Source organism: Bacillus sp. MHSD_36 (assembly GCF_030757775.1).
In the GTDB taxonomy this organism is placed as follows: Bacteria; Bacillota; Bacilli; order Bacillales; family Bacillaceae_G; genus Bacillus_A.
Genome location: NZ_JAVBIS010000004.1, coordinates 403,700 through 461,370 on the forward strand (window position 1 = coordinate 403,700; position 57,671 = coordinate 461,370).

The following is a 57,671-nucleotide window of genomic DNA, read 5'->3' on the forward strand; positions in this document are numbered from 1 at the left end:
GTTTGCTTTATTAGCACTAGCAATTAGTGCATTTGGGATTGGTACGACCGAGTTTATTAGTGTCGGTTTATTACCATCTATTTCAAAAGATTTAAATGTTTCGGTTACAACAGCTGGTTTAACTGTTTCCCTATATGCGTTAGGGGCGGCAGTAGGAGCTCCTGTTTTAACAGCGTTAACAGCTAGTATGTCGCGGAAGACATTATTAATGTGGATTATGGTTATTTTCATTATTGGTAATGGCATTGCGGCTGTAGCAACAAGCTTCACTATATTAATTATCGCAAGGATTGTAGCTGCATTTGCACATGGTGTGTTTATGTCGATAGGATCTACAATTGCAGCTGCGATTGTACCAGAGAATAAACGTGCTAGTGCTATTGCGATTATGTTTACTGGATTAACAGTTGCGACTATTACAGGTGTGCCAATTGGAACGTTTATTGGTCAACAATTTGGCTGGAGAGCGTCATTTATGGCGATTGTTGTAATTGGAATTATTGCTTTTATCGCGAATAGCATACTCGTCCCATCTAATTTAAAAAATGGTGTACCTGTATCGTTTCGTGATCAATTCAAACTAATTAAAAATGGAAGACTGTTACTTGTTTTCATAATTACTGCACTTGGATACGGTGGTACATTTGTAACATTTACGTATTTATCACCACTATTACAAGAAGTAACAGGATTTGAAGCGAGTACTGTTACTATCATTTTATTAGTGTATGGAATCGCTATTGCGATAGGGAATATGGTCGGCGGGAAATTATCGAATCATAATCCGATTCGAGCGCTATTTTACATGTTCTTGATTCAAGCGATTATATTATTTGTTTTAACATTTACAGCGCCATTTAAAGTAGCTGGATTAATCACAATTATTTTCATGGGACTATTCGCATTCATGAATGTTCCGGGGCTACAAGTATATGTAGTTATATTGGCAGAGCGCTTTGTTCCAAGTGCGGTTGATGTTGCTTCAGCAATTAATATTGCCGCATTTAACGGAGGGATCGCTTTAGGTTCTTATATCGGTGGCCTTGTAACGAATTCATTAGGATTAATCCATACTGCTTGGGTAGGTGGCCTTATGGTAGTAGCTGCTGTTATTTTAACAGCGTGGAGCATGACATTAGAAAAAAGAGATCAAGCAAAATAAAAGGAGAGAAAATAAAATGAAAAACTTACAAAGTAAAGCTGTATTAAATAATGGTGTAGAAATGCCTTGGTTCGGTTTAGGTGTATTTAAAGTAGAGGAAGGACCAGAACTTGTAGAAGCTGTAAAATCAGCGATTAAAGCAGGATACCGCAGTATCGATACAGCTGCAATTTACGGAAATGAAAAAGCTGTAGGTGAAGGAATCCGTGCAGGTATTGAAGCGACTGGTATTGCAAGAGAAGAATTATTTATTACTTCAAAAGTATGGAACGCAGATCAAGGATATGAAACAACAATCGCTGCATACGAAGAGAGTCTAAAAAAATTAGGACTAGATTATTTAGATTTATATCTTGTTCACTGGCCTTCAGAAGGAAAATATAAAGATACATGGAGAGCGCTAGAAACACTTTATAAAGAAAAGCGCGTACGTGCAATTGGTGTAAGTAACTTCCAAATCCATCACTTACAAGATGTAATGAAAGATGCAGAAATCAAGCCAATGATTAACCAAGTAGAATACCACCCTCGTTTAACACAAAAAGAACTACAAGCTTTCTGTAAAGAACAAGGTATTCAAATGGAGGCATGGTCACCATTAATGCAAGGTCAATTATTAGATAACGAAACATTACAAGCAATTGCTGAGAAACACGGTAAAACAACAGCGCAAGTTATTTTACGTTGGGATCTTCAAAATGGAGTTATTACAATTCCAAAATCAACGAAAGAACACCGCATTATTGCAAATGCTGATGTGTTTAACTTTGAATTAACGAAAGAAGATATGGAAAAAATCGATGCGTTAAATCAAAATCACCGCGTTGGTCCAGACCCTGATAACTTCGATTTCTAAGATTACAGTAAGAAAAAAAGAGTGCTTTTATGCACTCTTTTTTTGTGCATAAAAATAGTTTCTAAATAAATACTACTTAGTATTAAGTTTGTTATTAAGGGGCTGTGAACATGAATATAAAGCAATCGTTCAAACTTTTAGCTATGTTTTTAAGTATTTTATTTGTGTTATTCCCACTTCAAAAAGCATTCGCAGAAGTTATGGACCATACAAAGTATCAAATGGATTGGAGTTATAGTAAGTCCAAGAAGAAACCAATCCGAACAGAGCTTATTAAAACGGCAGATGGCAAAATTGCCTTTTGCTTAAATGTAGATTTGAAATCTCCAAGCGGTCAAGATTTACCGGAAATGGGGAAAGTGGATATTAACGTATACCGTGTATTATTGAATGGATATCCACAAAAGAGTCCACAAGAATTAGGTGTTTCTGATTGGAGAGAAGCACATTATGCAACGCAGCTTGCAGTATGGAATGCGTTAAAACAAATTGATATTAATGATTTAGACTTCCGTAATAAAAATGTAGAAAAGGTAACGAAAGATATCGTTGCAAAAGCAAGCGCTAGTGAAGAGTTACAAGAAATTACAATGAGTGTAACTCCTACAGAAGAACAACAAGCAGTATTGAAAAATGATTTCTTTGAAACAGGCTTATATACAGTAGAAACAAATGCAAAAAGCGGAACGTATAAAGTGCAAGCAACAGGTGCACCAGCGGGAGCGAAATTTGTAAATGAAAAAGGCGAAGCAAAAACGGAATTTAATGTAGGAGAAAAGTTCCGCATTTTAATTCCGAAACAAACGCCAGCTGGTGGATTTAGCTTTAAAGTAATCGGGAAATTAACGAAACTACAAGGCATTGCGCATAAAGGTACACCGACAATTCAAAATGCAGTCGTATTACTTGAGCGTAGTGAAGAAAAAACGAGTCCTGAGTTATCGGTGAGCTGGAAAAAAGGAAATGGTCATGATAATAATAAACCACATACTCCAAACGAACCGCATAAACCGAATCAATATAAAAGGTAAGGATGAAAGCATTGGTGTTAACCAATGCTTTTTATATATGAAATTTAAAGTTATATTGAAATAATTATTTACTGTATAAATCACTGTTTTAATAGGCGGAAAACTATTTAAAAATAACAAAGTATAATAAAATCCGAACGTTACGATTAATAGATTAAATTCACAAAATTGTAACATTATTCTAATTGAAAAGTCTATCAAACAAAGTCTAAAGCGTGTACAATTCAGTTGGAAAAACTACCTATAGATGGTCAAATATGAAGAAAATGTAAGATTCTATTGATGTTTTTATTTTTAGATGTATAGATGACAATACTAAATGATATCTTTTACTATTCTCTTTTTATGTACGAAGAGAACTCATCACAAATAGTGAGAAGTGAGGAGGGCGTATTACATAAAAATTTTACAATGTAAGAAAGCGAATACATAGGGAGAAATGCGGTAGTAATTGATACAGGTGCGCGAGGTGTTCGTCTATTCATTAAATGTTTTTATAAAAATAATAGGATTTTTTATTAAACGGATATATAGGATAGTTTCTCTAAATAAAGGAACAGGGGACACAGATTATGTCGAAGAAGAAAAAGAGTAGGGTATTGGTAGCTGGTGTTTGTTTAGCTACATTATTAAGTCCATATGGCCTTGAAGTATCTAAGGTATATGCAGAGATGACGGTTGAAGATAAGGAGAAACAGCAAGAAGAGCGAGTGTATCAATTGCTGCCAAAAGGTGATGTAGAAGAGATGCGTGAGTTGCATCAGCGTCGAATGAGTTTTTCTCCTTATGAACCAACTGGCATTTATGTAAAGCCAGATGAAGAAGTAGTTATTCAAGTAGAAGGGACTCAACAGATTAAAGCTTATATTGGTACATATTCTTATGAAAAAGAAGAACCTAAACAATTTAATTTACATTCTGGTGAGAATAAAATTACTTCTCCAAATGGGGGACTATTATACTTTTATAATTATCACAACACAGGAGAAGTAGTCGCTAAAGTGAAAAAAGGTGGTACACCAAATCCTTTATTTATTTTAGGTAAACATACGACGGAAGATTGGAAACGTATGTTGAAGGAATCACCGAATCCATATGCAATCGAAATGAAAGGAGAAAATAGTTTACTAACTATGCATCCTGAGACTGTAGCGGAGCATTTAAAACAAGAAGATCCAGCTGCGTTATTAAAGAAACATGATGAAATAATTAACATTGAGCATAAAATATCAGGATTATCAAAAGATGGTGTGGGTGTTGCGAATCAAGGTAAACATTCCATTCATTTTGTTGAAGACTGGTATACGGATAATTATATGTATGCGACGTATTATCGAACAGCTTATAGTAAAGGGAATTTAGAGTCAGTACTAAATCTAGAAGAGTTAACTAATGATGGCTGGGGACCTTGGCATGAAGTGGGACATCAACATCAACAGAACACTTGGTTATGGGATGGACTTGGAGAAGTAACAGTTAATATTTATTCTTTGGCAGTTCAAACTACATTCGGGCATAAAACAAGGTTAGAGCAAGAGGGGCGCTATGAAGCTGCATTTGCTTATTTAGGTAAACCGGATGCACAAGAGAAGATGAATGTATTTGAGAAATTAGTTATGTTTTGGCAGTTACATTTAACTTATGGGGATCAATTCTATCCGAATTTACATCAAATGTATCGCTTGTTACATGATACAGAACTGCCTAAATCTGATGAAGAGAAAAAGCAGATGTTTATTTATATGACGTCAAAAGTGGCAGAACAAAATTTAATTCCTTTCTTTGATAAATGGGGATTAATTGCAAATGATGCTACAAGAGAAAAAATCGAAAAATTAAATTTACCAAAATTAGAAAAAGAAATATGGTTATCTACAGATAGCAATCCAATTCGTGAAAAACAAACTGAGTTATATGAGGTTCCATATGGCGAGCCAAATAATGAAAAAATACAAAATGTAGTAATCGGTACTACATATGATGAGAAAAAAGCAAAAGAACTTGTACAGAATTTAGGGGAAGGTGTAAAGACAACAGGTGTGATTATGCAAGATAAGCCTGAAGTTGGAGAAAAAACTGTAAAAGTAGAAATTGTAGATGGAAAAGGAAATAAGAATTTCATTCCAGTTGTAGTGAATGTTGGATATGGGGATAGCCTACTTATATATGGATTGAACTATACTGGGGAGGGAGACTTGAAGTCAACCGTAACTCTACATCATGGTACGAAAAAATTTAGTGCAACAGATACAAAAAATTTAATTCACGATTACTTTAAAGATGAAAAGTATTTTGAGTTCACACTGTACGATAAAGAAGGAAGAGAGAAGAAAAATGTAGCGGTAAAAGGCTTGGAGAATACAGAAGCTCTTGCCAAGGAATTAAATGGGTTAGCATTTGAATATGGAGATGTGGTGAAAGTATACCATGCAGAGTCTTCACGCTTACATTGGTATCAAAAAGGTTTATATGTGGGAGAAGGAAAAAATAAAGAAATAAAAGAATTATTCTTCAAAATTACTGAAAATGGATTTGAAAGATTAAAATCATTGCAAGAAGTAACAGCAAAGCCACAAACAGTAGTAGTTGGAACAGAAGTGGAAAAGCTAGAAGCGAAAAACTTTGTTGAGGTGAAAGACGGAGAAGTAGTTGGGTTTGTAGAGAAGCCAACTACAATGAAAATTGGAAAACAAACAGTAAAAGTAGAAACGAAAGACCGTTTTGGAAATAAGCAAGTGACAGATGTACCATTGGAAGTAACGTATGGAGATAGTATCGCATATGTGGGATATAACAATGATATTGCTTCAATCGTAACGTTAAAGCACGAAGAGAAGAGGTTCCATGCGACTGATATGGATAGTCAAATCCATAAATATTTTGATAAAGAGCTATACATGGGAATCACATTATATGACGGAGAAGGAAAAGAGAAAAAACATGTAACAGCAGAAGGGCAAGAAACTTCTAAGAACTTTGCAGAACAAGTGAATGGAATACAGTTTGAGTATGGAGATGTAGTGAAAGTATTCCATGCAGAACCAGATCGTTTGAAATGGTATCAAAATAATACTCTTACTGGTCAAGGTGAGAAAAAGGGAACAAAAGAATTATTCTTCAAAGTGACAGAAAAAGGTTTCGAGAAAATGGATATGTTGCAAGAAGTAACGCCAGTACCGCAAAAAGTAGTAATTGGGACAGACGCTGAAAAATTAAATGCAAAAGACTTTGTTCAAGTGAAAGATGGAGAAGTAGTAGGTTTTGTAGAAAAACCGAATACAACGAAAATTGGTGAACAAAAAGTAAAGGTAGAAACGAAAGATCGTTTTGGAAATAAAAAAGTGACAGAAGTTCCTGTGGAAGTGATTTACGGAGATAGCATTATGTTCTTCGGTACATGGCACGGCGGAACGAATATTAAATCGATTGTTACATTAAATCATGAAGGAAAGAAATTCAGTACAACGGGTGCAGAAGGTGCGGCGCATACGTCATTTAAAGACGAAAAGTATATGGGAATGACTGTATACGATAAAGATGGAAAAGAAAAGAAAGAAGCATCAGTAAAAGGATCTGAAAATACAAAAGGGTTCGCAGAACAATTTAATGACATGGCCTTTGAATATGGGGATATGGTAAAGATATACCAAAAAGAGTTTGATAGATTTAAAGTATATAAAAAGAATGAACTAGTGGATACGGAATACGGTGTTCATGAAGTGATGTTTAAAGTTACAGAAAAAGGCTTTGAGAAAATGGAAGCTCAGCAAGAAGTAACGGCAGTACCGCAAAAAGTAGTAATCGGAACAGATGTTGAAAAATTGAATGCAAAAGAGTTTGTTCAAGTGAAAGACGGAGAAGTAGTAGGTTTTGTAGAAAAACCGAATACAACGAAAATCGGTAAACAAACAGTAAAAGTAGAAACGAAAGATCGTTTTGGCAATAAGAAAGTAACGGAAGTGCCAGTAGAAGTAACATATGGAGATAGTATTGTATATCAAGGGCTTAGTAATATTGTTCGTTCTATTGTAACGTTAAATCATGATGATAAGAAGCTACATGTAACGTCTACAAATGAACAAATCCATAGTTACTTTAACAATGAATTATATATGGGAATTACGTTATATGATAAAAACGGAAAAGAGAAAAAACATGTAACTGCGGAAGGGCAAGAAACTTCAAAGAATTTTGCAGAACAAGTAAACGGTACGCCATTCCAGTATGGGGATACGATAAAAGTGTATCATGCAGAGTCTGATCGTTTAAGTTGGTATAAAACTGGTGAGTTACTTGGAAAAGGAGATGCGAAGAAATTTAAAGAAATTTCCTTCAAGATTACTCCGAATGGTTTAGAACAAGTACAATAATAAAAAGCTCGTAAAACACTATGTTTTACGAGCTTTTTATTATTATTCAGCTTCAGAAACAACTGTGAAGCGTTCGTTTACGTGTTTTGGATTTTCGATTTCATCAAGTGCTGCTACTGCGAAGTCTTCGTAACTTACGTAGCTATCACCTTTTGAGTTAACAAGAAGGTTGTCTTTACCAGCTGTATAAGAGCCTGTGCGTTTTCCTAATGCGAATAGTGCAGAAGGGCTGATGAATGTCCAAGTGATGTCATTTGTTTGTTGCAAGATTTCTAAGTTTTTACCTTGGTTTTGAGCAGTTGCAAGGTATTCCTTCGGGAAACCTGGTGTCTCAAATACACGTGTTGTTTTCTCTTCGTCTACAAATAAGCTTCCAGCGCCGCCAACTACAAGTAATTTTGTGTTAGGCGCACCTTTCATCGCTTCAATAAGTACGTTTCCTGCATCTACGTGAAGATGTTCTTCTCCTGCTGGAGCACCGAATGCATTTACAACTACATCGAATGCTTGTAAGTCGTTAGATGTAAGAGAGAATACATCTTTCTCTAAAACTTTTACGTTTTCTTCTGCAATTTTTGCAGCGTTTCTTACGATTGCAGTTACTTCATGTCCGCGATCTAATGCTTCTTTTAAAATGCGACTTCCTGCTTTACCAGCTGCTCCGATAATTCCGATTTTCATAATAAATCCCTCCAAAGTGTTTTGTTAAAGTGTATATCTGAAAGTAAATGAATTTGTTGTAATTAGGTTTGTTACAACCTGTTGTAATCATTATAGTTACAGGTTGGTGTTTTTGTCAATAGGGTTATTTGTGAATTTATTTTTTGTTTTAGTATGCACAGTTAGAGGGAGGGTAGTCATAAAGATATTTTTACTGCGAGCCTGGCTAATATTTGGAAATTGCAAATTGTCGAAAAATGTTGATTTTTGAATGTTTTTTAAATATAATTCGTTTTATGGAGAAAAGGAGGGGGTAATTGTATGAATATTTTAGAGCAATTTATTTCATCAACAAATACAATTCTTTGGTCATATATTCTTATTGCGATGTTAATTGGTTTAGGTCTTTATTTTTCTATTAAATTGAAATTCGTACAAATCACTCATTTAGGGGAAATGGTTCGATTAATGAGTGATGGATTAACTGGAAAGACGCGTAAAAAAGGTAGTGTATCTTCTTTCCAAGCGTTCTGTATGAGTTCAGCAGCTCGTATTGGTATCGGTAACTTAGCTGGTGTAGCATTAGCTATATCTATGGGAGGACCTGGAGCTGTATTTTGGATGTGGGTTATTGCGATTATTGGGGCTTCTTCAAGTTTCGTAGAAAGTACGCTTGCCCAAATTTATAAAGTAAAAGATGGCAGTGGCTTCCGTGGTGGTCCTGCTTATTATATGGAAAAAGGTTTAAATAAACGTTGGATGGGAATTTGGTTCTCTATCCTTATTACAATTAGTTACGGTTTAATTTTTAACTCAGTACAAGCAAATACAGTTACATTAGCATTTAAAAATGCATTTGGTATTGAGCGTTATATTGTTGGGGTTGTATTAGCTGCATTAGTTGCGGTTATTATTTTTGGTGGTGTAAAAAGTATCGCACGTATGTCGGAAATGATTGTTCCGCCAATGGCGCTTATTTATATTGCGGTAGCTATTTTTGTTGTCATTAAAAACTTCTATTTAATACCAGATGTGTTTACAGAAATCTTTAAAGGTGCATTCGGTTTAGATTCAGCTGTAGGTGGCGGTATCGGTGCTGCGATGAAATATGGTATTCAGCGCGGATTATTTGCGAACGAAGCAGGTATGGGTAGTGCGCCGAACGCGGCAGCCACAGCAGATGTAACGCATCCAGCGAAACAAGGTTTTATTCAAACGATCGGCGTTTTAGTAGATACATTCTTAGTATGTACATCAACAGCATTTATCGTACTATGTTCTGGTGCATATAAAGCAACAAATTTAGAAGGTATTGAATTGACACAAAATGCGTTAAGTTCACAAATTGGTCCATGGGCAAGCAGTTTCTTAGCGATTATTATTTTCTTATTTGCATTTAGTTCGCTTTTAGGAAACTACTATTATGGTGAAACGAATATTGAATTCATTAAACAAAGCAAAACGTGGTTAACAATTTACCGTATTGCAGTAGTTGGAATGGTATTATTCGGTTCTGTAGCAACGCTTCAAGTTGTATGGAATATGGCAGATTTATTTATGGGTCTAATGGTAATTACCAACTTAATTGCGATTACACTTCTTGGACGATTTGCATATGCTGCATTGGCAGACTATGTAAGGCAAAAGAAACAAGGAAAAGATCCAGTCTTCCGCGCAGATTCTATTCCTGGTTTAACGAACACTGAGTGTTGGGATAAGTCAGCGGTAACGGATAAAGAAAAAGCAGTATAATGAAAAGGCGAGCATCGAGATGAATTCGGTGCTCGCCTTTTTTATTGTAGTAAATGATAGAAAGAGTGAGAGGTAATGATTAATATAATTTTTGTTTGTTCATTTCTCATGTTATTTGTAGGGGCCTTCTGTCTTAAAGGTATGACTGGTCGCATAGGATGAGTGATTTAGTATTGGATAAATGCGCGTACTGGTTATAATTTTACGCAAAAAAACACGTATGTTAACAAAGTTAACTCACTCATGTTAGAAAACCTGACATAAAGTTCTTGATTACTAAGAGTTTTTAGAATATAATTTTCTTATTGTTAGGAAGAGGGGGCAATGCAATTATGGATTTTTTAGCTAAGGTAATTGGGGATGTGAATAATGTCCTTTGGTCATATATCATTATTGCGATGTTAATTGGGTTAGGACTCTACTTTTCATTTCGTGTGAAATTTGTCCAAGTTCGTTACTTCGGTGAAATGATTCGATTGCTTGGGGATGGGGCAAGCTCGAAAACGAGGAAGGCACAAAAAGAGAAGAGCGGTGTATCGTCATTCCAAGCATTTTGTATGAGTACAGCTTCTCGTGTAGGTACTGGTAACTTAGCTGGTGTAGCTATCGCAATCTCAGCAGGTGGACCTGGAGCAGTATTTTGGATGTGGTTAATCGCGGTAATTGGGGGTGCTTCTGCATTTGTAGAGAGCACATTAGCGCAAATTTATAAAGTAAAAGATGGAAATACGTTCCGTGGTGGCCCAGCGTATTATATGGAAAAGGGTTTAAATAAACGCTGGCTTGGAGCTATTTTCTCTGTATTAATAACAGTAAGTTTCGGATTGATTTTTAACGCTGTACAGTCTAATACTGTAGCGGCTGCTTTTGATGGGGCATTCAAAACAGACAGTAGATTAGTAGGTCTTGTAATGGCTGGTTTACTAGCAGTTATTATCTTCGGCGGAGTAAAACGAATTGCACGCGCGGTTGAAATGATTGTTCCAGTAATGGCAATTATTTATGTAGCAGTGGCATTATTCGTTGTTGTAACAAACATTACGGCAATTCCATATGTATTTAAAGAGATTTTCTTACATGCTTTCGGAATTAAAGAAGTAGTAGGTGGAGGATTAGGAGCTGCGATTTTATTAGGGGTAAAACGCGGATTATTCTCAAATGAAGCAGGTATGGGTAGTGCGCCGAACGCAGCTGCGACTGCAAACGTAACGCATCCAGTTAAACAAGGTTTCATTCAAACTTTAGGGGTATTTACAGATACATTATTAATTTGTAGTTGTACAGCATTTATCATTCTTTTATCAGATGTGCATAATGCAGCTGATCTAAATGGTATACAATTAACACAACAAGCGTTAAGTCAGCATATTGGCCCGTGGGCTTCTATATTTGTAGCGGTAGCAATCTTCTTGTTTGCATTCAGTTCATTAGTAGGTAACTACTACTATGGGGAAACGAATATTGAATTCTTAAATGGAAGTAAAGTGCTATTAAATGCATACCGCATTGCTGTACTTGGTATGGTTATGTTAGGGTCTGTCGCAACAATTCAGATCGTTTGGGATTTAGCAGATTTATTTATGGGAATTATGGCTGTTATTAACTTAGTGGCAATCGTATTCCTTTCTAAGTACGCTTTCGCAGCGTTATCAGATTATATTAAGCAGAAGAAACAAGGAAAAGATCCAGTGTTCTATGCGGAGTCTATTCCAGGTTTGAACAATACAGAGTGCTGGGATAAGCCAGCAGTAGCTGATAAAGAAAAAGCAGTATAATGAGGTGGGCATCAAGTGAAACTTGATGCTCATTTTTTGTTTTATCCAGCTATTTGTAAGAAGTAAAAGACGAACATTCATGGGTGTTTTATAATAAAATGTAATTTTTTAAAGAAAAGTGCGGATATGAGTTGTGATTTATGTTAGAATGGAAAATGCCTTTGAAACAAGAGGTTTTATGATCTTTCTTATCCAATTGAAGGTTTTGGAGGAGGAACGGAAAGTTCGGATTATTTCTTATTTTGAGTGGTCAGACGTTCAACGTTAATGAAGAGTTAAATGGAGGATTTTATTAATGAAGTTTGTTATGTTTCTTGTAGGATTACTCGTTGTATTTGTACTCGGTTTTCTTATAAGTGCCGATCGAAAGAAGATTAAGTACAAACCAATCGCAATTATGCTTGTTATTCAGCTAGCGTTATCTTATTTCTTATTAAATACACAAGTTGGTTATATTTTAGTAAAAGGAATTTCGGATGGATTTGGCGCGCTTCTTGGATATGCGGAAGCTGGAATCGTTTTCGTATTTGGTGGCCTTGTTAATAAAGGAGAGGTTTCATTCTTCTTAACAGCATTATTACCAATCGTATTCTTTGCCGTTTTAATCGGAATTCTGCAGCACTTTAAAATTTTACCGATATTTATTCGTGCTATTGGTACGTTGTTAAGTAAAGTAAATGGTCTAGGAAAACTGGAATCATATAACGCAGTAGCAGCTGCTATTGTTGGGCAAGCGGAAGTATTTATTACAGTAAAAGATCAATTAAGTAAAATCCCAAAACATCGTTTATATACATTATGTGCATCTTCCATGTCGACAGTATCAATGTCAATCGTAGGTTCTTATATGAAAATGATCGAACCGAAATATGTAGTAACAGCACTTGTATTAAATTTATTTAGTGGTTTCATTATCATTCATATTATTAACCCGTACGATATTACAGAAGAAGAAGATACACTGAAATTAGAAAATAAGAAAAAACAATCATTCTTTGAAATGTTAAGTGAATATATTATGCTTGGTTTCACAATCGCGATTACAGTAGCAGCAATGTTACTTGGTTTCGTAGCATTAATTACAGCAATTAATAGCTTATTTGATTCCATGTTCGGCATTACATTCCAAGCTATTTTAGGATATATTTTCTCACCATTAGCATTCGTAATGGGTATCCCGCAAGCAGAGATGGTAACAGCGGGACAAATTATGGCAACAAAATTAGTATCAAACGAGTTTGTTGCGATGCTTGATCTTGGAAAAGTAGCTGGTGATTTATCGGCTCGTACAGTTGGTATCCTTTCTGTATTCCTCGTATCATTTGCGAACTTCTCATCTATCGGCATTATTGCAGGTGCAACGAAAGGTATCGATGAAAACCAATCAAATGTTGTATCATCATTCGGTCTACGCCTTGTGTACGGTGCGACATTAGTAAGTATTCTATCAGCAATTATCGTTGGTGTTATGTTATAAAAAGATGGTCCTAGATCATAGCTAGGGCTATTTTTTATGGTAAATTTTCATGAAAAAACCAATTAATTAGGAATATATTAACATATAAAAATCTTTTTAAATTTATATTGCTTTTCAGTTAGATAACGCTTACAATTTGATTTGTAGGTGGTATCAATTTCAGACTTTCAAAGATGGTAGGAGAGAAGAGGCTACCTTTTATAAATTGCAATTTATGTAAACGCTTACTGATTTTAGATAACAGTTGAATCATATTTAGGGGTTTTAAATTTTTTTAACATCAATGGTCAGACGTCATTCGTTATACGTTGTACGACTGATAACTCATGGGAGAAGTGGAGGATTCACATATGAAAATAGTAATGTTTCTAGTCGGTTTACTTGTAGTATTTGTACTAGGTTTCCTTATCAGTTCAGATCGTAAGAAAATTAAATATAAACCAATTGCACTTATGCTTGTCATTCAATTGGTACTTGCGTATTTCTTACTAAATACAAAGGTCGGATTTGTATTAGTAAAAGGGATTGCAGATGGGTTTGGCGCTATTTTAAAATTTGCGGAAGCAGGGGTTAATTTCGTATTTGGCGGTCTAGCAAATGATGGACAAGCACCATTCTTCTTAACAGTATTATTACCAATTATTTTCTTAGCAGTACTAATTGGGATTCTGCAACATATTAAAGTTTTACCGATTATCATTCGTGCAGTCGGTTTCCTATTAAGTAAAGTTAATGGTTTAGGAAAACTAGAATCATATAATGCGGTAGCAGCTGCAATTGTTGGTCAAGGGGAAGTATTCATTACAGTAAAAGATCAATTAAGCAAACTACCAAAAAATCGTTTATACACACTTTGTGCATCTTCCATGTCAACAGTATCGATGTCAATCGTCGGTTCTTACATGAAAATGATTGATCCAAAATATGTAGTAACAGCACTAGTATTAAACTTATTTAGTGGATTCATTATCGTTCATATTATTAATCCATATGAAGTAAAAGAAGAAGACGACATTTTAGAATTACAAGAAGATAAAAAACAAACATTCTTTGAAATGTTAGGCGAATATATTATGCTTGGTTTCTCTATCGCTGTAACAGTAGCGGCGATGTTAATCGGTTTCGTAGCATTAATTACAGCAATTAACGGTGTATTCGATTCGATTTTCGGAATCACATTCCAAAGCATTTTAGGATATATCTTCTCACCATTAGCATTCGTAATGGGTATCCCAACATCAGAGATGCTAACAGCAGGACAAATTATGGCAACGAAATTAGTAACGAACGAATTCGTTGCAATGCTTGACCTTGGTAAAGTAGCTGGTGATTTATCAGCTCGTACAGTAGGTATTTTATCTATCTTCCTTGTATCATTTGCGAACTTCTCATCAATCGGAATTATCGCAGGTGCAACGAAGAGTATCGATGGCAAACAAGCAAACGTTGTATCATCATTCGGACTAAAACTTGTATACGGTGCAACGTTAGTAAGTATATTATCAGCGATTATCGTTGGGGTTATGCTTTAATAAATTAAGAAAAGCAATGAGCGTAGGCTCGTTGCTTTTTTATTTAACTTGCTCTATCCAAGTCTCTTTTAAATTGTGGTTTCTCCAAATAAGTTCCTAGCCTCCATACATATTCAATAGGTCCCATTCGATATTTCCGTAGCCAATATGTGCTAGCAAATAATTGAATTGTATAGATTACAATCGTTAAAAGAATACCGAAGAAATATCCTATTTTTCCGAATAAGCCAAAACCGTATGCGTAAAAAATTGTTGTTGCGATAATGGACTGGGCTAAGTAATTACTAACCGACATTTTCCCCATATTGGCCATGTATGTTAGTAGACGGGTTGCTTTTTTGTAATGGAATAATAAAATAATTGTGCTTCCGTAAAAGAAGGTCATGGTTACTGGTGTAAGACCGTCTTGTAACATAAGTAAAATAGGGTGTTTGACGAACAGAGCTGAAATTTTGATTGTAAAAGAGAAAATACCAGTAAGAAGCCAGATCTTTTTGACAGCAGAGATATGTTTATCAATCTCAAATAACCACCCCTTTTTTCCTACGTACATACCGATTAAGAAGAGTGGAGATAGGAAAATGAGTGTGAAAAGTGTTATAAAGGTTAATCCGAAGAAACCGTCGATACCTATATATTCGAAAGGATTTTCAGTTAACCTAAACTTGACATGATCCATATAGCTTCCAGTTTCATGAATTTTATGTTCTTTTTCAATATAAGGAGCAAAATCAGTAACATTTGTATTTGGTTCAGTTGAATAAGTCATAAGTGTAAGGAGTGCGAGTAGAATAGTTGCCCAAATTAATAATGTTTTTGGCTGTCTGTTTATAAACATCAGTAAGAAAACCCCAATGAGTCCATATGAAAATAAAATATCTCCAGACCAAATGAGAGCGCCGTGAATAAAACCTAGTAGTAAAAGAATAAGGATACGACGTAAATAGGTAGTGGAAAACTTTTTTCCTTTTGCGACAATACTTTTTTGTAACAAAATAATGCTAAGACCAAATAAAAAAGAGAATAAAGAAATGAAATTTTGTGTACCGAAAAATTGAATAAACCAATTAGCACCCTTATCAAGTTCGCCAAATATATAGGTTGGTTTTTCATTAGCAAAGAAACCGAATTGAATTAATGTCATATTAACAAGTAAAATACCAAATAATGCGAAACCGCGTATGGCATCAACAACTTCTAAACGTTGATTCATTTTTTCTCTCCCCATATATTATTTTATATTGAAAATAATACCATTTTACAGTTGGTACTATGTCAAATACGAGGAAATTTAAGGTAATTTTAAGCTAGAGAGAAAATAAAAAATCACCTTAATACATTCATTAAGGTGATTGAAATATTATTCAGCTGGAGGCGTAAATGTACGTTTCTCTAATTCAGCGTCTAGCATAAATAATGCGTTCGAATCGCTTGTAATACGTTTTAATTTTTGGATGATGCTATCGAATGAAGCTTCTTCTTCTACTTGCTCATCGACGAACCATTTTAAGAATGTAATTGTTGCGTGCTCACGCTCATCCCAAGCAATATCAGATAAGTTATAAATACGTTTCGTTACTTCACGCTCGTGCTCAAGTGCTACTTCAAAAGCGTTCAGTACAGATTCATATTCATTATTAGGATTATCGAATCCAGTAATAATAGCGCGCTCACCGCGGTCATTAATGTAGTTGTAGAGCTTCATTGCGTGGAAACGTTCTTCTTCAGCTTGTACAAGGAAAAAGTTAGCGAATCCATCATAGCTTTCAGCCGTACAGTAAGCAGCCATTGCCATATAAGCATGGGCAGAGTAAAATTCAAAGTTCATTTGATCATTTAGTGCGTCGTGCAATTTTTTAGATAACATAAAATCCCCCTTAGTATTGTGGCAAGAATATTATATCATAATTGATAATATTCTCATTTAGATGTTTCGAACCTTTTCGAAAGCTTTGTGACGTGTGCTTCCATAATGTCTTGTAAGTCTAAATCATATTTTTGCGAAAGAATAATAAGATTAGATAGTACATCACCAAGTTCTTCTTTTAGTTCTTGTTTTAGCTCTTCTTCTGTCTTAGCGTCTTCATCAGGACGATCACGACCGATTTCAATAGCGCGAACAACGCGTGAAACTTCCCCAACTTCCTCTGTTAAGAAATTTAACCGAATAAAGGCATTATACTGTGACCAGCTTCGTTTTTCGTAAAATTCCTCAACCCATCTTTGAAATGCAACGATATCCATTTCTTCCTCATCCCCTCAATATGTTGTACAATGTTCATTGTATCATAACAATATATAGTTTCGGGGTGTAGGGATGAGAAAGATTTGTGTGTTTGCAGGTTCCAACTTAGGGGAGAGACCAGAATTTAAAGAGCAGGCAATAGCGTTAGGGAAAATGTTTGTTGAGAACGATTATGAGCTTGTATACGGTGGTTCGTGCGTTGGATTAATGGGAGAAGTAGCGAATGAGGTTCTTCGTTTAGGCGGGCGTGTAACAGGTGTTATGCCGCGCGGTCTATTCCGAGGAGAAATCGTGCATACAGGATTAACAGAATTAATTGAAGTAGAAACGATGCACGAGCGCAAGGCGAAAATGGCAGAGCTTGCGGATGCTTTTATCGCATTACCAGGCGGATACGGAACGTTTGAAGAGTTATTTGAAGTAGTATGCTGGTCACAAATTGGTATACATAATAAGCCAGTTGGTTTATTAAACATTAAAGATTTTTACGGGCCAATTCTGCAAATGGTTGAACGCGCAGCGGAAGAAGGATTTATGAATCCGTCAAATAAAGAGTTGATCGTTTCAGCTGAGACGGCGGATAAACTAATTCATGCAATCAAAAATTACGAGCGTCCTGTTTTAGGAACGAAGTGGAAGCAGTTATCATAATACAAAATTATAAAGTTTTTTGGAAACACATGTCATTTTATATTGAAAAGGCATGTGTTTTTAATTTGGTTAAATATATTAATGTTGAGATGTAATGTTTTGGGAAAGGAGAAACAGATGGAGGAGTTTGTGTATTTACGTCCTGTTTTTAAATGTATTTTAGCAGCATCTATTCTTGTTATGCTAATTGTTTCAATGCAGAAGAAAAAGCTCATTAATGCGTTTTCGCTTTGGTTTATTTCGATACTATGTATTGGTGTTTCCGCAATCACGTTGTTTATGTCTGGGTTTATTGTTGATGAGTATAATTTAGGTGGAGATGCACAATCGTTTTGTATGTTTATTGCGATTGGCTGTATTAACGGTTTGAATTTTATTATTTATTATAGACGGAAATAAAAAGAAGGCATTCCGTATTACTTTGGAATGCCTTTATCACTGTGATTACTTTGTTTTTTATACAGGTACCAGCCACCCCATCCGCCACCAATTGCTATAACAACGAGGAAAGCATAGTCTTTTACCTCGATACGTATGTTGAAAATATTAGCTATAAGTAAGACAATCCCAACTGTTATTAACGCAAAAAACGCTCTAATTAAGTAGTCTTTCAACTGAACCACTCCCGCCATTTAAGTAGTAAATGATGAATATGGAAAAGCATTTTGGATCTATTTTACGAAAGGGTGTTTCCTATATTTTAACATAAATAGGATTGTAATATATTGATAAAAGTAGGGAAAAGGGGTGCTGGTATTGTCGTGATTTGTCGGTAAGTCGATATCCTGTGTCGAATCGTCGATATAATGAAAAAATCGTTGGTATATTGTGAGTTATCGTCGATATATTTGAAAAATCGTTGATATAAATTTCATGTATCAGCACGCGCGACAACCGCATAGAAAAAAGCGACTCTAAACGAGCCGCTTCCGCTTTTAGTGATATCCAGCTCCAGCGGCTAGAACAGTCGGTTGTTTCACTCCTTCATTCGAGGCAAAAAGCGCCTCGTAATCAGGAGTTCCAACACCCTCCTGTTCTGAGCAAGCCGCTTCCGCTTTTAAATCTATTATTGATTCAAGAACGCACGTAGCATCCAAGCGTGTTTTTCTAGTTCTGTGTAGATGCCTAGTAGTAGGTCAGATGTCATTTCGTCGTCAGAGTCTTGAGCGATTTCCATGCCTTTTTTCAGTTCGACTAGCATCATTTCGTAGTCTTTCATGATTGCTTCGACCATCCCTTCTGCAGTTTCTCCGTATGCTGCTTCTTGAATAGTAGATATTTCTAGGTATTCTTTCATTGTTGCTACTGGTTTACCACCAATTGCTAAAATGCGTTCTGCAATTTCGTCGATGTGAGTAGCTGATTCTGTGTAAAGCTCTTCGAATTTCTCATGTAATGTGAAGAATTGAGGTCCTTTTACGTACCAATGGAAGTTGTGTAATTTTGTGAATAAAACACTCCAGTCTGCTACTTGTTTGTTTAATACTTCGATTACTTGTTTGTTCATTATGATCAATCTCCTTTTGAGTTGTTATGTAATATCAATTACTAATTTATAATTATTATAATCTAGTAATTCGTATAAATCAACCCTTTTGCTGGAATTAATTTGAACAAATTATGAACTGTTGTAAATAAAAATCCCTATTACTGTGAAGTAATAGGGATTTTGTTTGATATATAGCTACTGCTATTAATTATTATACAGCCTTCTGTTTTTCTTCTACACCTTGTCCATCCCAGCATTCCGTATTCTGTAAGCCAGGGATAGAACTTGCAACGAAAACAGGATCTTTTCCTTGTTTCTTTTGTTTAATATAGTCTACTAATGCTGCGTAGGCGAATTTGCTTAGGAATGAGATGGCAATTAAGTTTGTGAATACCATTAGTCCCATGAATAAATCAGCTAAACTCCAGACTGTTTTAAGGGCAGCAATTGATCCGAAGAATACCATTCCGACAACTGCAACGCGATAAATCATTAGCCATGCTTTGCTTTCTTTAATGAATGCGATATTTGTTTCACCATAATAGTAGTTTCCTAGTAAAGAACTGAAAGCGAATAGGAAAATAATAATCGCTAAGAAAGTGCTTGCCCACGGTCCAATTTGTGAGCTTAATGCATTTTGTGTCAATTCAATACCTTCTAAATTCGATCCTTTGTAAAGTCCAGAACATAATACGATAAACGCTGTTGATGTACATACTAAGAATGTGTCTACGAAAACTCCTAATGCTTGAACAAGTCCTTGTTTTACAGGATGAGATACATCTGATGTTGCGGCTGCGTTAGGAGAGCTACCCATACCTGCTTCTGTCGCGAATAGACCGCGCTGAATTCCGAACTTGATTGCTGCCCCAATACCACCAGCGATAGCTTGGTCTAAACCGAATGCACCATTAAATATTTCTATAAAAATGCTTGGTAACATAGTGAAGTTGTTAATAACAACGAAAATTGCCACACCAATATAAATAATTGCCATTGGAGGAACAATCATTTCTGTAATACGTGAAATGCTCTTAATACCACCGAAAATAATAACTGCAACTAATACTGCTAATAGAGCTCCTACGATTGTTCGCTCTAGTCCGAAGGCATTTTCAAATGCTATTGTTACTGTATTTGCTTGTACGGAATTGAAAATTAATCCGTACGCAACTGTAATAAGCAGTGAGAACCAAACACCCATCCAGCGTTTGTTTAATCCTTTTTCCATGTAATATGCTGGTCCACCACGGAATCTACTTCCATCTTTTACTTTATAAATTTGCGCGAGCGTACATTCTACGAAACTAGTAGCTGCTCCAAGGATGGCGATAAACCACATCCAAAATACTGCGCCAGGTCCACCCATTGAAATGGCTAATGCTACACCAGCTAAATTTCCGATACCGATACGTGCTGCTGCACTTAAGCAAAATGCTTGGAATGGAGAGATGCTATCTTTCTTTTTTTCTTTTCGATTAAATCCTTTACTAATTAAACTGACCATCTCACGTAAATGAGTAATTTGGACGAATTTTAATTTAAAAGAGAAATAAAGACCGAAGCCGATTAGCATTGCAATAAGAATATATGACCATAAAATATTATTCGTTACCTCAAGGAATCTGCTAAAGATATCAACCATATAATACACTTCCTTTTTTCCGTAATAAGAAAATTATATGCAAAAAATATACGAGAATCAATTTTTCTAAAAAATTATGTTACATAAACGTATTTTGTGTTATGATTATGTTACATCGTAATATTTTTAGAATTATTTACATTTTAAAAAACTAAATGTAAAGCGAGAAAGAGGGGATAATTTGAAAGAAGAAACTTTATTGAAAGTAAGCCTTAAGAGTTTGAAAATGAGAAGTAATATATTTTTTATCATTTCATCTTTAAGTATCTTTTTAGGAGCCACTTATTATTACAATAAAAGATTTCCAAATCACATGTATCCTGAATGGTTAGAATTTCTAAAGTTAATTGGATGAATAAAAGACAGAAAAACAGAGAATTCAAATAAAAATTGTTGTGGAGGAGCTAAATATGAATATTAGAGAAAGTGAACTTCCGGGTATTGGTTACAAATTTCAAATCGTTACGAAAGGTAACGAAAAGATGGTAATTGTCATTCATGATGACGGGCGTAGAGAAATGTATCATTTTGATTCAGACCATGAAGAAAGTATCTCAAGTATTTCATTACGTGACTCAGAGGCAAGACAAATCGCAGCAATATTAGGTGGAATGGTATATAAGCCGAGAGCATTAGAAAATGTTGAAATGGTCTTTGAAGGTTTAGCGATTGAATGGTTTAAAGTGGAGAATGCTGCTCCAGCACTTGGAAAAACAATCGGTGATCTTGAAATAAGAAAAACATATAGCGTAACGATCATTGCAGTTATGAAAAAGAATATGAAAAAGCTATTTAATCCAGGGCCAGAAACGGTAATTGAAGAAGGCGATATGCTTGTAGTTTCAGGCGAGAGAGAAGAAATCAAAAAAATTATTAATGAGTTACTTTCGAATAGGGGGACTGACTAGATGGATACGTTAATTTTTGAAGTTGGTACAGCGTTAGTATTAGTTGCAATTGCGGCAGTAATTGCTGGAAAGTTTAAATTCTCAGTCATTCCGTTTCTAATTGTTCTTGGGATGTTAGTAGGACCACACGCGCCGACAATAGGTGTTATCGATTTCAAGTTTATTGAAAGTGCAAGTGTCATTTCCTTCCTTGGACGGATTGGTGTTCTGTTCCTTCTGTTCTATCTAGGACTAGAGTTTTCCATGAAAAAACTAATTAAATCTGGACGTTCTATTGCGATTGGCGGAACGATCTATATTTTAATTAACTTTTCACTTGGGTTATTATACGGATTTATAATGGGATTCCCTTTACTAGAAATCTTAATTATTGCGGGTATTATTACGATTTCTTCTAGCGCTATCGTTGCAAAGGTGTTAGTGGATTTAAGAAGAACTGGTAATAATGAGACCGAATTAATTTTAGGAATTATTATGTTCGAAGATATATTCCTTGCTGTATATTTATCAGTCGTTTCAGGCTTAGTTCTAGGGGATCATGCTTCCTTCCTAGGTGCTCTTACCTCAATTGGAATTGCTTTAGGATACATGCTTCTATTCTTTATTGTAGCTAGAAAGGCGACGCCGTTATTAAATAAATTGCTCAATATTAGTTCGGATGAAATTTTCATTATTGTAGTATTTGCTTCCTTATTCTTTATTGCAGGATTCTCGGAAACAATTCACGTTGCCGAAGCAATTGGGGCACTTCTTTTAGGGTTAGTTTTCTCCGAGACAGAGCACAGTGATAGAATTGAACATCTCGTTGTTCCATTTAGAGACTTTTTCGGAGCTATTTTCTTCTTCAGTTTCGGATTAAGTATCGATCCGTTCTCATTAGGAGGAGCGATATGGTTAACGTTAGGTGCTGTCCTTCTTACAATCATCGGAAACTTTGTAGCAGGGATGATTGCAGGGCGACAAGCTGGATTATCTCATAAAGCGTCAACAAATATTGGATTAACAATCGTTTCAAGAGGAGAATTTTCCATCATTATGGCTAACATCGGTATCGCCGGTGGTTTAATGTCAGTCTTGAAACCATTCTCAGCACTATACGTGCTTATACTATCCATCTTAGGTCCACTTCTGACGAAAGAGTCAAAGAATGTATATAAATTTTTAAATAAAATCTTTAAGTGGGATACGAAGAAAGGCTAAATTTTAAAAAATAAAAGTACAAGATATTTTTGAAAAAGTGATTACGGAAAAGGAATCTATGTCGACATAGATTCCTTTTTTATTGGCATTTTTTTAAGGATGAAAGAATACGTTTAATATTTACCATATTGTGGCATACATATAGAAAAAGGGTGCTTGGAAAGGGGAATAAAGAGAAATGGAACTCCAGTTTCAAAATGTATATCAACAGGTGGAGAATTGGTATGTGTTGGATTCGGAGCTTCCTTGGGATGTCAAAAGGCTTAGAGACGATTTGTTTTCGCTGATTGAAGTATGTAAAACGCCAGTTATTTTTTGTGATACGTGTGATGCGAATCATGTCCTTCTATCATTAGGAGAAGAAGAAGAGGAATTTTTATTCCCAGTAGGTGGTTTTTATCATAAAGAAAAACAATTAATTTTTGTTTGTATGTGGGAAGAGTATGAGCAAGTTCTCAAAACACTACTGCATGAATTCCGCCATGCGATGCAACATAAGAGAGAAGTATTATATGTTGGAAGTGAATTGTACGAAGATAGATGGATTGAGAAAGATGCGAGTACGTTCGCGGAGAGGAAGCTAAATGAATATAAAAATAGAAAGTTAATGTAAAGCATGGTGGAGAAATGGCGCTGTGCTTCCTCTTGTGCTTACTAAAAATAAGTGATTGACTTTTATAAAGTTTAGTTCTAAACTAATGGTATGAAACGAGCGAGGTGATGAAATGAAAACAGAAGATAGGCTCGGATTACTATTATGGTTTCGTTTATCACGTTTTTATAACAAAAGTATTCGTGAGACAAATCAGCATTTGAAAGAATGGAATGTATCTGCCGCTCAATTTGATGTATTAGCTCAAGTTGGGGGACATGGTCGTTTAACGCAGCAAGAGCTTGGGAATAAGCTATTTGTTACGAAGGGAAATATCACACAGCTTTTAAATAAAATGGAGCAGCTGGAGTGGATTCGTCGTGAACAAGAAGGTACTACAAAATATATTTCGTTAACAGAAAAGGGAAAAGCTTTATATGAAGAAATTGTCCCGCCTCAAGAAACATTTCAAGCGGATCAGTTTCAAAATTTAAATGTAGAAGAACAACAGCAATTATTACAATTACTAAAAAAGTTACAATGAGAAAAAATTTTAAAATAAATCTTGAATTCGAGATAATATGAGGTGAAGGGTATGTTTAGAAAAGTTGATCATAAAAATATGGGAAGAGCAAATCACGGTTGGCTAAATACACATTTTCATTTTTCATTTGCGAATTATTATAATCCTAATAACATGAACTTCGGTGCATTACGTGTAATTAACGATGACCTAGTAGCAGCACAAACTGGTTTTGATATGCATCCGCACCGTGATATGGAAATCATTTCGTACGTTGTAGATGGTGCTTTAACACATGAGGATAGCATGGGGAACCGCGGAACAATTGAGCGAGGACATGTTCAATATATGAGTGCTGGCACAGGTGTATTTCATAGTGAGCATAATTTAGGAAATGAAACATTACGTTTACTACAAATTTGGATTTTACCAGACCGTGCGGATCATAAACCAAACTATGGTGAGTTTAAATTTGATTGGAGCAAACGTGAAAACGAATGGTTTCATATGGTATCTCCATTAGAAGGAGAGGCACCAATTCAAATTCACCAAGATGCGAATTTATATGCTTTATCGTTAGATGCTGGAAAAGAAATTCGTTTTCCTGTGAAAGAAGGCCGTCAATTGTATCTTGTACAAATTGAAGGAAGTAGTGTAATCAATGGTGAAAATCTTGTTATGCGTGATGCAGCAGAAGCGGTGGAAGAAGATATTCATATTGAAGCGAAAGAGCAATCTCATTATTTAGCAATTGAATTGAAAAAACAATAAAAGGTTTATAGAAAAGAGGACATCCGATAGATGTCTTCTTTTTTTGAGTGGAATTGTCAGAAAAAACTTTCTCAAATTTTCGGTAAAGGTATCACCTTGAAAAACAAGAATTGTATAAAAGTGTCAAAAATCTTTATGGGAATGGGGAATGTTATAGTGAAAAAGCAAGTCATTTCATCAGCATTAGCGTTAACTGTTATCGCCGGGGGATTTGGAACATTTGGAGCAACGACAACGAAAGCGGAAGAACAAAAAATTCAATATCATCAAGAGTTTAAAACACCTGCATACATAGGTGAAGAATGGAAAGCGCCAGAAGGACTAGATAAAAAAGAAACGGTCTTTCAATATTTAGAGAGTAAGAAAGATATGTTCAAATTAGCAGGAAATATTGATAAACATTTCAATGTCGTTGGGGAGGAAAAAGATGCTGAATCCGGCACAACACACGTGAAGCTAGTTGAGAAACATAATAACATTCCTGTGTATGGTTCAGATCAAACTGTTACACTAGATAAAGAGAATAATGTAAAAGCATTCTTCGGACAAGTTATTCCGAATTTAGATGATAAAAATATCCCTGCGTTTGCAAATATTAGCGCAGAGCAAGCAGAAACGATTACAAAGGCAGATATTGAAAAAGAAGTTGGTAAAGTAAAGAATTATGACGGTGTAAAAAAAGATTTATATGTGTATGAAAAAGATGGAAATTACTATCTTGCATATTTAGTGAAAGCATCGATTTCAAAGCCAGCTCCAGGATATTGGCATTATTTTGTCGATGCGACAAATGGAAATGTAATTGAGAAATATAATGCTGTAGATCACATTACAGGATTCGGTTACGGAGTATTAGGTGCTAGACAATCATTTGAAATTGCTCAAGATGAGAAAACAGGAGCATTCAACTTATTTGACGGTAAAAGAGGACAAGGTATCCATACGTTTGATGCAGAAAATATGGATGAAAACTGGTTTAATTTATTCTCACAATGGCTTGGATATACAGGAGAAGAAGTTGAAAGTAAATCTAAGTTCTTCGAAGATAAAGCTGCAGTTGATGCGCATGTGAATGCAGGAAAAGTATATGATTACTACAAAAAGACATTTAATCGTAACTCTTTCGATGATAAAGGTGCGAAGCTAATTTCTACTGTTCACGTAGGTACAGCTTGGAATAACGCAGCTTGGAACGGTGTGCAAATGATGTATGGTGATGGCGATGGAAAAACATTCATTCCATTATCTGCTGGACTAGATGTTATCGGTCACGAATTAACGCATGCTGTAACTGAACATACAGCAAATCTTGTTTACAAAAATGAGTCAGGTGCGTTAAATGAATCGTTATCTGATATTATGGGTGTTATGGTTGAGAAGAAGAGCTGGGATTTAGGTGCTGACATTTATACACCTGATAAACCTGGTGATGCACTTCGTTCTCTGAAAGATCCAGCGTCTATTCCAAATCCATTAAAACCAGGTGAAGGTTACCCAGATCATTACAATAAACGTTACACTGGAACAGCTGATAATGGCGGCGTTCATATTAACAGTAGTATTAACAATAAAGCTGCATACTTAGTATCTGAAGGCGGAGAGCATTACGGCGTGAAAGTAACAGGAGTAGGCCGTGAAGCGACAGAGAAAATTTATTACCGTGCTCTTACGAAATACTTAACTGCAAACTCTGACTTTAAGATGATGCGTCAAGCGGCACTTCAGTCTGCTGAAGACTTATATGGTAAAAACTCTAAAGCTGTACAAGCTGTAACGAAAGCTTATGATGCAGTAGGCGTAAAATAATAAGAGAAAAAGACCTGACTAGGATGTCAGGTCTTTCTTTATCCCATTTTAATGGGCAGTAAGCCCCCCACCTCAAAATGCAGCGAAAGCAAAGAATTTAGGTGGGGGTCGGGCTGTCCATAAAAGTCCGATTGGTGAGGGCTGATAATCAGTGGGGGATGAAGAAAACCCCCACTGATTAAAGTTTCACTTTATTTAGTCGCGAATACCTAATGCGATTTTCGCCATACGTGACATACGTTCTTTAGACCAGGGCGGATTCCAAACGACATTTACTTCTATTTCATTGACTTCAGGTACGTTCGTTGATAATACTTTTTTTACATCTGATACAATTTGCCCAGCCATTGGACAACCGATAGAAGTCATTGTCATCGTAATGACAGCATTATTATTTTCATCTGCCGCAACGTCATAAACTAATCCAAGATTGATAATATCAACACCGAGTTCAGGGTCAATAACAGCTTCTAAGTTTGCATATAACTTTTCTTCAAATGCTTGTTGTGACATGTGTAGCACCCCCTACATATTAATGATATCGATTCTCATTATAACTGATATATGTATAAAGTGCAGGAAATGAGCTCAAAAAAATATCCCTCTTGGAAGAGGGGTATTTTTGGATGTCTATTCAGTTTTAAAATGTGATACGAGTTGATCTAATTCTTCAACTGTTTGTTTCATTTGTTTAGCTGTTTGTGTCATCTCATTCATCGTAATGACTTTTTGCTCAGCAGATTGTGCTGTTGCCGCTGTTTCACTGGATACTTCAGTCGAAATAGAAGCGATGTTATTCAGGGAAGCGTTCATTTCTTCAGCACTTGCAGCCATTTCTTCAGCAGTTGCTGAGATGTCTTGCATTTGAGTAGATACTTTATTTACTTGCTCCACAATCGTTGTGAAAGAATTACCGGCTTCACGAATAACATGAATGCCTTCAAATGCTTCCGAACGGCCTTGGGACATCATAGAACTCGCAGTTTCAGTATCTTGTTGAATTTGATGTAGTAATTGGTTAATATCTGTTGCCGCCGTTTTAGATTGTTCAGCAAGTTTTCGAACTTCGTCAGCTACGACAGCGAAGCCTTTCCCTTGTTCACCAGCACGAGCTGCTTCGATAGATGCATTTAAAGCAAGTAAGTTTGTTTGCTCTGCAATATTAGAAATAGATTGTACAGCTGTATCAATATATTTCGTGTGAGTGATTAGACGTTCGACCACTTCTGAAGTAGCATTTACCGCGTCGTGTATCGTTGTCATTTGTGAAACGGATTTTTGAATAACAGTACTTCCATCATTAGCTTGTTCCGATGTAGCTACAGCAAGTTCAGTTACAGATGTCGCAGATTCAGCAATGCGCTGAACGCTTACTGTCATATCGTCCATTGCAGTTGAACTTTCTTCCATGCTAGCAGATTGAGCTTGAATACTTGCATTCAAGCTAGACATTGAGCTTTGAACTTTTATTGTTGCCTCGCGTGATATATTCGTCTTTTCTAGCATATTTTCAGAAGCGTTTTGTACTTCCACAGATGTTTTTTGAACACGATTGATGATATGTTGTAGGTTTTCTAACATTTTATTAAATGATGTTGCGATTGTCCCAATTTCATCATTACTATTTACTTGTAGGCGGGCTGTTAAGTCACCTTCTTGAGATGATAATTCTTTTAGTTTACTATCAATTTGCTGAATTGGTTTTACAAGTTTACCAGAGAACCACCATGCAAGAGCGATAGCTACGATAATACAAATAACAAGTGATAAGAAGACAACATATTCAATTTGTAGTGAAGATTGATCAATTTTTTTGATAGATTGATCACGTAACTTAGCTTGTTCATTACTATAATTTGTGAAGTCACCAATTACTTTATAAACAGTACCATTTTCTGCATAAGCTACTTGTAAAGCCTCGTCCCACTTTTGTTCTTTTGCGAGAGGGAAAACTTTTTCTTCAATAAATTTTCTCCAAGTGGATCCTGATTCCATTGTATTTTTCATGGACTCAGAAACATTTGGATTAGAAAGAAGCTTATCTTTTGTATTCTCAAGCTCTTTACTCATCGAATTAAACTTATCAAATTCAACTTGATCATGTTGTAATAAATACCCTCTTAAAGCAGAGAGCTGTACTTGATAAGCATCCCCGCGCTCTTTTAATTGTGTTGCAAGGGGAGAAATCTCTTTTTGTAATGCTTCAGCTTGACGAGTTTGGTCGATAGCAAAAAATAAAATAAAAGCTAGGGCGATACCAAATAAAGCGCAAATCGTTCCCATCATGAACATTAGTTTTTTTCGAATGCTAATAAAACTCATATGATAAAAGCCTCCTTTGTGAAATCATAGTATTAGAATTAATTAATGTAAGAAATTGAAAGAAAGCTTTACTCCGTCTGGAATAAAGCTTTCTTCTTTCCTTTAGGAATTATAGCAGACGGAATGAGAGATAGAAAGAGATATTTTAAATTGGAAAAAGAGAGACTGTAGATCTCCCTTTTTCTCACTTTAAGCATTTGTTTTGAAATGAGAAACGAGAACTTCAAGTTCTTGTACAGTCGATTTCATTTCAGACGCTTTTTTAGCGACGACACTCATTTTGTTTACTTGGTCACCAGCTGAAGTTGCTGTTTGTGATGTTTCGGCGGCAACTTCACTTGAAATAGAAGCAATGTTATTTAAAGCTGCATTCATTTCTTCAGAACTTGCGGCCATTTCTTCAGCAGTTGCAGACATTTCTTGTATTTGTGTAGAGACTTTGTTAATGTGGTTAACAATTTCTGAGAATGAAGATCCAGCGGTACGAATGACTGTAATTCCTTCAGAAGCCTCTGATTGACCTTGCTCCATCATTTCATTTGCTATTTTTGTATCTGCTTGAATTTGATGAAGTAAATGGTTAATATCAGTTGCTGCTAATTGAGATTGTTCAGCAAGTTTTCGCACTTCATCGGCAACAACAGCGAACCCTTTTCCGTGTTCGCCAGCACGGGCTGCTTCAATTGAAGCATTTAAAGCGAGTAAATTTGTTTGTTCCGCTATATTAGAAATAGATTGCAGTGCAGTATCAATATGATTGGTGTGCGTAATGAGTCGCTCTACTACTTGTGATGTAGCATTAACAGCATCATTAATGGTATGCATTTGTGTAATAGATTTCTCAATGACTTTATTCCCACTATCTGCTTTTTCTGAAGTTGTAACAGCTAGGCTAGCAACAGAAGAGGCGGATTCTGCAATACGCTGAACACTCGTTGCCATATCGTCCATTGCAGTTGAACTTTCTTCAATGCTGGAAACCTGTGAACGAATATTATGTTCAAGAGCATTCATAGTTTCCTCGGTTTTTGCTGTGTTTTCCATAGAAGCAGTTGTTTCAATAAACACATTTTCAGATGCTTCTTTTACACTTGTTGATGTTTGTTGCACTTGTTGTATAATACGTTGTAAGTTAGTGAGCATTTGATTAAAGGAATTGGCGATATCACCGATTTCATCTTTACTCGTTACGTGCAATCTAGCTGTTAAATCGCCATCTTGAGAAGCTAATTCTTTTAATTTCTCATCAATTTGTCGTATCGGTTTAACGAGTTTACCAGAGAACCACCATGCTAATACAATCGCCGTTATTGTACATGTAATGAGGGAGAAGAAAATAATATATTGAATAAGAGATGAAGAAGACTCTACGTCAGCAATTAATGCGTCACGTTTATCATTTTCTTCATTTGCATATTTAGTAAAACGACTTAAAAGGTCGTTTACATAATCAGTTTGAGCTAAAGCGATTTTGGATGCTTCATCCCATTTTCCTTCACGAGCGAGCGGGAGGACTTCATTATCTACGACGCTCCGCCATTTTGCCCCCATTAAAATTGCTTCTTTCATTCCTTCAGGGAGCTTTTTATCAATTGTTACTTTTTCTCTAGTATCGGCTAGTTTTTTTCCTTCTCGGTTGAATTTATCTAATCCTTTTTGATCATGTGACAGTAAATATTCTTGTAAGCCAGCAACTTGTGCTTGGAACCAATCGCCCCGTTCTTTTAAAATGGTTGCTCTTTTTGATACATCATTTTTTAAGGTTTCGACTTCATTTGCTTGATTCATAGCGAATGAAAGAATAACAATAAGAGCAATGCTAAATAAGGAACAAATGCTTAAGAGTGTGAAGAGTAGTTTTTTTCGAATGCTAACATATTTCATCGTTACCCCTACCTTTTTAAAACTGTTTATTATGATTTATAAATGTTAATGCAGAATTAATAAAAACATTATTATGAAGTTATTAATCTGTTCAATGAAAATTATAGCAGATAATGGAAGATAGCAAATCAGTATGAGTAAATGTTCTTAAAATGTATACATTTGTATATCAAAAAATTCATAAATAAAAATTAGAAATCCTATTGTAATTTGAAATAACATCATGTATACTTCTAATTAGTTGATAACGATTATCAGTATCAACTAAAACATTACTCTTCGTTATGTTGGTCATACCCCTTTTTGACGACGTAAGTCAGAGACGAAATGTTGAAATATCTTGTGTCCTATTCTACAGAATTATGGTAATCTCCAACCTCAACTTATATGCGTGAGCATGCAAAAAGGATCCTATCCGTGAAGGGATCCTTTTTTGCATGCTGTCGCAATTAATGTATATAAACCGGGCACACGCTCTTCCATTCCTTCCGGTGCAGTAGGAGGGAAGACCCACCGTTGATGAGCCCCGTGTTCTTCAACTAGTTTTTCAATTTTAAAATGTGCTTCTGCAAGTGTTGTAATAATTTCGCCTAGCGTCCAGCGACGGATGGTTGTTTTAGGTAACGATTCTTTCTGCGCTTCTGTAAGAAGAATGCTATAAGCAACATCATCTTCCATTAATTCTTCATCGAAATAATTTCCATTAGCCCGAAATGATGGGTGGTCGCCCCCTAATAATTTCGTGTAAACAGGATGATAGTCACGAAGGATAAGCATTCCATTTTCTTTCAGTAAGGTAGCAATTTTTTGAAAGAGAGGTTTTAAATCTAGAAAGTAATGGAGTACACCAAGTTCCAGCAATACGATATCAAATGATTCGGAGAGCGGCGCATGTAATACATCAGAAACGACATACTGGATAGAGACACCTGCTGCTTCCGCAAGTTCATTTGCATATTTTGCATTACTGGCTGAAATATCAACAACTGTTACGTCAGCTCCTAAAAGAGCGAGAGCAACGGCTTTATTGCCTTTTGAACCGAGTAAATTAATAATACGTTTTCCTTTTGGAGATTGTATGTAAGGTAAATAGTGATTTACTTCGCGCACGGGATCTTCTATAAGCTTTTTCGCATAATCAGCTGGCGCCCCGTGGCGATTCGTCCAAGCTTCATAAGCAGCCGCATTCCAGCTTTTTTCATTACATGCGCTTAGTTGTTTTTGATTCAATCGTATCATTCCTTTCGTGAACGTATAGGTATTCTATGAGAGAAGGGGATTTCCTTTTCTTTTTGAATTAAAGTTTGATTTTTCTGCAATTAAGTCGTAAAATACGTGTTATATATAAAAGCGTTGAAAAGGAAAAGTAGGATGGACCCATTCTTTCCAGAGAGCTTCGGTAGCTGAGAAGAAGCAAGAATATTCATTTGAACAATGGCCTTTGAGCTTCGTCCTGAACTTATCACATGATAATAGTAGGCGGCGACGAGAGTTGGTACTCGTTATCAAAACCACAGTATAAGAGCATATAGCTCCGTACTTGTTAAGGCTAATTATGTGAGTAATTAGCGAAATAAGGTGGTACCGCGACTGTTTATACAGCCCCGCCCTTATCTTTTTTAAGATAGGGGCGGGGCTTTTTATATTTAAAAGGAGGAATATAAGGTGAGTATTTTTATTGGAGGCGCTTGGCCATATGCAAATGGTTCGTTACATCTTGGACATATTGCGAGTTTGTTACCTGGAGATATTTTAGCACGTTATTACCGAGCAAAAGGTGAGAACGTGTTGTATGTGTCGGGAAGTGATTGTAATGGAACACCGATTGCAATTAGAGCAAAACAAGAGGGTGTGACGGCTAAGATCATTGCTGATAAGTATCATGAAGAATTTGAGCGATGTTTTCGTAGCCTTGGTTTTACTTATGATTGTTATACACGTACAGATAGTGAGCACCATCATAAAACGGTTCAAAAAGTCTTTTTACGTTTATTAGAAGAAGGCTATATTTATAAAAAAACAGTGGAACAAGCGTATTGTGAAACGTGTACGCAGTTTTTACCTGATCGTTATGTAGAAGGCATTTGTCCACATTGCCATGAAGCAGCAAGAGGAGATCAATGCGATGCGTGTTCAGCTATTTTAGATCCACTCGATTTGTTAGAAAAGAAATGTAAGTTATGTGGTAGTACGCCATCCGTACAGGAAACAGAGCATTTCTATTTCGCATTGCATACATTTCAGGAGCAAATCAAAGCGGCTGTAGAAACAGCAAAACAAACAGGAACATGGCGCGACAATGCGATTCAACTAACAGAGAGATATGTAAAGGAAGGATTACTAGATAGAGCTGTGTCACGTGATTTACCAATCGGGGTACCAATTCCAGTAGAAGGGTATGAAGACAAGAAAATTTACGTATGGATTGAAGCGGTGACAGGATATTATTCGGCGAGTAAACATTGGGCTGAGGAAACAGGGAAAGATGATCAAGAGTTTTGGGATAAAGAAGCGAAAACATATTATGTGCACGGAAAGGATAATATTCCGTTTCATTCCATCATTTGGCCAGCGGTATTGCTTGGAATAGGAGAAGGAGCAATACCACATCATATCGTTTCGAATGAATATTTAACAGTTGAAAAAAGAAAATTATCTACAAGTAAAAATTGGGCAGTATGGGTGCCGGACATATTAGAACGCTACAACCCAGATTCTATTCGTTACTTTTTAACAGTGAACGCACCAGAAAATCGTGATACTGATTTTTCGTGGCGTGAATTCATTTACAGTCATAATAGTGAATTGTTAGGTGCATACGGAAACTTTGTGAATCGGACATTAAAGTTTGTTGAAAAATATTATGGTGGTACTGTACCGAAAGGGAGTATTGATGTAGAGCTGAAAGATAAAGTGGAAGGATTATATAAAAGTGTAGGAGAGGCGATTGAGCAAACTAAATTTAAGGTAGCGCTAGAAACAATATTTGAGACAGTACGTTTTGCAAATAAATACTTTGATGAGAGGCAGCCTTGGAAACAACGAGAAGATGATCCAGTTTCATGCGAAGAAACGATTTACAACTGTGTGTATCTTATCGCTAATTTTGCAAATCTCCTTGAACCGTTTTTACCCTTTTCAAGTGAAAGAGTTAGAAATACCTTATCGATTGTGAACCGAAATTGGGAACCTCAACATACATTGCCGAATAGAATCGATAGTGTGCAGCCGCTATTTGAAAGAATTGATGTGAAACAAATTGAGCATGAGATAGAAAAGCTATATGGAGCGGTAAAGTGAGATAGAGAAAAGACCTTTCAAATTTATGAAAGGTCTTTTGTTATGCAGTAGGATTTTCTTTCTTATCCTTTACGAAGAAAAGCACAGCAAGGATTACGAGAATAATAGCTGCAATATCATATGTTATTTTGAATGTAGTATTAAAGTTTAAGTACTCTACTAAAGGGGTTTTGATTGCCCCAGCATATATGCAAATGGGAATGAGGAGCAAATCGTAAAATTTCTTTTCTTTCATATATCTTATTAGGAAGAAGATACACATAATAGCAAAAAAGGCTACGCTTAAAATAGTCATTTATACCTCCAAATAGATTTGAAATTATACCACATTGTAACTGTATTTACATTCATATGCAAGTTTCTATTTTCACGCACTATGCACGCTTTTATGTTTTTTTGTTTTCCTAGCCGTAAGGAGTTGAGGAGTGAAAATTCCAAGTAATATAAAGATAATCCCAATCCACTGCATGAAGGTTACAATTTCATGTACAAGTGTAATAGAAGCGATAATGGCCGTCGGTAATTCAGCTGCTCCTAGTATTGTACCAAGTCCTGTTCCAACTTTCGGTACGCCAATTGAAAAACAAATGACAGGTACGACAACGCCGAATAATCCGAGGAAGAAAGCATATTTCCAAAGACCGGCTTGCAAGGCACCGTCTGTTAAAAAGGTTGGCGGGAAGAATAGGCATACGATAAGAGTAGCGCTTGTTGTCATAAGGAAGCTTTTCGTATAAGGCGGAACTTCTGTAGCAACGCGCCCGCTTGCAAATACATAGAATGAAAAAGAGACAGCGGCCAATAGGCCAAAGATAATACCTTTCGTGGAAAAGTTTTGTCCGAGACCTTCAAAGACGCCGCCTGCAAACAATGTTCCAGCAAATAAAATAAGGATAGATATAACTTTCTCACGGCTTGGAAATGTTCGGTTTGCAATTGCCTCAATGACTACACCAATCCATGTGAACTGGAAAAGTAGGACGACAGCGATAGATGCTGGTAGTTCTTCTACAGAAATAGCATAGAAGATACCGGTCATACTCATTGTCGTGCCAACTGTTAGTAAGGAAAAGAATTGCTTTTTTGTTACTTTATGACGTGAAACGAAAAGAACGAGAAGAAGAAGTCCGATCCATCCGAAGACATATTGTCCTCCTAATAGTTGATGTGCTGAAAATCCATCAATAAATCCGAGTTTGAAAATAGTTGAAAGTACGCCGTAGCTACAAGCTCCGAATAAAACGAGTAATGAATACTTAAATTTCTCCATGAAAATCCTCCTTTTACATAATAAAAAACGCCCGCTATCCAAATAAGGATAACGGGCGAACGAAACAGAGTCATATACTCTACAAAATTCCGCCACTCATACGAAGTATGAATTTGGGGTATGAAATTGTAGTAGGTTTTTACATTGCTTTTGGGAATACAATAGAACATTTTACACCTTGAGGTGTGTTTTGTATACCATAAGGAAATTGATGTTTATCTAGTATTTGTTTCACAATATATAACCCAAGACCACTACCTTGTACTAAGCCGTGTTTGTTAGGGTTTGCGCGATAGAATGGCTCAAATAAATGGGCAAGTTTATCTTCATCAATTTGTGAACCTGTATTTAATACTTCTAATGCGTAACCGTTTGGCTTTTCATAAAGCTTTATATATACATGCTGATGGTCAATTGTATAATGAATTGCATTTGAAATAATGTTAAAAATGGCAGTTTGAATAAATTTAGGATCAGCTAAAACTTGTACATCTTGTTTAATGTTAGATTGAACATTTAATTGCTTTACAGATACGAAATAATCTACTTTCTTCATAACATCCTCAATAATATTAGTTAATGAGATAACTTTTAAATCCGGTTTAAATTGAGGATTTTGTATTTTGGATAATTCCGACATTTTTTCCGTTAATATGTTAATATCTTGCATCATTTCATAGGAACGTTTTAAATATTTATCTCTATCTTTATAAGCTCCAATTCCGTGAATCATGCCATCTAGTTGCCCCATAACGGCTGCGATTGGTGTTTTTAATTCATGGGAAACCATAGACATAAATTCTTTACGAGATTGTTCTAATTGTTGCTCCTTTTTGAGTTCATTTCTTAAATCTTGATTGCTTGCATGTAAATTCTTCACTATATTTGGTACTTGTGAAGCAGCTACTTGTAAATTAAAATCTGTTTGATCTGTATTTTTGTTAAGTAGCTTTTTATCTGTGAAATCAAGATTTATAATATCTTTTAAAGCATCACTCATATATTGAAAAGGTTTAGCAATTAGTTTTGCATAAAGTAAAGATCCGAGCAGAGAGAGTGCAAGCATTGTTGCGCCAATATGTGGAGCTAATTGCTGCAGTACATCTGTTAATTTTGGATTATCTTGTGCATCATTTGCTTTACTTGCTGCATTTTGTTTATGTAAGGCATCATTAGTAGCGACTTGTTTTTCCGTTTCTGTAAGTGGAGCAGAAGTGCTATTTTTCCCCGTGATATTTTGTGTATGTTCTTTTGCTTTTGCAGTTTGGCTAGGCTGCAAAAGGTGATTGATAGCTGTAGAGAGTGATTTATAATCTATAACAGAAGATTGGAAATTAAAAATGTCTCCCTGTGATCCAGCTTTATTTTGATTCGTTTTACTTTGGTCGTTTTGTTTATTTGAATCCGCTTGTTCTGTAGCTAGCGCCCCATTTTCTTTTGCAAAACGTTCTTTATCATAGTTTGAAGCTAGGAAGTAAATAATTTGATAAAGACAAAGTGATAAAAGAATACAAAATAATAAGGTTTTGATGAAAATATTTTTGGTGATGTTGTCTTTGCTACGATTCGATTTTGTAGCCAATGCCTTTCACCGTTTTAATATAAGGGATTCCTAACTTTTTTCGTAAGTTTTTAATATGTGTATCTATAACTCTTACATCACCATAATGTTCATAGCCCCATACCTTATTCAACAAATCACTTCTTGATAATACTTTTCCCCGATTTTGCAGTAAAGTATAAATAATCTCAAATTCTTTTGTTGTCAATTCAATTTGATTACCATGAACATAAGCGGCATAGGCTGTAGAATTTAACATCAATTCATGGAATTGCAGTATCGTTGCAGCTTCTGCTTCCTTCGTTGCTGCTCTTCTTAATACAGCTTCTACACGCTTAATAAATACGGTGTAATGGAACGGTTTCGTAATATAGTCATCAATACCTAATTCAAATCCTTTAATTTCACTTTCTTCATTATGTAAGCCTGTTAACATAATGATCGGTACATCGGATTGTCCTCGCATAATTTTACAAATACTATAGCCATCTATATCTGGTAACATCACATCAAGGAGGACAAGGTCGTATGAATTTTTTTGGAAAAGAAGTATACCTTCTGTTCCAGCGCCAACGACATCAACGGTAAAGTTTTGTGCCATTAGAAATTCACGAATGAGTTCTTGTATATCTGGGTTGTCTTCAATCACCAGTATATGCGTCATAGTAACACCTCCTAAATAACGCTTTTTACTGCAATATTCGAATTCATCATTTTTTCGATGACTGAGATTTTTTATACATATAATAAGCCCCCGCCATAAAATAATCATGAAAGTAGCAAGGGGAGTTGTTTAGTGAAACTGAATATTTAAGAATTACAGTAAGTCTATTATAGTATGTATTATAAAATTTATAAAATATTATAACTGTATAATTTTAATATCCATGTTTATCAATGTTTTGATGTTGTTTAACGAAACCTATTCTTATTATATATGTAAATACAGTTGTTTTGCTACTGTAAATAAAGAAATAAAATAAGCCAAGACATAAAATTCTTGGCTACACGTAAATCGTGTTGTTAGGTTATTTTACAGTGACAGTAGCTTGCTGGGGAATACGCTCAAATAACCAGTGTATATCATTGTTATACATACGAATACAACCTAGTGTTGTCCATTTACCGATTGCCTGATTATTGTTCGTACCATGAATCGCATAAGTTGTTCCGTAAGTTCCTGCCATGTTTAGTCCGAGCCAACGGTCACCAAGTGGATTACGTGGATCTCCGCCTTTAATTTTGCCTGTATAATAAGGACGATTTTTAATTTTATTTACGATTTGGAAAGTGCCTTTATGTGTAGGAGTAGTTGTTTTTCCAGTAGCAACAGTAAAACTTTTTATGAATTTTCCATTTTGATAATAATCCATTTTATTTAACTGCGTGTTTACAATTAGTTGAGCGTTTGTTGTAGCTGCCTCAGCATTTGTGAATGGAATAGTTAAAAATCCTAATGATAATAGTGCGCTTAATAATAGTTTTTTCATTATATTCTCCTTTTTGCTATTGTAATAGTCTTACATACAATGAATTTGCAAACCTCTTAATACTTTATTTACATTTTCATCTAATGTTTCAAAGAAGGTAGTAATCTTTGGATGCTGTTTGTTGTTTTTATCAATGAGCAATCTTTCGTTTAATAAAAGTTCACCATGTAGTCCAAAACTTTGCACTTGAATATTTAGTTCATCTTCAGTTTCAGAAATAACTGGTAAGAAGTAGTGGAAAGCTTTCGTTGGAATGATGTAACTTTTGCCAATCATGCTTTCTTGATTTGAATTAATCCATTTTTTCGTAACGATTTTAATGTTCTTTTTTGAAACGATAAAAGACAGTGTTGTAGATTTTGTTAAACTTACGTCAAATTCATTTGTTTCACATATGTGTAAATTAAAAACGGTTTCATTTTGATGAGATTCAACATTTGTATTAATAAAATCGTGCATTTTATAAGCTTCCATTTCTTATTCACCCTTTTTTCAATTTCGAAAAACGACTTATATTTATTCAATTTAATGCTTAGTCATATATTGGTTAAATTTTTCAACAAATTCCGATATAATCTTACAATACGTATATGAAGCTAATATGAAGTTAGTATGAGTTTGTGGTGGTTTTTTATTGAGAACAAAATAAGATGATTGTTAAGTGTTAAAAAATGGATAAAAAATGCATATTAAGTCCGTGTTTCTCTCGGTATATATTTGTTAATTTGTTTTTAAATGAACGTACATAGAAGTAAATAAAGAACGGGAAATTTTAGTGTGATCCTTACAAAAATGTAATAAAAATGTAAGCTATTGTGATAGTTATTTCGACAATTTTTTTATACAATAATAGTAAGAAGTTGTACGTGATGGAAAGGAGAGATGACATGGAATGGATTCATGAATTATTTCAGCAATACGGGTACTATGTTGTACTTGTTGGTTTGCTGTTAGAATATATTGCACTTCCGTTTCCGGGAGAGCCAACGTTAGCATATGCGGGATTTTTAGCACATAAAGGTGATTTAAGTTTACCTATTTTAATTATCCTATCCTTTATTGGGACAAGTGTAGGAATGACAATCCAATACTTTTTAGGAAATAAATTAGGAATGCCCTTTGTTCAAAAGTATGGGAAATACGTATTTTTAACACAAAGAAAAATCGACTTAACAAGAATGTGGTTTGATAAGTATGGATACTTCCTAATTTTTATCGGTTTCTTTATTCCTGGTGTACGTCATTTTACAGGATATTTTGCAGGAATTATTAACTTACCATTCCGTCGTTTTGCGATTACAATTTACTCAGGTGCTCTATTTTGGGTATCATTCTTCTTAATCGGTGGTTACTGGTTAGGTGGGAACTTACATGATATCTTTGGAGCGCTAGAAGGTCACATCGGTAAAATCATTTTTGGAGTGATTGTGATTGTAGCAATTACGTTAGGAGTTCGTTTCCGTAAACAGTTAAAACGAGCATTATTACAAAACGCAAGTTAATATGGAATCCATTCTATGTCAAAAATTAGGAAGGCAGTGCAAATGCACTGCCTTTTTTATTTTAATAAGCTCTTGTTTATCCCGCATTTAACGGGCAGTAAGACTCCCGCCTCAAAATTCAGCGAAAGCAAAGAAGTTAGGTGGGGATCAACTGCCCGTAAAAGCCCGATTGGTTCAACTAATAATCAGTGGGGGATGAACAAAAACCCCCACTGATTAAAGTTTCACTTTATCAGTTTAAAATTCCATAGATTATTCTTGTCAAGTATTAATGTCAAAATGACAATTATAATTGACAAGAATAAGGATATTATTTACAATTTTAATTAAATAAATGAAAAAGAGGGAAGACATGAAGCTTCAAAATCGAGTGAGGGAATTGCGAGCAAAGCATCGTTTATCACAAGGGGATTTAGGGATAGCGATTGGATCATCACGGCAAACGATTAGTTTAATTGAGCGCGGGGATTATGCACCATCTATCGTATTGTCGTTAAAAATCGCACATATTTTCAATGTACCGGTGGAGGAAATATTCACGTTAGTGGAGGGGGAAGAGGATGATGAAGAGTAAACGAAAAAAACAATTTGATTTTGTGGGGAAAATGGCATTAAGTATGATGGGTGGCTTTTTAACATCTTATATAGCTTTAGATTTACTCTCGGATGAACCTATAAATTTATCATCTAATACATTTATAGGTGTATGCACCGTTTTTGGAATCTTAATGATGTACTACACTTGGAAGAATACGCGTATGTTAGCTGAGGCACGCGATGAAGAAGAGAGTGTACAAGGCAGAAAATTAGGCATTATAAGTATGTATTTGCGTGTAGGTGATATAGTTACGCAGGCCTGGTTTGTATATGCAGTTATTGCATGTAGACGTGCACTGTTGCAGAATACAAATGTTTCATTTGGAGTGTGGAATTTAGTAGCTTCTATTGTTTGTTTAACTATTGTAGTGATTAGCGGGCTCATAATAAAAAATCGTTATAATAAGTTATACCCTGAACAAGGTGTAACATATATGGAATCTATGAAAATGTGGACGAAAAACGCAGATGAAGGATTAAAGCACATTGTGCATGAGGCTGGATATAAAGCGTATGAATTTACGAATACAATATTGGCATATGTATGGTGGGCTGCGGTTATATATACGGCGGCTAGTGATATCGACTTTGTATTAATTGGCTTAATCTCATTTATTTGGATATTGCATCTCGGAAAATTCATGTACGAAATGCAGAGAAAAATGATTTATTAAGGGGAGAAAAAGGTGGATATTTTAAGAAGGCCAGCTGGTTCACTGACAGTGGCGCTAATTCTGTCCATTTTATACGGAGTGATCCGAACTGGGAAATTAGAAATAATGTTAAACATATGGGCAATATTGGGTATTTTTCTGTTAGTGGTAATCATTCATGAGTTAGGACATGTCGTATTCGGCATAATAGGTGGTTTGACATTTAAATTTATGACAGTAGGACCTATTACTGTTCAAAAAGAGCTGGAGAAAGTACGCATTCGAGAAAATAAATTATGGGCGTACTTCGGAGGCGTAGCAATGTTAATGCCGCCTTCTAAATTAACACCGAACCTTTCAAAAAAATGGGCATGGATGACTTTAGGTGGACCAATGACAAGTTTACTATTTGGTATTACTTTCGGTTACATATATATGGTGAGTTATTATCAATATCTTTTATATTTTTCCTTTTTTCATTTTGCAATCTTTGCGGTTACAATTGTGCCGATAAAAGGAACGCTTATGAGTGATGGTATGCAATTTCTTATTTTAATTAAAGGTGATGCAAGAGCTGAGCGACATTTACATAACATTCAAGTATCAAGTGAGTTATTTAGTTATAAGAGGCCGAAAGATTGGAATGAGAGATTAGTAGAACAGAGCGAAGATAAACTAAAAGAAAATAAAAGTATAAGAGAGATTATGAGCGGACTTATGCTCGTCTTCCTTGCTCGTTCGGATCAAAATGGAATGGAACAAGCGATACCGTATGTAGAACAAATCGTGAAACTCCCTGTAACGAAAGAAAATAAATTTTTCGTTAGTAGTTTTCATAGTTGGTATCTTTTATATAAAGCTCTTTATGAGATGGATCGTCTTTCTCTGCAAGAAGCGAAGGAACATGGGAAGGTGGTTACAAAAATAGACTTACACGGGTATTATCGCACACAAGCGATTGTTACATATGTAGAGAATGATCTAGAAGCTTCACGTATGTATATGAAGAAAGCCGATAAAGAATTACAGAATGCTGAAAAGAATGAGCTGGGATATTTACAATTAGAGAGAGAATGGTTTGAGCAGTTGAAAGAGAGGGTATCTTACGATGGGTGAGGTATCCTCTTTTTTCTATGTCGTCTTATGCCGTTCCATAAAAAGTTTGAGGCGAGTAAAATAAGATAAGAAGAGCAAAGCTTGGAGGAATTCTAAATGGAAATTTTAACGATTATTTTAATCGTCTTGCTCATTTATGCTGTTTTTAAAGTAGCGTATGTAGCATTAAAGATACTCGCGATCCTATTAGTTATCTTTTTAATCGTAGAGTTCGGCAGTAAATTGCTTGGGGGATAGGGTATGTTGTAGGTTTTGATTGTCGAAGGATGTCGGTAAGTCGATATATTTGGAGAATCGTTGATATATTTTAGTGAATACTAAGTGGGGTATGTGAAAAAGAAGTTGCCGTGAAGGTAGCTTCTTTTTATTTTGGTGTTGGGGTATGCACAACACCAAAATAAAAAAGCTGGAAGAACATCTTCCAGCTTACGAGTTACTTTCAATTTGGCGACCGTTTTCTTCTTCATTGTCTTGTAATAGGTTGAATACATCTGCTAAGCAGAATGCAATGAACCAAGTCCATAGACCGTGGAAGAAAGCTGAGCTTAATTGAAGTGGTAATGTATAGTTAGTCATTGAGTAGGAGATACATCCGCCAACGATTCCAATCATTGTTAATAACATTGTTTTTTGCGCATTTTCTTCTGGATTGAAGAGGAAGAAAATGTATCCACCTAAAATTGAAGCGCTTACAAGTGTTTCGATTCCATTAAAAATGATATTCTCTCCAAGCTGAGTGTTTGTCCAGAAGCAGATTGTTCCGCCGATAATAGCAAACAGGACAGCTATTGTATATCGTATATATTGATTCATATGTTCATCTCCTTATGTAATAAGATGATTTGGAAGTCAAAAAGGTAGGTATAGTATATTGAAGTGAGTTTTAGTTGTACGTATCTTTTTATAAAAAGATCATTGAAGAGTGATCGGTTTTTTAAACCGTTACGTGTATGGTGTCTGAAATATACCCGACTGCTCGTTTCTTTTTGCTTGTAAAATAAGAGAAACTTCCAAGTCTATATACTCTTTTTTTGTGAGTCTGTTTTCATTATAACACATTTAGAGGCGTAATAATAGAATTATCTGATTTTGTAATAAGTGTAAAAAATAAAAATCGCAAGGAAATACCATTAACGGTGCAGTTTAGTGGAAGAAGGATTTTCATTTACTATGATGAAATATGTAATCAAGATGAGATATAAGAAGGGGACTTAAATACTATAAAAATGTTTTGTAGTATGAATGAAAGGGAGGAGAGCTAACTTGGAGATCACAACAGAAAGATTAATAATTAGACCTTTCAAGAGGACTGATTTACAGGATGTATTTGCTATTTATAATAATGATGATACATGTAAGTTTCTATTACATAATAAATGGACTCATGAAGACATGCAGGAGAGATTTAATAAGAAGCTAGCAAATAATGTACTTACTAAAGAATCAATATTAAGTTTGGCAGTTATATACAAGACTAAAGTAGTTGGTGATTTATCTGTATGGTATACCAATATGAAAGACACTGTTGAGATTGGTTATAGTTTTTCAAATGGAGTAGCTGGGAGAGGTTTGGCAACAGAAGCAGTAAGGAGTTTGGTATTTAAATTATTTAATGAATGTAATGTACATCGTATACAAGCTAATCTTGATGCACGTAATACCGCTTCACAAAAATTGTGTGAGCGAATAGGTATGAGAAAGGAAGCACATTTCATACAAGATTTTTGGAATAAAGATGAATGGACAGATAGTATTGTATATGGAATGCTATCCTCTGATTTGTCATAATAAACGTAGTGATTTTATTATGCTAAAGGGTGCGTGAGTTGAATAACAAAGGGCATAACCTATTATATGTGACTAATAGGTTATGCCCTTTCATGTATTACTCTTTTTTATATGCGTTTGAAACGGCCGACAATTTCAACTGTTTCAGTAATGTTCATAAATGCTTTGTTATCCACTTGACGGATAATACGTTTCATTTCGCCTAACTCATAGCGAGTCACGACAGTGTAAATCATTTTTTTCTTATGGTTTGTATAGCCGCCGACAGCATCTACCATTGTCACGCCACGTATGCCGTGATGTAGTAGGGCGCTTTTTATTTCCTCGCCTTTTTCTGTAATTGTCATTATCGTTAATTTAATATGTTTCGTATGCACAGCATCGATCACTTTGCTGACTACAAATCGACTAATTAACGTATAAAGTGTAATATCCCATCCGAAAATAAATCCTGCTACAACAAGTAAGATTAAGTTAAATCCGAAGATGATTGCTCCAATTGAAACGTCGCGATATTTCGCTACAATTAATCCAACAACATCAAATCCACCTGTTGAAGAAGCAAATCGGAATATGATTCCTGAAGCTGCTCCGCAGATTACACCACCGAATACAGAAGACAGTAAAATATCATCTGAAACTTGGTGTACAGGGATAATGTTCATCGCTAACGATGATACAGCTACAAAGTACGCTGTTAAAAAGGTTGTCTTCTTGCCTAAGTAAAAGTGACTTAAAATAAGAAGAGGAATGTTTAGTAAAAAGATAAGTGCACCGATATTGTAGTGCATTAAATAACCGATAATCATCCCTACTCCAGCAAATCCACCGCTAATCATGTTATGCGGGATAAAGAACATATTCATAGAAATTGCATACAAAATAGAAGCTACGAAAATAACAACCAACTGTATGATAAATTCTAAGTGAAATGTTTTAGCTGCTGGGAAGGATAAAAAGGCGGTGTCGGGAACGTAATCGGCGTCTCCTAGTTGACCCATAGTATGTTTCATCTCCATATTCATTTTTGATTACAAGAAGAGAATAAAGGTTTTTTCAAAAACTGGCAATAGTTTTATTATAATGCAAAAATTTTATAAATTTCTAATAAATCAAGCCTATTCATTGATGTGTGTGAATATACTAAAGAAAGCGAATACAATGTTTCTTAATTATTGTTTTCTTGAGAAAATATGCAAAATACTTTTTTTTGACGATAAAAGGAAATAGAGAATGTTTGCCGAATGTGCTAAAATGACCTTATTAAGGATGTGAAGCGATGGAATTTTTATTGCAGGATGCAATTCTATATATATCGTTTGTAACGACAGCACTTTGTTTATTAGAAGTTTTCTTCCTTGCTAACGTTTCTCGCTTTGTGCGTCAACAAGCATCGAGCGGTAGACAAAGAGCTTTTGCGTTAGTTGATACATGTGAAGATAGTGCGGGGAATGTACCGCTATTTTCGATTTTTTATAAATATGGAATGATTCGTTCTGTACGCAGACAAGAATCAAGTGAAGAGAATGACGAGGTCGGTCCGTATACACCAATGTTTCGCTAAATAATTACGAAACATTGGAGGAATGAACATGTTAAAATCATACCGAGCTGTGCTCGTTAGTTTATCATTATTACTTGTTTTTGTTTTATCTGGTTGCAGTAATGCAGCCCCAATTGATGCACATAGTACGGGAATTTGGGATCATTATTTCGTATACCCAATTTCGTTTATGATTCAATTTGTTGCTCATCATATACCGGGAGCTAGCTTTGGGATTGCTATCATTATTATGACGCTCGTTATTCGTTCAGCAATGATTCCATTAGCTGTTTCGCAATATCGTAGCCAAGCGAAAATGAAAAAAATGCAACCTGAATTACAGAAGCTAAAGAAAAAATACGGTGATGTAAGTAAAGATCTTGAAAAACAAAAGCAGTATCAAAAAGAAATGTCAGAGCTAATGAAATCAGGCGGTTGGAATCCACTTGCTGGTTGCTGGCCAATCTTTATACAAATGCCGATTTTCTCTGCTTTGTATTATGCGATTAGCCGAACAGAAGAGATTCGCACATCTTCGTTTTTATGGGTGAACTTAGGACATGCAGATCCTTATCATATATTACCGATTATCGCAGCATTAACGACATTTATTCAGATGAAAGTTTTCCAATCTAATATTACAGCTGGAGAACAAGCACAGATGCTGAAAATACAACAAATTATGATGCCGGCGATGATTTTATTTATGGGATTTGCGGCGCCATCAGGACTTGTGTTGTACTGGATAACAGGTAACTTATTTACAATGACACAAACAATTGTATTAAGAAGAATAATGGAACGTGAAGAATTACAATTACAAAAAGCATAGAACAACGCCGCTCGGGATGAGCGGTGTTTTTTTGTTAAGTCGTTAAGGAAATTTTAAGAAACCAACATTACTATAGGCATTGTATACGAAAGTGTACATGCTTTAGAAATATGAAGGAGGAAATTTCCTATGAAGAAGAAAACAGTTGGGTATTTAGCGATTGCAGGTGCTTTATCATTCGGAATCATTGGAGGAGTCGGTATCCCGGCATTCGCGGCAACGAATACTCCAGCAGCTGAGCAAGCTACAAAAACGGCGAAAAAAGATTTAGATGACGCTACAAAACAAAAAGTAAAAACGATTATGGACGATACAAAGAAACAGTTAGAGGAACTAGGCGTAAAGCTTCCAGAGAAAGAAAAACATAAAGATATGTTTGCGGGATTAGATGATCAAACGAAAGAAAAAGCGAAATCAATTTTAGAGCAAGAGAAATCCGGCAAATTAACACGTGAACAAGCAAAAGGGGAATTAACGAAGTTAGGCGTGAAGTTCCCAGAAAAGGGTAAGCATGGAGACATGTTTGCGGGATTAGATGAAGCAACAAAAGAAAAAGCAAAATCGATTTTAGAGCAAGAGAAATCCGGCAAATTAACACGTGAACAAGCAAAAGAGGAATTAACGAAGTTAGGCGTGAAAATGCCAGAGAAGGGTAAGCATAAAGACATACTTGCTAACTTAGATGAAGCAACAAAGGAAAAAGCAAAGTCTATTTTTAAACAGGAAAAGTCCGGAAAATTAACACATAAGCAAGCAAAAGAAGAATTAACAAAACTAGGTGTGAAACTTCCAGAGAAAGAGAAGCATGAAGACATGTTTGCAGGATTAGATGAGGCAACAAAAGAAAAAGCAAAATCGATTTTAGATAATGAAAAGAAACAATTAGAGGCATTGAATGTGAATCTTCCACATCATAAGTTTTTTATGAAAAAAGATGAGAAATAATTGAGCGAAGTCGTATCTTTCGTGTGGGCAACCGAAAGATACGTGAGAGGACCGATTTCTATTAGCAGAAATCGGTCCCTTTTAATGATTCAATAAAATTTTTTTCATTGTTAGTATGTATCCAAAGACGCAGTAGAAGATTGCAAAACCGATAAATACTTCTGTATATTGGTATTTACCTAATACGTAGAAGGAAGCAGCTGGTATAATAGCTACTGCTAAAATACTATAACCAGGATACTTGTGTCTGTACATGATAGCGAATAGAAAAGAAAGAACTGTAGCAATGATACAAAAAGCAGCAATCATTATTGGTGCACCTCCTATATGAATTATACCATTTTTAGGGAATTAGAGAAGTGTCGTAAATTCTGTTATAATATAAGAAGAGAAACATTTCGTATGTTATATAAAAAATATATTGATTTTTTCTAACAATTCAATATAATGAACAATAACTACAAAATTCGACATCAAGAAGTGATGATGAGGACACGATCAATTTTTTACGATTCTCAGAGAGGGAAGCCTTTGGCTGTGAGCTTCCTAATACGAAAAAATGGATTACCACCTCTGAACTGCAGCAGTGAACGAACATCTAGTAATTGCTTGCCGGCAAAAACCGTTATTTAGACTTGAGAAATTGGTGAAGTGTGTTACTTTACGAATTGAAACAAGGGTGGAACCACGAATATAACACTCGTCCCTTTTTTAGGGAGGAGTGTTTTTTTATTTCATTTTTGCATCACACTAGGATTGGAAGGAGGATACGCAGCATGCATCATGATGAGAAGAACAAGATTGGTTTAACGGTAGCACTTTCTATCGTAGTAGGAACGATTATTGGATCTGGTGTGTTTATGAAACCAGGGAGCGTATTAGATTACTCGGGGAGTTCTAATATGGCAATTCTTGCTTGGGTAATTGGTGGTCTGTTGACGCTAGCAAGCGGTTTAACAGTAGCTGAAATTGGAGCGCAAATCCCGAAAAATGGTGGGTTGTATACGTATTTAGAGGAGATTTACGGAAGTTTTTGGGGATATTTATCAGGCTGGATGCAAACGATTGTTTATGGACCAGCTATTATTGGAACATTGGGGTTGTATTTTAGCTCTTTAATGATTAACTTCTTCTATTTAGATAAAGTATGGAATTTACCAATTGCAATTGGAACAGTTGTGTTCCTTGGCGTTGTAAATAGTATGGGAACAAAATATGGAGGTATCGTCCAAACAGTGACGACAATCGGGAAAATGATTCCGATTGTATTAATTGTCGTACTAGGTTTTTGGAAAGGAAATAGCGATATTTTTAACGTAGTTGTGCCGATATCAGAGAATCAAAGCATCGGGATGGCAATTTTAGCAACGTTATTTGCTTATGACGGCTGGATTCTACTTGCGTCAATTGGCGGAGAAATGAAGAATCCAACAAAGTTATTACCGAAAGCAATGACAGTCGGGATTTTAATTGTAACAGCTGCTTACGTATTAATTAATTTGGCATTATTAAATGTATTACCAGCAGTGGAAATTGTGGACCTTGGAGAAAATGCAACAGCGACAGCTGCGGGCATGCTACTTGGTGAATATGGTGGAAAAATTATTAGTATCGGTATTATCGTGTCTATTTTCGGTTGTTTAAATGGAAAGATTTTAACGTTTCCGCGTATCCCGATGTCGATGGCAGAACGTGGACAGCTTCCATTTGCTAAGTTTATTGCAAAGGAAAGCCCAAGATTTAAAACACCAGCAAATGCGATTACTGTTGAAATTATTTTAGGAATTATTTTAATGATTATTAGTGATCCGAATAAGCTATCTGAGATTTCCGTATTCATTATTTATATTTTCTATGTAATGACGTTTATTGGTGTCTTCATTTTAAGAAAACGCAATAAGAATAAAGAGCGTGCATATAGTGTACCGTTATTCCCAATCGTACCAATCGTTGCGATTTTCGGTTCACTCTTTGTAATCGGTAGTGCAATTATCAATGATCCGATAAGTTGTTTCTTATCAATTGGAATTGTTTTTACTGGACTTCCGGTATATTGGTATTTAAATAAGAAGAATAAAGTGAAACTTTAATCAGTGGGGGTCTTACTGCCCATTAAAGTCGGACAAAACTGAAGTATCATGATTGAAGGGTAGGCGTATAATACGCCTACCTTTTTTACTGTAAAAAAATTGTACTTGTTTTCAATTTCTATTTTGGTTACTATAGTCGTAGTAACCAAAATAGAAAGCGTGGGGAAAGACTTGAATTTTCGTGTGTATATTTTAGCTATCGCGGCTTTCGTAGTCGGAACGGTTGAGCTAATTATAGGAGGAACGCTTGATTTAGTTGCCAATGATTTAGGAGTATCTATTAGTGCGGCTGGTCAGCTTATAACAATATTTTCAGTAGTATTTGCTTTATCAGGTCCAGTTTTATTAGCGGTAACTGGAAAGTTTGAAAGAAAAAAATTATATATTGGGGCATTATCAATTTTCTTAATCGGAAATATTATTTCAGCATGTAGTGTGAATTATGGGATGTTAATGTTCTCAAGGGTTATTTGTGCGGCGAGTGGTTCGCTTATTATTGCACTGTCAGTAACACTTGCTTCTAGCGTTGTAGAACCACATTTTCGTGCGCGTGCAATTGGAATCATCTTCATGGGGATTAGTGGTTCACTTGTACTTGGAGTACCGCTTGGCCTTGTACTCGGAAATGCATATGGATGGCGTGCACCATTTGTACTCATTTCGATCTTAACAGTAATGGCAATCGCATGTATTTCATTATTCTTAACGAAAGTACCACCAACATCAGTGCTATCGATAAGAGAGCAAATCGCTACGTTAAAAGATAAAAAAATTGTCAGTGCACAGTTAACATCATTTTTATTTTTAACGGGTCATTTAACGCTATATGCATATTTAACACCATTTTTAAAAGATGTGATGCATGTTGAGGCGAATTGGATTAGTGTATTTTACTTCATTTTCGGAGTTGCAGCGGTACTTGGAGGCGGCCTTGGGGGGGTGCTTGCTGATAAATGGGGATCGAAGAAAAGTATTGTTTCCATCATTATCGTATTTGCATGTGCAATCTTTATGTTGCCAATGATGACATTCTCATTCCCACTCTTCATTATTATGATGGGAATTTGGAGTATGCTGAGCTGGGCTATTTCGCCAGCACAACAAAATTATTTAATTGAAATTGCACCAGAATCAGCTGGTATTCAGCAAAGTTTAAATAATTCTGCCCTTCACTTAGGGATTGCGCTCGGTTCAACAGTAGGCGGAGTGGTTATTGAAAAATCATCTGTTATATATAATGCTTGGGTAGGAGGCGGCTTTATTATATTAGCGCTGCTTTGTGCGATTTTCTCGATTACGAGAGGACGTTCTGCTCAGTTAGCAAAGGAAGAATCTATCGTTTGATAGGTTCTTTTTTATTTGTAAAATTTTGCAGGTTTTAGTAAGTGGATGGAGAAAATTGTATATAGCGGGGTGATGGAGAATGATGTCTAATTTCTCGGTATTGGGCATAATAATTGCGCTACTACCGATATTGATAGTTTTTGTTGTATTAAGATGGGTTCGTTTCATCTATCAAAATTCAGAGAAACAAGTAGAGCAAAATGAGAAAATGATTGAGCTGTTGATGGAGATAAAGGAAAAAGATAAGTAATATATATTTGTTTAACATTTGTTTCTCGTAAGTTATGAAGGCACTTATAAAGTGCTTTTTTATTATGTTTAAAAATTAAAAATATGTAATGTTCATTTGTCAATAGCAGCATGACAACAAACAGTTTTAAAATTGCTTATTACTTTGAAACTTTCTCAACAATTCGACAGGATACTACAAAAAAACCACCTATTCTCTTTTTTTCACTATAAGTACAATGAAACAGTAAGATTGTTTCATGTAGAAATTTATATATGGTGGTGGGGAGAATGAAACGAAAGATGGTAGGAAAATGGTTTAGTTTTTTAAGTGCTCTTATTATTTTATTAGGAATTGCAATGCCGCAAGTGAAGGCAGAAGTAATGAACAGAGAAACATATAAAATGGATTGGAGTTATAGTAAGTCGAAACAGCGTGAAATAAAGACAGAAATAATTAAAACAGCTTCGGGTAGTATTGCGTATTGTTTAACGCCTGATTTGCGTTCTCCAAATGGAGATGATTTGCCTGAGATGGGGAAATCATCTGATGCCGTATATCGTGTTTTATTAAATGGATATCCTCAAAAAAGCCCATCTGAATTAGGGGTAGCGACAGTAGAAGAGGCGCATTATGCTACACAATTGGCGGTATGGATTGCAGCAAATGAATTAACGGAAGAAGATTTAGTTGCAAAAAATGAACCAGTACATAATCTTATGAAGCGTTTAGTAGAGGCTTCAAAAAAAGAAACTGGATCACAAAATATATTTTTTAAAGTTAATCCTGTAGATCCACAAACTGCTACACAAAAAGGTAATTATTTAGAAACAGGATTTTATGCAGTGCAAACAAATGCAGTTTCTGGCTCTTATACAATTCTTCCTGAAAATGCTCCTAAAGGGCTTCGAATTGTAAATGAAAATGGAGAAGAAAAAAGTACATTATCAATTAACGAAAAATTTAAAATATTAATCCCGAAAGATACGAGTAGTGGTAATTTTAAAATGAAAGTGAAGTCTACTTTAACAAATTTACAAGCAATAGCTTTTAAAGGATCAGAAAAAGTTCAAAATACAACGGTATTGTTACAAAGAAATAGTGAGAAAATCAGTACAGATTTAGTTGTAAATTGGGAATCAGTAGGCTCCTTAAAGATTATGAAAGTAGGAGAAAAAAAGGAATTATTAAAAGGGGCTGTGTTTGAAGTTTCTAATGAAAACTTTAAACAAAATGTTATGACTAATGATAAGGGGATTGCGGAGTTAGGCAATCTTCCAATCGGTATATATAGCGTCAAAGAAATTCAAGCGCCAGCTGGATATGTGTTAGACGGAAGTACAAAAAAAATTGAAGTAAAAACTGGTGAAACTGCTGTATTAGAGTTGAAAAATGAAAATGTAAAAGGTGAATTAGAAATAACGAAAGTAGATATAGCGGATGGAAATACGAAGTTACCGAACGCAGAATTTACAATCTACAATGAACAAGGAAAAGAAGTAGTAAAAGGGAAAACGGATGAAAAAGGTATAGCGAAATTCAAACTACCATACGGAAAGTACACGTATAAAGAAACAATCGCGCCAAATGGATATGTAATAAATGAAGAGACATTCGCCTTTGAAATAAAAGAGGATGGAGAAATTATTAAACATATCGTTCAAGATAAGAAAATAGAAGGTGAATTAGAAATAACGAAAGTAGACGTAGGGGATGGGAATACAAAATTACCAAATGCAGAGTTTACAATCTACAACGAACAAGGAAAAGAAGTAGTAAAAGGGAAAACGGATGAAAAAGGTGTAGCGAAATTCAAACTACCATACGGAAAGTACACGTATAAAGAAACAATCGCGCCAAATGGATATGTAATAAATGAAGAGACATTCGCCTTTGAAATAAAAGAGAATGGCGAAACTATTAAACATATCGTGAAAAATAAGAAAGAAGAAAAAACATCGCTTCCTCCTAAGCCAAATAAGCCAACACCGAATGGAGAAGTGAAACCTTCCGTTGATGTGAAGCAGGTGCAACAACCTAGTGCTCATAATGAAGTGCGTTTACCAGCTACAGGCAGCGTCGGCAATGAATTTACAGCTTTATTCGTTTTGGGAATTGGTTTTATTATTGCTGGTGCATATGTTTTAAGGTTGAAAAATAGAAAAGAAATGTAGAAAAAAACGCCTCGTAATAGAGGCGTTTTTTAGTATCTCAACTTCCTCAACAAACTCTTAATTTCCTCATCTTGCATAAAGAGATCATGGTGTTTCTGGGTAATTTTTGCAAGCGCAACGTCGTGATGGAAAAATTCTATGAAGAACTTCACGAAAGGTTGTGACATTGTTTTCATCGCTTGCCATGACTCTTGCTCTACGCCAGCAAATAAAATTTCGCGGTCGTCAACGATGAGTAGTAAATAGCGCTCTAATGCGTTAGGTTCTTCAGCTGGAATTAGAAAATGCATGTTTTCTAAATTCGTTTCTACTTCTCCAACTATAAGAGACTCGATTTGGATGCCTTGTTTTGCCTTTTCTTCTAATAAAGGAAGGTATTCCGAAAGAGTATCATTCCAAGCTGAAATAAGAATGGACTTTTTTGCACCTTCGATGAGTTCTTTACTTTGAACGCGAATAGAAGATTGCATTTTTAAGCTCCATACACGGTCATCTGTAAAGGATTTTTTTGATATATTCGTTTCCAATTCTTTAATATTTGATTGAAATTCTGTCGTTAATTTTTCAATTGCTAGCTTGAGTGGTAATGCTGTATATAGCTTTTTCTTTTCTGAAACAGAATCCATTACCATCCCTTTATCGATCAGTCGTGATAGCACTTCATATATTTTTGCTTTTGGAACACCAGAATGCTTCACGATCGTTGTAGCATCTAAAGGTTCGTTGCTCGATACGACAACTTCATAAGCTTGGCTTTCATATTGTGAGAAACCGAATTTTTGTAACATAGTTACCTCCGAACGAATGAGATTGTATATTTTAAGGATAATGAACTATTTGTTTTTGCACAAGTGGTAGTGGTTTTCTATTCAAATTGAGATGAGAATTAATTTCAATTTTTTAATTTTATCCATTATACTTAATATAGTGATTAATACAATTGCAATACAACGAGAAGGGTAATTAACTGTTACGATTTATTTAACCAATTATAACGAAAGTTAATTAAATATATCAGTAAGCCCTGCTAGTCAAGTGATTGGCTAGTAGTGAGGGTTAACTGCGGGCAATCCCTAAAGCTGATTGAACTACAACGTGGCCAGAAATGGTGAGCGTGAATGTCGCGAAAGCAGAAAAAATCAATCAGATCGTGCAAGGTTAAATCCTAAACACTAGAACAATGGGTCTTCCGCCTCGAATCATCTAAGTCAAAATGGATAAGATGAACGTTCAACGACTATCTCGTATAACTGACGAGAGTACATCACAAGCCTATGGTGGTGGAAAAATCCTCTATCTTTAAGTAGATAAACATATAGTCTGCGCTCATGTGAAAACATGAGAAGTTCATAAGAGAACTGGCTAAGGAATTGCGCCCTTAGTTGAACAAGATAAATTTTATTAAATCTATCAAACTTCATTGAAAGTATCGAACATACGTGCTATGTTAGGTTTAATGAGGTGAGAATAATAATGAAATTTTCACGAGTTAGTCAAGTATCAGAATTAACAGGTTTGCATCCGAGTAGTCTAAGGAGAATGCTGGTGGAACACGCTACGATTCAGAAGAACAAATCTTTCATTAAAGGAGTTACATTCTGATGATATTGGCGAAGAAAGTTAGACTGATTCCAACGCCTGAACAAGAACAAGTGCTTAGAAACCATGCTGGTGCTGCAAGATTCGCTTATAACTATTGTAAAAGAATGAGTGATAGATATTATAAGCTATTTGGAAAATCTGTTTCACAGTTAGCTTTACAGAAACGATTTACAAAAATCAAGAAGCGAAAGAGATATGAGTGGTTAAAAGACATCAATGCACAAGTTCCTAAACAGGCTTCAAAAGATTTTAATACGGCGAGAAAACATTCGTTCAAAAAGTACAAAAATGGTTATCACACTTCTTATAAATCCAAAAAAGATTTAATCCAAGGATTTTATGCCAATTATGAAAGACTGATTATAGGAAAGAAAGTAGTTCATATTCAGTCCATTGGAGTAGTGAAAACAAGCCAACAACTACCAAGAAACAAAAAACCATCCAATCCAAGAGTTACCTTTGATGGTCGTCACTGGTGGATTAGTGTAGGATTCCAAGAAGACTTTGAATTACAAGAACTAACAAATGAGTCGATTGGTGTGGATGTTGGTTTAAAAGAGCTTTTTGTAGCTTCTAATGGTATGAAAGAACGAAATATAAACAAAGATGCCAAGGTTAAAAAACTTTTGAAAAGGAAAAAAGTCAGCACAAAGAGATATGTCTAGGAGATTTAAAAAAGGTGTAAAAATTCAATCTGCCGGATATGAAAAAGCTAAAGCTGAGCACCTGCGGTTATCTAGGAAAATTACGAATATCCGAAATAACCATATCCATCAAGCAACAGCTAAATTGGTGAAAACCAAACCAATGAGGATTGTTGTGGAAGACTTATCTATCTCAAATCTGTTAAAAAACAAAAAACTATCGAAAGCATTTTCATTTCAAAAATTAAACTTCTTCTTTCAATGTTTATCATACAAGTGTGAGAAGTACGGCATTGCGTATGTAAAAGCTGATAAATGGTTCGCTTCAAGCAAGATTTGCTCATGTTGCGGAGTTAAATACGACCATTCAGTTCAACCAGAAGGACAGTGGAGTTTAAAGATTCGTGAATGGGACTGTGTTGGGTGCAATAGCCATCACGATAGGGATGTAAATGCTGCGATAAATTTATCAAGATGGGTAAAATAAATGCTTGATAATAGGAGGTAACGATACTGCCTCGTGTGGAGTGTTATACCCCTCGTCCCTTCGGGGTTGCGAGAACACGATGAAGCACTAACTCGTGTAAATTTGATTGAATTGTATAGATTTAGTTAAGTTTATCGTATCGGGATGCTTGGGGGAAGATGTTGAGAAGTTTACGTTTAAAAATTGCGGTAGTATTTTCGGTGCTTATTTCTATGATGTTTGTAATATTAGGTACAGCTATGTATCAATTACAGAAAGAGAAGGAAGTGCGCTCCTTAGATCAGTATTCTCAAAATACGATGGATCTTGTGACAGAGCAACTTACGACATTTGTTCAAAGAACGGATGAAGATATGGGGTATTATGCGAACAGTGAAATGATTCGTAATATGCTTCAAGACGGAGTTACTCCAGAAGAGGAAGCATTTTTGACGAAAGAGTTTTCAGAGTACAAAAAGAATCATCCTGGCATTTTAGACTTATATATTGGTACGAAAGATAAAAAAACATTAAGTGCCAATCTTGCTGAAGGTGGACAAGTGCCAGAAGGATATGACCCAACGACAAGACCATGGTATAAAGACTCAGAAGCTGATGTGAAAAAGGTTCACTGGGGACAACCTATGTATGAGATTGCAACAGGTAAGTTAAGCGTGGGGGTTTCTAAAGCTATTACAGCTCAAGATGGATCTGTATTAGGTGTTGTGGCAATGGATGTATCGCTCGGAACAATTCAGAAATTACTTCATAATATTCAATACAATAACGGCGGAGAAATGTTTATTATAAATGATAAAAATATGGCTCTTGTTTACCCAGAGAAAGTAGGTAAAGATGTTTCAAAAGAGGCACTTGTGAAGAGTTTAAATAAAGATGTAACAAAGTATGCTGTCACTACATTAAAAGGTGAAGATGTAGTTGTATATAGTCAGTCATTTGATTTGATGAAATGGAAGATAGGAATTTTTTATCCGAAAGAAACAATTGATGGGTTATTACATAGTACGAGAAATACAGTCATTATCATGGCGTGTATTAGCTTATTAATTGGAATTGCAGCTTCATACTTGTTCTCAAGAAGATTAGCAAGACCGTTGCAACTATTAAAGAATCACGTTCAAAAAGTAGCAGAAGGTGATTTAACGTTGCAAATGAAAGTGACAAGTAAGGATGAAGTTGGAGAACTGACGAACCATTTTAATCATATGGTTGAGCAAATGAATGAAATGGTCAGCAAAATTAAAAATAGTGTATCAACTGTGCAACAATCAACGAATAATCTACATTATTTAACGAATGAAACTGTAGCAGCTAGTAGAGAAGTGTCAGGTGCAATGGATGATGTAAGCGGAGGAGCGTCTACTCTTGCTAATAGTGTCGATGAAGTTTCAGAGCAGCTCGAGAATATGGCAGAGTCGGTGGAACAAATGAATAACTCTGTTGGGGAAATAAAAGGTGTGGCCGGCAAAGCTGAAGAGGCATCTAAGCAAGGATTAAATACGATGCGTAATTTAGTTCGTACGAGGAGCCAATCCTCTTCGATTGTTATTCATACAGAGGAAGCATCTGGAAAGTTAGAGCAAAGAGTTGGATCGATTCAAAATGTTGTGGAGCTTATAAAAGGTATTTCGGATCAAACGAATTTACTTGCTTTAAATGCTTCAATCGAGGCGGCACGTGCGGGTGAACAAGGTAAAGGATTCGCTGTTGTTGCGGAAGAAGTTAGGAAATTAGCGGAACAATCAAAGGATGCAACAGTAGAAATTGCGACGATGATCGGTGATGTACAAGTAGAGGTAAGGCGAGTTGTAGAAGTTGTAAGTAAATTGAAAGACATTGCGGATATACAAAAT

Annotated in this window: 54 protein-coding genes, 1 pseudogene and 2 other annotated features (2 of these 57 running past the window's edge); of the genes and pseudogenes, 33 read left to right on the plus strand and 22 right to left on the minus strand. The window is 35.5% G+C overall.

The window, feature by feature from the left end; translation table 11 throughout:
- From Q9B79_RS19155 to Q9B79_RS19170, 4 genes are all read left to right on the plus strand, one after another.
- Nucleotides 1–1,162: the 3' portion of an MFS transporter gene (locus Q9B79_RS19155; protein ID WP_306186934.1), read on the plus strand. The gene continues 2 nt to the left of window position 1, outside the view; only the last 1,162 of its 1,164 coding nucleotides appear in the window; its start codon straddles the left edge of the window (only 1 of its three bases is visible, at nucleotide 1); it ends in the stop codon at nucleotides 1,160–1,162.
- A 16-nt stretch (nucleotides 1,163–1,178) separates the two neighbouring features.
- The gene (locus Q9B79_RS19160; RefSeq protein ID WP_306186679.1) at nucleotides 1,179–2,018 is read left to right on the plus strand and encodes an aldo/keto reductase; all 840 of its coding nucleotides are present in this window, start codon (nucleotides 1,179–1,181) and stop codon (nucleotides 2,016–2,018) included.
- A gap of 110 nt (nucleotides 2,019–2,128) precedes the next feature.
- A complete protein-coding gene (locus Q9B79_RS19165; protein WP_306186681.1) occupies nucleotides 2,129–3,049 on the plus strand; it encodes a thioester domain-containing protein in 921 nt (306 codons plus the stop codon).
- A 572-nt stretch (nucleotides 3,050–3,621) separates the two neighbouring features.
- On the plus strand, nucleotides 3,622–7,419 hold the full coding sequence (locus Q9B79_RS19170; RefSeq protein ID WP_306186683.1) for a putative mucin/carbohydrate-binding domain-containing protein: 3,798 nt from the start codon (nucleotides 3,622–3,624) through the stop codon (nucleotides 7,417–7,419).
- 42 nt (nucleotides 7,420–7,461) lie between these two features.
- Here Q9B79_RS19170 and Q9B79_RS19175 read toward each other — a convergent pair whose 3' ends face one another.
- Nucleotides 7,462–8,100: an NAD(P)-dependent oxidoreductase gene (locus Q9B79_RS19175; RefSeq protein WP_306186686.1), complete on the minus strand. Its 639-nt coding sequence runs from the start codon at nucleotides 8,098–8,100 to the stop codon at nucleotides 7,462–7,464.
- Between the two features lie 300 nt (nucleotides 8,101–8,400).
- Between Q9B79_RS19175 and Q9B79_RS19180 the strand changes: the two genes are divergently transcribed.
- The 4 genes from Q9B79_RS19180 (at nucleotide 8,401) to Q9B79_RS19195 (ending at nucleotide 14,615) form a co-directional block, all read left to right on the plus strand.
- Entirely contained in the window at nucleotides 8,401–9,831 is a 1,431-nt protein-coding gene (locus Q9B79_RS19180) for an alanine/glycine:cation symporter family protein (RefSeq protein WP_001022926.1), read from the plus strand.
- 332 nt (nucleotides 9,832–10,163) lie between these two features.
- Complete coding sequence (locus Q9B79_RS19185; RefSeq protein ID WP_306186689.1) at nucleotides 10,164–11,606, plus strand: alanine/glycine:cation symporter family protein; 1,443 nt, start codon at nucleotides 10,164–10,166, stop codon at nucleotides 11,604–11,606.
- Nucleotides 11,607–11,901: 295 nt separating this feature from the next.
- The gene (locus Q9B79_RS19190) at nucleotides 11,902–13,083 is read left to right on the plus strand and encodes a NupC/NupG family nucleoside CNT transporter (protein WP_000673852.1); all 1,182 of its coding nucleotides are present in this window, start codon (nucleotides 11,902–11,904) and stop codon (nucleotides 13,081–13,083) included.
- Between the two features lie 350 nt (nucleotides 13,084–13,433).
- Nucleotides 13,434–14,615 carry a NupC/NupG family nucleoside CNT transporter gene (locus Q9B79_RS19195; protein WP_306186691.1) on the plus strand — a complete coding sequence of 394 codons (1,182 nt, stop codon included), beginning with the start codon at nucleotides 13,434–13,436 and terminating at the stop codon, nucleotides 14,613–14,615.
- A 43-nt stretch (nucleotides 14,616–14,658) separates the two neighbouring features.
- On the opposite strand, the gene Q9B79_RS19200 is transcribed toward Q9B79_RS19195, so the two are convergent.
- The 3 genes from Q9B79_RS19200 to Q9B79_RS19210 form a co-directional block, all read right to left on the minus strand.
- Entirely contained in the window at nucleotides 14,659–15,828 is a 1,170-nt protein-coding gene (locus Q9B79_RS19200; RefSeq protein WP_306186693.1) for a DUF418 domain-containing protein, read from the minus strand.
- A 147-nt stretch (nucleotides 15,829–15,975) separates the two neighbouring features.
- Entirely contained in the window at nucleotides 15,976–16,482 is a 507-nt protein-coding gene (locus tag Q9B79_RS19205; RefSeq protein WP_000949392.1) for a ferritin, read from the minus strand.
- Between the two features lie 53 nt (nucleotides 16,483–16,535).
- A complete protein-coding gene (locus Q9B79_RS19210; RefSeq protein ID WP_001990794.1) occupies nucleotides 16,536–16,859 on the minus strand; it encodes a MazG nucleotide pyrophosphohydrolase domain-containing protein in 324 nt (107 codons plus the stop codon).
- Between the two features lie 73 nt (nucleotides 16,860–16,932).
- Here Q9B79_RS19210 and Q9B79_RS19215 point away from each other — a divergent pair, with 73 nt between their 5' ends.
- Nucleotides 16,933–17,511, plus strand: a complete 579-nt coding sequence (locus tag Q9B79_RS19215) for an LOG family protein (RefSeq protein WP_483861660.1) — start codon at nucleotides 16,933–16,935, stop codon at nucleotides 17,509–17,511.
- 117 nt (nucleotides 17,512–17,628) lie between these two features.
- The gene (locus Q9B79_RS19220; RefSeq protein ID WP_306186697.1) at nucleotides 17,629–17,910 is read left to right on the plus strand and encodes a hypothetical protein; all 282 of its coding nucleotides are present in this window, start codon (nucleotides 17,629–17,631) and stop codon (nucleotides 17,908–17,910) included.
- A gap of 17 nt (nucleotides 17,911–17,927) precedes the next feature.
- Here the strand turns inward: Q9B79_RS19220 and Q9B79_RS19225 are convergent, their stop codons facing one another.
- The 4 genes from Q9B79_RS19225 to Q9B79_RS19240 form a co-directional block, all read right to left on the minus strand.
- Nucleotides 17,928–18,125 (minus strand): hypothetical protein, encoded by a 198-nt coding sequence (locus tag Q9B79_RS19225; RefSeq protein ID WP_306186937.1) that lies wholly within the window; start codon nucleotides 18,123–18,125, stop codon nucleotides 17,928–17,930.
- Between the two features lie 321 nt (nucleotides 18,126–18,446).
- Nucleotides 18,447–18,608, minus strand: a complete 162-nt coding sequence (locus Q9B79_RS19230) for a hypothetical protein (RefSeq protein WP_306186699.1) — start codon at nucleotides 18,606–18,608, stop codon at nucleotides 18,447–18,449.
- The gene (locus tag Q9B79_RS19235) at nucleotides 18,578–19,018 is read right to left on the minus strand and encodes a Dps family protein (RefSeq protein ID WP_048528223.1); all 441 of its coding nucleotides are present in this window, start codon (nucleotides 19,016–19,018) and stop codon (nucleotides 18,578–18,580) included. Before Q9B79_RS19235 ends, Q9B79_RS19230 begins: the two co-directional genes overlap by 31 nt.
- A gap of 193 nt (nucleotides 19,019–19,211) precedes the next feature.
- Nucleotides 19,212–20,645 carry an alanine/glycine:cation symporter family protein gene (locus Q9B79_RS19240; protein ID WP_306186701.1) on the minus strand — a complete coding sequence of 478 codons (1,434 nt, stop codon included), beginning with the start codon at nucleotides 20,643–20,645 and terminating at the stop codon, nucleotides 19,212–19,214.
- Nucleotides 20,646–20,826: 181 nt separating this feature from the next.
- Between Q9B79_RS19240 and Q9B79_RS19245 the strand changes: the two genes are divergently transcribed.
- The 7 genes from Q9B79_RS19245 (at nucleotide 20,827) to nprB (ending at nucleotide 26,445) form a co-directional block, all read left to right on the plus strand.
- Entirely contained in the window at nucleotides 20,827–21,000 is a 174-nt protein-coding gene (locus tag Q9B79_RS19245) for a DUF3405 domain-containing protein (RefSeq protein ID WP_166702665.1), read from the plus strand.
- Nucleotides 21,001–21,055: 55 nt separating this feature from the next.
- Nucleotides 21,056–21,553 carry a cation:proton antiporter regulatory subunit gene (locus tag Q9B79_RS19250; protein ID WP_001026071.1) on the plus strand — a complete coding sequence of 166 codons (498 nt, stop codon included), beginning with the start codon at nucleotides 21,056–21,058 and terminating at the stop codon, nucleotides 21,551–21,553.
- Nucleotides 21,554–22,753 (plus strand): cation:proton antiporter, encoded by a 1,200-nt coding sequence (locus tag Q9B79_RS19255; protein ID WP_306186704.1) that lies wholly within the window; start codon nucleotides 21,554–21,556, stop codon nucleotides 22,751–22,753.
- A 178-nt stretch (nucleotides 22,754–22,931) separates the two neighbouring features.
- The gene (locus Q9B79_RS19260) at nucleotides 22,932–23,366 is read left to right on the plus strand and encodes a DUF3920 family protein (RefSeq protein WP_306186706.1); all 435 of its coding nucleotides are present in this window, start codon (nucleotides 22,932–22,934) and stop codon (nucleotides 23,364–23,366) included.
- A 112-nt stretch (nucleotides 23,367–23,478) separates the two neighbouring features.
- Nucleotides 23,479–23,889, plus strand: coding sequence for a MarR family winged helix-turn-helix transcriptional regulator (locus tag Q9B79_RS19265; protein WP_306186708.1), 411 nt, complete (start codon nucleotides 23,479–23,481; stop codon nucleotides 23,887–23,889).
- Between the two features lie 51 nt (nucleotides 23,890–23,940).
- On the plus strand, nucleotides 23,941–24,639 hold the full coding sequence (locus Q9B79_RS19270) for a pirin family protein (protein ID WP_098671172.1): 699 nt from the start codon (nucleotides 23,941–23,943) through the stop codon (nucleotides 24,637–24,639).
- Nucleotides 24,640–24,795: 156 nt separating this feature from the next.
- On the plus strand, nucleotides 24,796–26,445 hold the full coding sequence (gene nprB, locus Q9B79_RS19275; protein ID WP_306186711.1) for a neutral protease NprB: 1,650 nt from the start codon (nucleotides 24,796–24,798) through the stop codon (nucleotides 26,443–26,445).
- A gap of 195 nt (nucleotides 26,446–26,640) precedes the next feature.
- Here nprB and Q9B79_RS19280 read toward each other — a convergent pair whose 3' ends face one another.
- From Q9B79_RS19280 to Q9B79_RS19295, 4 genes are all read right to left on the minus strand, one after another.
- Nucleotides 26,641–26,958, minus strand: a complete 318-nt coding sequence (locus Q9B79_RS19280; RefSeq protein ID WP_306186714.1) for a metal-sulfur cluster assembly factor — start codon at nucleotides 26,956–26,958, stop codon at nucleotides 26,641–26,643.
- A gap of 117 nt (nucleotides 26,959–27,075) precedes the next feature.
- Nucleotides 27,076–28,767, minus strand: coding sequence for a methyl-accepting chemotaxis protein (locus Q9B79_RS19285; protein WP_306186717.1), 1,692 nt, complete (start codon nucleotides 28,765–28,767; stop codon nucleotides 27,076–27,078).
- A 189-nt stretch (nucleotides 28,768–28,956) separates the two neighbouring features.
- Nucleotides 28,957–30,651: a methyl-accepting chemotaxis protein gene (locus Q9B79_RS19290; RefSeq protein ID WP_306186719.1), complete on the minus strand. Its 1,695-nt coding sequence runs from the start codon at nucleotides 30,649–30,651 to the stop codon at nucleotides 28,957–28,959.
- Nucleotides 30,652–31,062: 411 nt separating this feature from the next.
- Complete coding sequence (locus Q9B79_RS19295) at nucleotides 31,063–31,890, minus strand: class I SAM-dependent methyltransferase (protein WP_306186721.1); 828 nt, start codon at nucleotides 31,888–31,890, stop codon at nucleotides 31,063–31,065.
- Nucleotides 31,891–31,995: 105 nt separating this feature from the next.
- Nucleotides 31,996–32,266 (plus strand) — a binding site (T-box leader).
- Between the two features lie 50 nt (nucleotides 32,267–32,316).
- Here Q9B79_RS19295 and metG point away from each other — a divergent pair.
- Nucleotides 32,317–33,951, plus strand: a complete 1,635-nt coding sequence (gene metG, locus Q9B79_RS19300; protein WP_306186723.1) for a methionine--tRNA ligase — start codon at nucleotides 32,317–32,319, stop codon at nucleotides 33,949–33,951.
- Between the two features lie 40 nt (nucleotides 33,952–33,991).
- On the opposite strand, the gene Q9B79_RS19305 is transcribed toward metG, so the two are convergent.
- From Q9B79_RS19305 to Q9B79_RS19330, 6 genes are all read right to left on the minus strand, one after another.
- Nucleotides 33,992–34,246, minus strand: a complete 255-nt coding sequence (locus Q9B79_RS19305) for a hypothetical protein (protein WP_306186725.1) — start codon at nucleotides 34,244–34,246, stop codon at nucleotides 33,992–33,994.
- Between the two features lie 72 nt (nucleotides 34,247–34,318).
- Nucleotides 34,319–35,221: an EamA family transporter gene (locus Q9B79_RS19310; protein WP_306186727.1), complete on the minus strand. Its 903-nt coding sequence runs from the start codon at nucleotides 35,219–35,221 to the stop codon at nucleotides 34,319–34,321.
- A 139-nt stretch (nucleotides 35,222–35,360) separates the two neighbouring features.
- A complete protein-coding gene (locus Q9B79_RS19315) occupies nucleotides 35,361–36,803 on the minus strand; it encodes a sensor histidine kinase (RefSeq protein ID WP_306186729.1) in 1,443 nt (480 codons plus the stop codon).
- The gene (locus tag Q9B79_RS19320) at nucleotides 36,781–37,446 is read right to left on the minus strand and encodes a response regulator transcription factor (protein ID WP_000148833.1); all 666 of its coding nucleotides are present in this window, start codon (nucleotides 37,444–37,446) and stop codon (nucleotides 36,781–36,783) included. The genes Q9B79_RS19315 and Q9B79_RS19320 overlap by 23 nt, the downstream gene beginning before the upstream one ends.
- A gap of 364 nt (nucleotides 37,447–37,810) precedes the next feature.
- Nucleotides 37,811–38,272 carry a L,D-transpeptidase gene (locus Q9B79_RS19325; protein WP_306186732.1) on the minus strand — a complete coding sequence of 154 codons (462 nt, stop codon included), beginning with the start codon at nucleotides 38,270–38,272 and terminating at the stop codon, nucleotides 37,811–37,813.
- A 30-nt stretch (nucleotides 38,273–38,302) separates the two neighbouring features.
- Nucleotides 38,303–38,746: a DUF3978 family protein gene (locus tag Q9B79_RS19330; RefSeq protein WP_306186734.1), complete on the minus strand. Its 444-nt coding sequence runs from the start codon at nucleotides 38,744–38,746 to the stop codon at nucleotides 38,303–38,305.
- Nucleotides 38,747–39,159: 413 nt separating this feature from the next.
- Between Q9B79_RS19330 and Q9B79_RS19335 the strand changes: the two genes are divergently transcribed.
- The 5 genes from Q9B79_RS19335 (at nucleotide 39,160) to Q9B79_RS19355 (ending at nucleotide 42,377) form a co-directional block, all read left to right on the plus strand.
- Entirely contained in the window at nucleotides 39,160–39,774 is a 615-nt protein-coding gene (locus tag Q9B79_RS19335; RefSeq protein ID WP_306186736.1) for a DedA family protein, read from the plus strand.
- 352 nt (nucleotides 39,775–40,126) lie between these two features.
- Nucleotides 40,127–40,348: a helix-turn-helix transcriptional regulator gene (locus Q9B79_RS19340; RefSeq protein WP_306186738.1), complete on the plus strand. Its 222-nt coding sequence runs from the start codon at nucleotides 40,127–40,129 to the stop codon at nucleotides 40,346–40,348.
- A complete protein-coding gene (locus tag Q9B79_RS19345) occupies nucleotides 40,338–41,045 on the plus strand; it encodes a DUF3169 family protein (RefSeq protein ID WP_306186740.1) in 708 nt (235 codons plus the stop codon). Before Q9B79_RS19340 ends, Q9B79_RS19345 begins: the two co-directional genes overlap by 11 nt.
- A gap of 12 nt (nucleotides 41,046–41,057) precedes the next feature.
- Nucleotides 41,058–42,140 (plus strand): site-2 protease family protein, encoded by a 1,083-nt coding sequence (locus Q9B79_RS19350; RefSeq protein WP_306186742.1) that lies wholly within the window; start codon nucleotides 41,058–41,060, stop codon nucleotides 42,138–42,140.
- Between the two features lie 96 nt (nucleotides 42,141–42,236).
- Entirely contained in the window at nucleotides 42,237–42,377 is a 141-nt protein-coding gene (locus tag Q9B79_RS19355) for a DUF3985 family protein (protein ID WP_000404783.1), read from the plus strand.
- A gap of 189 nt (nucleotides 42,378–42,566) precedes the next feature.
- Here the strand turns inward: Q9B79_RS19355 and Q9B79_RS19360 are convergent, their stop codons facing one another.
- Nucleotides 42,567–42,953 carry a DUF3938 domain-containing protein gene (locus tag Q9B79_RS19360; protein WP_001077770.1) on the minus strand — a complete coding sequence of 129 codons (387 nt, stop codon included), beginning with the start codon at nucleotides 42,951–42,953 and terminating at the stop codon, nucleotides 42,567–42,569.
- 450 nt (nucleotides 42,954–43,403) lie between these two features.
- On the opposite strand from Q9B79_RS19360, the gene Q9B79_RS19365 reads away from it, so the two are divergent.
- The gene (locus tag Q9B79_RS19365; RefSeq protein WP_306186745.1) at nucleotides 43,404–43,928 is read left to right on the plus strand and encodes a GNAT family N-acetyltransferase; all 525 of its coding nucleotides are present in this window, start codon (nucleotides 43,404–43,406) and stop codon (nucleotides 43,926–43,928) included.
- 107 nt (nucleotides 43,929–44,035) lie between these two features.
- Here the strand turns inward: Q9B79_RS19365 and Q9B79_RS19370 are convergent, their stop codons facing one another.
- The gene (locus tag Q9B79_RS19370) at nucleotides 44,036–44,929 is read right to left on the minus strand and encodes a YitT family protein (RefSeq protein ID WP_000530036.1); all 894 of its coding nucleotides are present in this window, start codon (nucleotides 44,927–44,929) and stop codon (nucleotides 44,036–44,038) included.
- Between the two features lie 278 nt (nucleotides 44,930–45,207).
- On the opposite strand from Q9B79_RS19370, the gene Q9B79_RS19375 reads away from it, so the two are divergent.
- From Q9B79_RS19375 to Q9B79_RS19385, 3 genes are all read left to right on the plus strand, one after another.
- A complete protein-coding gene (locus Q9B79_RS19375) occupies nucleotides 45,208–45,492 on the plus strand; it encodes a hypothetical protein (RefSeq protein WP_000394930.1) in 285 nt (94 codons plus the stop codon).
- A 28-nt stretch (nucleotides 45,493–45,520) separates the two neighbouring features.
- Nucleotides 45,521–46,303 (plus strand): membrane protein insertase YidC, encoded by a 783-nt coding sequence (gene yidC / locus Q9B79_RS19380; RefSeq protein ID WP_306186751.1) that lies wholly within the window; start codon nucleotides 45,521–45,523, stop codon nucleotides 46,301–46,303.
- Between the two features lie 129 nt (nucleotides 46,304–46,432).
- Complete coding sequence (locus tag Q9B79_RS19385) at nucleotides 46,433–47,248, plus strand: hypothetical protein (RefSeq protein ID WP_306186753.1); 816 nt, start codon at nucleotides 46,433–46,435, stop codon at nucleotides 47,246–47,248.
- 81 nt (nucleotides 47,249–47,329) lie between these two features.
- On the opposite strand, the gene Q9B79_RS19390 is transcribed toward Q9B79_RS19385, so the two are convergent.
- A complete protein-coding gene (locus Q9B79_RS19390) occupies nucleotides 47,330–47,557 on the minus strand; it encodes a hypothetical protein (protein ID WP_306186755.1) in 228 nt (75 codons plus the stop codon).
- 165 nt (nucleotides 47,558–47,722) lie between these two features.
- Nucleotides 47,723–47,959 (plus strand) — a binding site (T-box leader).
- A 65-nt stretch (nucleotides 47,960–48,024) separates the two neighbouring features.
- Here Q9B79_RS19390 and Q9B79_RS19395 point away from each other — a divergent pair.
- The 3 genes from Q9B79_RS19395 to Q9B79_RS19405 all read left to right on the plus strand — a co-directional run bounded on the left by Q9B79_RS19395 (nucleotide 48,025) and on the right by Q9B79_RS19405 (nucleotide 53,085).
- The gene (locus Q9B79_RS19395) at nucleotides 48,025–49,338 is read left to right on the plus strand and encodes an APC family permease (protein WP_306186757.1); all 1,314 of its coding nucleotides are present in this window, start codon (nucleotides 48,025–48,027) and stop codon (nucleotides 49,336–49,338) included.
- Nucleotides 49,339–49,437: 99 nt separating this feature from the next.
- Complete coding sequence (locus tag Q9B79_RS19400) at nucleotides 49,438–50,682, plus strand: MFS transporter (RefSeq protein ID WP_306186759.1); 1,245 nt, start codon at nucleotides 49,438–49,440, stop codon at nucleotides 50,680–50,682.
- Between the two features lie 519 nt (nucleotides 50,683–51,201).
- Nucleotides 51,202–53,085 carry an MSCRAMM family protein gene (locus tag Q9B79_RS19405; RefSeq protein WP_306186761.1) on the plus strand — a complete coding sequence of 628 codons (1,884 nt, stop codon included), beginning with the start codon at nucleotides 51,202–51,204 and terminating at the stop codon, nucleotides 53,083–53,085.
- A gap of 29 nt (nucleotides 53,086–53,114) precedes the next feature.
- Here Q9B79_RS19405 and Q9B79_RS19410 read toward each other — a convergent pair whose 3' ends face one another.
- Nucleotides 53,115–53,873, minus strand: coding sequence for a TrmB family transcriptional regulator (locus tag Q9B79_RS19410; RefSeq protein ID WP_306186763.1), 759 nt, complete (start codon nucleotides 53,871–53,873; stop codon nucleotides 53,115–53,117).
- A 685-nt stretch (nucleotides 53,874–54,558) separates the two neighbouring features.
- Here Q9B79_RS19410 and Q9B79_RS19415 point away from each other — a divergent pair.
- The 3 genes and pseudogenes from Q9B79_RS19415 to Q9B79_RS27090 all read left to right on the plus strand — a co-directional run.
- Nucleotides 54,559–54,687 (plus strand): hypothetical protein, encoded by a 129-nt coding sequence (locus tag Q9B79_RS19415; protein ID WP_000672785.1) that lies wholly within the window; start codon nucleotides 54,559–54,561, stop codon nucleotides 54,685–54,687.
- Nucleotides 54,687–55,818, plus strand: a pseudogene (locus tag Q9B79_RS19420) (RNA-guided endonuclease InsQ/TnpB family protein). Before Q9B79_RS19415 ends, Q9B79_RS19420 begins: the two are co-directional and overlap by 1 nt.
- 158 nt (nucleotides 55,819–55,976) lie before the next feature.
- Nucleotides 55,977–57,671: the 5' portion of a methyl-accepting chemotaxis protein gene (locus tag Q9B79_RS27090; RefSeq protein ID WP_306186766.1), read on the plus strand. Its footprint extends 306 nt past the window's final position; the window shows 1,695 of its 2,001 coding nt (coding positions 1–1,695); its start codon is at nucleotides 55,977–55,979; its stop codon lies beyond the right edge, outside the window.

Coding starts and splice junctions, on each gene's coding strand:
- Q9B79_RS19415 (WP_000672785.1), top strand. CDS start 54,559: ATGAAATTTTCACGAGTTAGTCAAGTATCAGAATTAACAGGTTTGCAT.
- Q9B79_RS19325 (WP_306186732.1), bottom strand. CDS start 38,272: ATGAAAAAACTATTATTAAGCGCACTATTATCATTAGGATTTTTAACT.
- Q9B79_RS19405 (WP_306186761.1), top strand. CDS start 51,202: ATGAAACGAAAGATGGTAGGAAAATGGTTTAGTTTTTTAAGTGCTCTT.
- Q9B79_RS19355 (WP_000404783.1), top strand. CDS start 42,237: ATGGAAATTTTAACGATTATTTTAATCGTCTTGCTCATTTATGCTGTT.
- Q9B79_RS19270 (WP_098671172.1), top strand. CDS start 23,941: ATGTTTAGAAAAGTTGATCATAAAAATATGGGAAGAGCAAATCACGGT.
- Q9B79_RS19255 (WP_306186704.1), top strand. CDS start 21,554: ATGGATACGTTAATTTTTGAAGTTGGTACAGCGTTAGTATTAGTTGCA.
- Q9B79_RS19360 (WP_001077770.1), bottom strand. CDS start 42,953: ATGAATCAATATATACGATATACAATAGCTGTCCTGTTTGCTATTATC.
- Q9B79_RS19310 (WP_306186727.1), bottom strand. CDS start 35,221: ATGGAGAAATTTAAGTATTCATTACTCGTTTTATTCGGAGCTTGTAGC.
- Q9B79_RS19200 (WP_306186693.1), bottom strand. CDS start 15,828: ATGAATCAACGTTTAGAAGTTGTTGATGCCATACGCGGTTTCGCATTA.
- Q9B79_RS19320 (WP_000148833.1), bottom strand. CDS start 37,446: ATGACGCATATACTGGTGATTGAAGACAACCCAGATATACAAGAACTC.
- Q9B79_RS19160 (WP_306186679.1), top strand. CDS start 1,179: ATGAAAAACTTACAAAGTAAAGCTGTATTAAATAATGGTGTAGAAATG.
- Q9B79_RS19285 (WP_306186717.1), bottom strand. CDS start 28,767: ATGAGTTTTATTAGCATTCGAAAAAAACTAATGTTCATGATGGGAACG.
- Q9B79_RS19395 (WP_306186757.1), top strand. CDS start 48,025: ATGCATCATGATGAGAAGAACAAGATTGGTTTAACGGTAGCACTTTCT.
- Q9B79_RS19190 (WP_000673852.1), top strand. CDS start 11,902: ATGAAGTTTGTTATGTTTCTTGTAGGATTACTCGTTGTATTTGTACTC.
- Q9B79_RS19260 (WP_306186706.1), top strand. CDS start 22,932: ATGGAACTCCAGTTTCAAAATGTATATCAACAGGTGGAGAATTGGTAT.
- Q9B79_RS19305 (WP_306186725.1), bottom strand. CDS start 34,246: ATGACTATTTTAAGCGTAGCCTTTTTTGCTATTATGTGTATCTTCTTC.
- Q9B79_RS19175 (WP_306186686.1), bottom strand. CDS start 8,100: ATGAAAATCGGAATTATCGGAGCAGCTGGTAAAGCAGGAAGTCGCATT.
- Q9B79_RS19180 (WP_001022926.1), top strand. CDS start 8,401: ATGAATATTTTAGAGCAATTTATTTCATCAACAAATACAATTCTTTGG.
- Q9B79_RS19375 (WP_000394930.1), top strand. CDS start 45,208: ATGGAATTTTTATTGCAGGATGCAATTCTATATATATCGTTTGTAACG.
- Q9B79_RS19235 (WP_048528223.1), bottom strand. CDS start 19,018: ATGAACAAACAAGTAATCGAAGTATTAAACAAACAAGTAGCAGACTGG.
- Q9B79_RS19370 (WP_000530036.1), bottom strand. CDS start 44,929: ATGGGTCAACTAGGAGACGCCGATTACGTTCCCGACACCGCCTTTTTA.
- Q9B79_RS19295 (WP_306186721.1), bottom strand. CDS start 31,890: ATGATACGATTGAATCAAAAACAACTAAGCGCATGTAATGAAAAAAGC.
- Q9B79_RS19220 (WP_306186697.1), top strand. CDS start 17,629: ATGGAGGAGTTTGTGTATTTACGTCCTGTTTTTAAATGTATTTTAGCA.
- Q9B79_RS19250 (WP_001026071.1), top strand. CDS start 21,056: ATGAATATTAGAGAAAGTGAACTTCCGGGTATTGGTTACAAATTTCAA.
- Q9B79_RS19410 (WP_306186763.1), bottom strand. CDS start 53,873: ATGTTACAAAAATTCGGTTTCTCACAATATGAAAGCCAAGCTTATGAA.
- Q9B79_RS19210 (WP_001990794.1), bottom strand. CDS start 16,859: ATGGATATCGTTGCATTTCAAAGATGGGTTGAGGAATTTTACGAAAAA.
- Q9B79_RS19215 (WP_483861660.1), top strand. CDS start 16,933: ATGAGAAAGATTTGTGTGTTTGCAGGTTCCAACTTAGGGGAGAGACCA.
- Q9B79_RS19195 (WP_306186691.1), top strand. CDS start 13,434: ATGAAAATAGTAATGTTTCTAGTCGGTTTACTTGTAGTATTTGTACTA.
- Q9B79_RS19345 (WP_306186740.1), top strand. CDS start 40,338: ATGAAGAGTAAACGAAAAAAACAATTTGATTTTGTGGGGAAAATGGCA.
- Q9B79_RS19170 (WP_306186683.1), top strand. CDS start 3,622: ATGTCGAAGAAGAAAAAGAGTAGGGTATTGGTAGCTGGTGTTTGTTTA.
- Q9B79_RS19205 (WP_000949392.1), bottom strand. CDS start 16,482: ATGTTATCTAAAAAATTGCACGACGCACTAAATGATCAAATGAACTTT.
- Q9B79_RS19185 (WP_306186689.1), top strand. CDS start 10,164: ATGGATTTTTTAGCTAAGGTAATTGGGGATGTGAATAATGTCCTTTGG.
- Q9B79_RS19390 (WP_306186755.1), bottom strand. CDS start 47,557: ATGATTGCTGCTTTTTGTATCATTGCTACAGTTCTTTCTTTTCTATTC.
- Q9B79_RS19265 (WP_306186708.1), top strand. CDS start 23,479: ATGAAAACAGAAGATAGGCTCGGATTACTATTATGGTTTCGTTTATCA.
- Q9B79_RS19240 (WP_306186701.1), bottom strand. CDS start 20,645: ATGGTTGATATCTTTAGCAGATTCCTTGAGGTAACGAATAATATTTTA.
- Q9B79_RS19340 (WP_306186738.1), top strand. CDS start 40,127: ATGAAGCTTCAAAATCGAGTGAGGGAATTGCGAGCAAAGCATCGTTTA.
- Q9B79_RS19385 (WP_306186753.1), top strand. CDS start 46,433: ATGAAGAAGAAAACAGTTGGGTATTTAGCGATTGCAGGTGCTTTATCA.
- Q9B79_RS19335 (WP_306186736.1), top strand. CDS start 39,160: ATGGAATGGATTCATGAATTATTTCAGCAATACGGGTACTATGTTGTA.
- Q9B79_RS19280 (WP_306186714.1), bottom strand. CDS start 26,958: ATGTCACAACAAGCATTTGAAGAAAAGTTATATGCAAACTTAGAAGCT.
- yidC (WP_306186751.1), top strand. CDS start 45,521: ATGTTAAAATCATACCGAGCTGTGCTCGTTAGTTTATCATTATTACTT.
- Q9B79_RS19290 (WP_306186719.1), bottom strand. CDS start 30,651: ATGAAATATGTTAGCATTCGAAAAAAACTACTCTTCACACTCTTAAGC.
- Q9B79_RS19330 (WP_306186734.1), bottom strand. CDS start 38,746: ATGGAAGCTTATAAAATGCACGATTTTATTAATACAAATGTTGAATCT.
- Q9B79_RS19165 (WP_306186681.1), top strand. CDS start 2,129: ATGAATATAAAGCAATCGTTCAAACTTTTAGCTATGTTTTTAAGTATT.